Source organism: Lentzea albidocapillata (assembly GCF_000719115.1).
Taxonomy (GTDB): Bacteria; Actinomycetota; Actinomycetes; order Mycobacteriales; family Pseudonocardiaceae; genus Lentzea; species Lentzea albidocapillata.
Genome location: NZ_JOEA01000028.1, coordinates 1 through 55789 on the forward strand (window position 1 = coordinate 1; position 55789 = coordinate 55789).

Sequence of the window (55789 nt, forward strand, 5' to 3'; positions counted from 1 at the left end):
GCTTGACGGCCGGAAAAGGGCCGGGCTGAAAAGCGCCCGGCCGTGCCCATGAGGGGAGCATCCCGCCCACTCAAGGTAAAGCCCCAATCGCCGAGTGCGCGGGTCACCACCGCTTGACCAGCGCGTAGAGGTTCACACGCCTCGGCTTCGCCATTGCGTTGGCGGCAGGGTGGCTCGGCTCCGCCGTCGCCCTGCGCGCGCCTGCGAGCCGCATCCGCCTGCCGCATCTGCCTGCCGCTTGCCCGCCAGCTCTGCCGCATGTTGCCCGCCGCTTGCCCGCCAGCTCTGACACGCCTCGCCCGCTACCGGCTCGGCCCCGCCTCGTCCGCCACGCCGGATCTCGCCGTGAGCTGGCCCGGCAACGACTGAGGCCGCCCGTGGCGAACCAGGGCGGCCTCAGTCAGGGGGATGGGGAGAGCGTTTATGGCAGGCCGAGCTTTGCGCGGCAGCCCGGCCATGCGCCGTACGTGCCACCTGCGCGGTCGCGCAGCTTGGTCGCGGTGGCGATCTGCTGTTCGCGGGTCGCCTGGTGCGGCAGCTGCGCGTAGGCGGTGCCGCCGTGCGCGGCCCAGGTGCTGGCCGAGAACTGGAGGCCGCCGTAGTAGCCGTTGCCGGTGTTGATGGCCCAGTTGCCGCCTGCTTCGCACTTGGCGAGGCGGTCCCAGACTTCGCCGTCGGGGAGCGGCTTGGTGCCTACGGTGATCTTCTTGGGCTTCGGCTCCTTGGTGACCTTGCCGCCGATCTTCTCGCGGCTGATCTCCTTGCCGTTCTTCACCGTCACGCGGTAGGTGCTGGTCTGCTCGCCCGGTGTGCCGGGGTCGGTGACGGTCTGCTGGCCCGCGGTCATGTTCGGGTCGTTCGTCTTCTCGACCGGCGGGGCTACCGGCTCGTTCACGTTGATGACCGTGACGCCGGTGCGGGAGATGTAGACCTCGGCGCCTGTGGCCAGCTTGACGTCCATGCCCGAGGCGACGGCGTCTTCCGGGCCGAGGGAGAGGTTCTCGCTCTTGAGCAGTTCGTCGACGGTCAGTGCGGTCGTCTGGACCTCGCGGACCGGGTTCGCGCCGTCGAACAGCTTGATGTTCTTGCGGGTCTTGACCTCGACGCTCATGCCTTCCAGCGGCACGTCGTGCGCGCCGGGGGCGGACATCCAGGCGCCTTCGAGCGGCACGCCGAGCTGCTTGGCGGCCTCTTCGACGGTGACGGAGCGGACCCAGTCCTCGCGGGCCTGGCCGTCGATGCTCATCTTGAGCAGGCGGCCGCGGTCGAGGCTGATCTTGCCGCCGTCGGAGATCGGGGCGTTCAGCGACGGGGACAGGGCGTCGTGCTCACCGACGACGATGCCTTCCTCCGCCAGGACCTCGCCGACCGTGCCCTCGTAGGAGTGGACGGTCTGCATCGCGCCGTCGACCTCGACGGTCAGCGACTTGTCCATCGCCATGGCGGTCACGCCGCCGCCGGAGATGGACACGAGGACCGCGGCGACGGTGCCCTTGAGGAAGCGGCGCTTCCACGTCGAGGCTGCCTTGACGAGGACCTGCGGGTCGTTGAGCTCCTCTTCCTCCGACGGGAGGACGAGGGGCGGCATGATCGTCGTCTCGGCGTTGATGAGACGGATCAGCTCGTCCACGTCGACGTTGGCCGAGGCGAGCAGGTCGTCGGCGTCCGGGCCGAGCACCTCGAGCACGTCCGCGGGCGTGATGGTCAGCGCACCGGCGGGGAAGCTCGGGTGGGGATCAACGACGCCGACGGCCGTGCCGCCGACCGGCGTGAACCAGTCGGTGTCGTCGTTGAAGTCGTACGGAGCAGCAGCTCTGTCGCTACCAGACAAGGGTCGATACCTCCATTGCGGAAGCTGTGAGGCCACCGCACAGTTGGCGTTGACAAGATCATTCGAGTTGGAGCTCGAAGGTTCCCGGCAACTCCTCCTACGTGGTCTCGCTTCTTCGCGCTTCTGGCTTCGGTCCCGCCCCGACTGCGGGCGTGCTCCGAACCGACAAGGTCGGCTCAGGTGGCACGGTCACGGGACAGTAACGGGGTAGCCGACGTTGCGCAAACACCCCCGCCAATGTTGTGACCTCAGTCACCCCATGGAGGTAGGAACCCTTTGCTCCGTTCGCTCTAAGTCGCATTTCAGTGGTCAAGCCCGAACACTCGTTGAGCAGTACGGGTGACGGCGACGCAGAGTTCAGAAAGATCTTCGCCACGCAGCGTAGCGAGATCGCGAACTGTGTAGTTCACACAATAGGGTTCATTTGGACGTCCACGATATGGATGGGGCGTCAGGAACGGCGCGTCCGTCTCGACCAGGAGCTGATCCTGCGGGACCAGCGCCGCCGCTTCCCGCAGCGCACGGGCGTTCTTGAACGTCACCGGGCCCGCGAACGACAGCACGTACCCCGCGTCGACGCACCGCCGGGCGAAGTCCGCGTCGCCGGAGAAGCAGTGGAACACCACAGTGGACGGTGCGCCCTCGGAGTCGAGGATCTTGAGGATGTCCTCGTGCGCGTCCCTGTCGTGGATCATCAACGGCTTCCCGACGCGCTTGGAAAGGTCGATGTGCCAACGGAATGCCTCGTGCTGGGCGGCGGGCGGCGAGTAGTCCCAGTAGTAGTCCAGACCGGTCTCGCCGATCGCGACCACGCGGGGCAGCACGGCCAGCCGCTCCAGTTCGGCCTTCTCCTCGTCACCGAACGAAGAGGTGCGCGTCGGGTGCACGGCGACCGCCGCGTAGACCCGCGAGTCCCAAGTGGACGCCTCGGCGGCCCACTGCGCGGCCCTCAGATCGTCCGCCACGGTGATCACGTGCGAGACGCCGGCGGCCTCTGCCCGATCGAGCAGGACCGCCACGTCCGCGGCATCGGTCGCACCGCACGCGTCGAGGTGCGTGTGGGCGTCGATCACCGGTGCCGGAAGAGCTTCCGGCACCGGCGGTCGTTCACGCTTGTCGGCCACTATTCAGTGACGATCGGGGCCCACTCGGGCCCGGTCTCGCCCAACGTCACGTCGAGCTTCGAGAACAGCGGCGACGGCTTCTGCAGCGGTCGGCCGACCTCGAGCGGCATGGACTCCCACTTGGCCTGCTCACCGGCGTAGTCACCGGTCAGCACCGGGTACGAGCGGTCGGGGATGTCCAGGTCGGTGACCTCGGTCATCTCCGGCTGTGCGGCCCACACGCCCGTGCCGCCCAACGCCTCGTGCACCTTCTGCGCCGAGTGCGGCAGGAACGGCGTCATGAGCGTGTTCGCGTCCTGCACGACCTGCAGTGCCGTGTGCAGCACCGAGTCGCGGCGGTCCAGGTCGTCCTTGAGCTTCCACGGCTCCTGGTCGGACAGGTACTTGTTCGCCAGCGAGATCACCCGCATGGCCTCGCCGGAGGCCTGCTTGAACCGCGAGCGGCGCAGGTGCGCGCCGACCGTGTCGAACGCCGCCTTGGACTGCGCGAGCAGCTCGTGGTCGGCGGGGGTCAGCGCCGTGGCCTTCGGGATCGCGCCGACTCCTCTGTGCGCCATCGAGATCGAGCGGTTCACGAGGTTGCCCCACTCGTTCGCCAGCTCGAAGTTCGTCCGGCGGACGAACTCCTCCCAGGTGAAGTCGGTGTCCTGGTTCTCAGGGCCCGCGACGGAGATGAAGTACCGCAGCGCGTCGGGCCCGAACTCCTTGAGGAAGTCGCCGACGTAGATCACGGTGCCGCGCGAGGTCGAGAACTTCGAGCCGCTCATCGTCAGGTACTCCGACGACACGACCTCGGTCGGCAGGTTCAGCGTGCCGAACCGGCCGGGCTCGCCGCCCTTGTCGCCCGCGCCGTTCTGCCCGAGCAGCAGCGACGGCCAGATGAGCGAGTGGAAGACGATGTTGTCCTTGCCCATGAAGTAGTAGCTCTGGGCGTCGCCCGTCCAGAACTCCTTCCAGGCGTCGGGGTTCCCGGTGCGCCGCGCCCACTCGACGGAGGCGCTCAGGTACCCGATCACGGCGTCGAACCACACGTAGAACCGCTTCATCGGCTGGTCGCTCCACCCGTCGAGCGGGATCGGCACACCCCAGTCGAGGTCGCGGGTGATGGCGCGCGGCCGCAGGTCCTTGATCAGGTTCTGCGAGAACTTGAGCACGTTCGGACGCCAGTCCGACCGCGTGCCCATCCAGCTGCCCAGCGAGTCGATGAACGCGGACAGGTCGAGGAACAGGTGCTCGGTCTCGACGAACTTCGGCGTCTCGCCGTTGATCTTCGAACGCGGGTTGATCAGCTCCGACGGGTCGAGCTGGTTGCCGCAGTTGTCGCACTGGTCGCCGCGCGCGCCCTCGTAACCGCAGATCGGGCAGGTGCCCTCGATGTAGCGGTCGGGAAGGGTGCGGCCGGTCGACGGGCTGATCGCGCCCATCTCGGTCTTGGGGACGACGTAGCCGTTCTTCCACAGCGCGGAGAACAGGTCCTGCACCACCTGGTAGTGGTTGCCGGTGGTGGTGCGGGTGAAGAGGTCGTAGGACAGGCCGAGGCCCTGCAGGTCACCGGCGATGACGCGGTTGTACTTGTCGGCGAGCTCGCGGGCGGTGAGCCCTTCCTTCTCGGCCTGCACCTGGATGGGTGTGCCGTGCTCGTCCGTGCCGCTGACCATGAGCACCCGGTGTCCGGACATTCGCATGTAGCGGGAGAAGACGTCGGACGGGACACCGAAACCGGAGACGTGACCGATGTGCCTGGGGCCATTGGCGTAAGGCCAGGCCACCGCGGTCAGTACGGAGGCACTCATGGCAATAGCCTACGGAGGCGGTGCCAGGGGGTTTTCACCGAGTGGGAGGTCTGTTTGTCCGCGACCAGAATGCTGGTGCTCGGCGTGGTGAAGCTCGTCGGCGAGGCACACGGTTACGTGGTGCGCCGCGAGCTGAAGTCGTGGTCGGCGGACAGCTGGGCGAACGTGCAGCCGGGTTCGATCTACCACGCGCTGAAGTCGCTGACCAAGGACGGCCTGCTGGAGCCGGTCGGCACGGAGGAGTCCGGCGAGGGTCCCGCCCGCACCACCTACCGGATCACCGCGGCCGGTGAGCAGGAGCTGGACGACCTGCTGGGCCGCGCGCTGGCCACCGCGGACGCCGGCTACGACGAGGTCTCCGCGAGCGTGGCGATGCTCAACCTCATCCCCCGCAAACGGGCGATCGTGCTGCTGAAGAACCGGCTGGCCGACCTCGAAGGGCGACTCACCCCGACTCGGCACGGCATCGGGTCGATGCCGGACATGGGCAAGCCCGCGCACGTCAGCGAACTGTTTCGACTCTGGCTCGTCCATCTCGAAGGCCAGGTGCGCTGGACTCAGGAGCTGATCGAACGCCTAGAGGCCGGTGCGTACGAGCTAACGGACTAGTCAAACTTGATTAGTCCTCGCTAGCCTCTAGTCAAAGTTGACTAGAGGGGATTCCGTCATGATCAAGGCACGCGGTCTCGCGCGCCGATTCACCACGAAGACCGGTCCGGTGGACGCGGTCAGAGGGGTGGACATCGACGTCGCCGAGGGCGAACTCGTCGGGTTCCTCGGCCCGAACGGCGCAGGCAAGTCCACAACGTTGCGCATGCTCACCACGCTGCTGCAACCGACCGCCGGCGAGGCGACGATCGCCGGGCATGACCTGCTGACCGACCCGGCCGGGGTGCGGCGCAACATCGGCTACGTGGGCCAGAAGAACGGCTCCGGCCAGGACCAGCGCGTCGCCGACGAGCTGGAGTTCCAGGCCCGTTTCTACGGACTGTCCAGGCACGACGCCCGTAAGAAGGTCGCCGACCTGCTCGACCGGTTCGACCTCCAGGGCCTGGAGAAGCGCGGCGTCATCACGTTGTCGGGCGGCCAGCAGCGCCGGCTCGACATCGCGATGGGCATGCTGCACGACCCGCGGCTGCTGTTCCTGGACGAGCCGTCCACGGCCCTCGACCCGCAGAGCCGCCGCAACCTGTGGGACCACATCAAGCAGCTCAAGGCCGACGGCGTCACGGTCTTCCTGACCACGCACTACCTGGACGAGGCCGACTTCCTCAGCGACCGGCTGCTGGTGATCGACCACGGCTCGATCGTCGGCGAGGGCTCACCGGACGAGCTGAAGCACCGCGTCTCCGGCGACCTCGTCGTGCTCGGCACACCGCAGGCCTCGATCGTCGCCTCGAAGTTCGAGAACGCCGTCATCGAGGGCGAGCAGGTCAGCTTCCGGATCCCGAACGGTGACCGCGCGTTGCCGAGGCTGCTGCGCGACCTCGACAACATCGGCGTCGAGCTGCACTCGGTGCAGGTGCACCGGCCGACGCTCGACGACGTGTTCCTGACCATGACCGGCCGCTCTCTGCGGGAGCCAGCAAATGTTCTCTAAGACACTGTTGCGTGACACCTGGCTCGTGTTCTGCCGCGTGATGGTGCCCGTGCTGCGCAACCCCGTGGCCGTCGTGTTCGGGATCGCCCAGCCGTTGCTCTACCTCGGGCTCTTCGGGCCGCTGCTCGGCGACACGGGCTGGCAGTGGTTCGTGCCGGGCCTGCTGGTGCAGATGGCGTTGTTCGGCACCGCGTACGCGGGCTTCTCGCTGCTGCCCGAGGTGCGCACGGGCGTGATGGAACGGCTGCGGGTCACCCCGGTCAGCCGGATCGCGCTGCTCGTCGGCAGGGTCGGCAAGGACGTGGTGCTGCTGGTCGTGCAGAGCCTGCTGATCATGCTCGCCGCGATGCTGTTCGGCTTCCGGGCCACGGCCGGGCAGATGCTGCTCGGGCTCGGGCTGGTGGCGTTGCTGGGCGTCGCGATCGGTTCGGTGTCGTACGCGATCGCGCTGAAGGTGAAGCTGGAGTACGTCTTCGCGTCCGTGCTGTCGGCGTCGATCGTGCCGTTGATGCTGCTCTCCGGCGTGCTGCTGCCGATGTCGAACGGCCCGCAGTGGCTCTACTGGCTGTCACGGATCAACCCGCTGGCGCACGTCGTCGACGCCGAGCGGTCGATCTTCAACCCCGGCACGATGCTGTACGGGCTGATCTCGGTGGCGGCGCTGGTGCTGGTCGGCGTGTTCTACGGCGTCCGCACGTTCAACAAGGAGTCAGCTTGACTTGATCGCCGCGTCGTAGAGCGTCTTCTTGCTGATCCCGGCCGCCTCCGCGACCTCGGCGGCGGCCGACTTCATCCGCTCCCCGTCGGCGACGCGCTGCTTGACCTCGGCGACGAGCGTGTCGAGGTCGGGCGTCTCCTGGACGGGCGCAGGGCCGAGCACGACGGTGATCTCGCCGCGTACGCCTTCCACGGCCCACTCGGCGAGTTCGGCCAGCGAGCCGCGCACGACCTCTTCGTACTTCTTCGTCAGCTCACGGCACACGGCGGCACGACGGTCCGGTCCGAGCACCTCGACGGCGTCCGCGAGCGTGTCCGCGAGCCGATGGGGTGCCTCGAAGAAGACGACGGTGCGTTGTTCGGTGGCCAAAGGGGCGAACCAGCGCTTGCGCTCACCGGACTTGCGCGGTGGGAAGCCGTCGAACGCGAACCTGTCGCTCGGCAGGCCGGACAGGGCGAGCGCCGTCGTCACCGCGGACGGCCCCGGCAGGCACGTGACCGTGAGGTCCTGCTCGACGCACGCGGCGACGAGCCGGTAGCCCGGATCGGAAACGGACGGCATGCCGGCGTCCGTCACGAGCAGCACGGTCGCGCCGCCGTGGAGCGATTCGAGCAGCCCCGGCAGGCGCCCGACCTCGTTCTGGTCGTAGAAGCTGATCACCCGCCCGGACGGTTTGACCTGCAACGCGGCCGCGAGGCTGTGCAGCCTTCTGGTGTCCTCGGCGGCGATCACGTCGGCCGTCCCGAGTGCCTCGATCAGGCGCGCGGAAGCGTCGCGAATGTCCCCGAGTGGGGTGGCTGCCAGGACTAGACGGCCTGAACCGGATACAGGACTCACAAGCTTCACCCTACGATCGGCGGCGTGACAGTCCTCGTGCAGCCAGGAGAGGCGCCCGTCGTCGTCGAGGAGCCGCCTACGGATCGTGCGGCGGTACTAGACCCGCCTCCGTCCGGAGACCGCATGCGCGGGTGGCTCATGACGGCCGTCGTGACGCTGATCGGTGCCGTCGTGCGCTTCTGGAACGTCGGGTATCCGACGGACAAGGGCACGCCGATCTTCGACGAGAAGCATTACGTGCCGCAGACGGCGCAGGTGCTGCGCAACGGCGGCTACGAGGACAACCCGGGCTACGAGCTGATCGTCCACCCGCCGCTCGCCAAACAGCTGATGGCGATCGGCCAGGAGCTCTTCGGCTACGACGGCATCGGCTGGCGGTTCGCCTCGGCGCTCGCCGGCGCGATCACGATCCTGCTGATCGTCCGGATCGCCCGCCGCCTGACCCGGTCGGACCTGCTGGGCGCCCTGGCCGGTGTCCTGCTCATCGCCGACGGCGTCTCGCACGTCCAGTCGCGGATGGGCATGCTCGACATCTTCATCGCGCTGTTCGTCGTGGCCGCGTTCGGCTGCCTGGTCGCCGACCGCGAACAGATGCGCGCCCGACTCGCCGTGGCCGTGCGCGAGGGCTTCATCAACAACTCGGCGTTCGGTCCGTGGATGGGCTTCCGCTGGTGGCGCTTCGGTGCGGGCGTGATGCTCGGTGCGGCGTGCGGCATCAAGTGGTCCGGCGTCTGGTACATCGCCGCGTTCGGTCTGCTGACGGTCATCTGGAGCGCGCTGGCACGACGTGCCGCGGGCGTCGAGCAGCCGTGGCTGGGCGCGCTGGTGAAGGACGTCCTGCCGTCGCTGGGCGGCCTGGTCGCGGTCCCCGTGCTGGTCTACGTCGCGACGTGGTTCCCGTGGATGGCCAGCGAGACCGGCATCGACCGGCACGTGGTCGGCGGCAAGGTCCAGGACATCACGTACATCCCCGACGTCCTGCAGTCGCTTTGGTACAACGCGAAGAACGTCTACAAGTTCCACGTCGAGCTGGTCACCTCGGAGACCAACCGGCACCCGTGGGAGTCGAAGCCGTGGACGTGGCCGATGGGCCTGCGTCCGATGCTCTACTACTACGACAACTCCGTCACCGGCTGCGGCGCGGCGTCGTGCCTCGGCGCGATCATGCTCATCGGCACGCCCGCGATGTGGTGGCTCGCGTTCCCGGTGATCGGCTGGGCGCTGTTCCGCAGCATCGGCCGCATGGACTGGCGTTACGCCGGCGTCCTGGTCGGCTACGGCGCGGGCCTGCTGCCGTGGTTCCTCAACCTCGACCGGCAGATGTACTTCTTCTACGTCACGCCGATGGCGCCGTTCCTGGTGCTGCTGATCGTGCTGGCACTGGGCGAGATCCTGGGCCGGCGCACCGCGGGTTCCGAACGCCGTGGCACCGGGCTGCTGGTCGTGGCGCTGTACGTGGGCATCGTGGTGGCGAACTTCGTGTGGCTGTGGCCGATCCTGAACGGCAACCCGATCACACCGGAGATGTGGCAGCAGCAGCTGTGGCTGCCTAGCTGGCGCTGATTTCGAGGGCTTTCTCCTTGGTCAGGTCACCTTCGAGCCTCATGGTGACCTGGCCTCGTTGCCAGATCAGGGTTTGGCCTGTCTTGTTCGGTTCCTCGGTGTGCCACGAGCCGTCGCGGTCGATGTAGAAGAACACGTGCGGGTACGGGATCCAGATCTTGTCGCCGATCTGCTCGACGCCTTCTTGGTGGACGAGCTTGCCGACGGTCGAGCTGATGGTGCCGTCGAACTGGTCGAGCCTCAGTCCGCCGTAGTGCAGGCTGACGAACCGTCCTTCGTGGACGGTGATCTCATCCGGCGTGCCGAGCTGTGCCGGCAGGTGGATCTCGAACGGCATCTGCTTCCGGGCCTCGTCGAGTGAGACGTCCTGGCTGGGCAACGGAGGGGCGACTGATCGCGGTGCCTCCGTGCGGAACTCGACGCCGGCGAACTCCAGGAGCTGCTGCACACCCGCCCGCACCGCCGGAGACACCGCGAAGGCGATCGCTGCTGCGGTGATCGCGGCCACCAGCGCCTTGAGCCAGCGGCTTCTTCTCCGGGGCACGTTGATCCTGGTCAACACCTGGGCGGTGACGTCCGGCGGTTCCGGCACGTGGATCTGCCGGCCCAGATCGCGGAGGGCGGCCTCTGCCTGGTCATCGATCATGGGCCACCTCCTCCAGCATCGGGCGCAGCCTGGCCAGGGCGCGCGACAGCCTCGACTTCACGGTTCCCTTGGCCACGTTGAGGGTCTGCGCCGTCTCGGCCTCGCTCAGGTCCAGCAGGTACCGGCACGTGACGACCTGGCGGTCGGCCTCGTTCAGGCTCTGGACGGCCTTCAGGAGCTTGGCGCGGGAGTCGTCCACGAGCGTGCCGGGGTCGTCGTGGTCGACGGTCTCGGTGATGGCGGCGAGTCTGAGCTCCATCAGATTGCGCCGCCGTCTGCCGCGATGCAGGTTCTTCGTCTCGTTGGCGACGATCTTGAGCAGCCACGGCTTGAAATCGGCCTCGGGCCTGAACGTGTGGAGCTTTCGGTACGCCTTCACGAACGCCTCCTGCACCACGTCACCGGCGTCCGCACCGGCCCCGAGCAGGTACGCCGTCCGGTGCGCGAGCGCGGTGTACCGGGCGACCAGCTCGCCGTAGGCCGCCTGGTCGCCTGCGATCGCCCGTGCCACCGCTTCGTCCGTGATGCCCTCTCTACACCGGGAACCTCACCTTGGTTCCCGGTGTATTCGCGTCATGAGGATTCTCTTACTGATGTGCGCTTTCCTGCTGATCAGCGCACCTACGGCCGGTGCGGGCGGCTGGGCGGTCACGTACGTCGACCCGGTGCCGTCGATCCAGCCCTCCGTGACCCACACGGTCGGCTACTGGGTGCTGCAGCACGGCACCCATCCGTTCTCCGGCGACCTGGGCGGAACCGGGCTGCGCTTCAAGTCCGGGGCGGACTCACGGGAGTTCATCGGCGTCGCACTGGGCGAACCCGCGCACTACGCCGTGACGTTCTCCTTGCCCGCCGGCTCGTACGAGGTGTTCGGCATGCAGGGCGCGTTCCCGGAACACCCGCTGGGCACGCTGACCGTGCCGGGCACGTTGCTGGTGAAACCCGTGGACCCGCAGATGGTGCAGGGAACGGTCGACGGCCCGTCGCCTTGGCAGGAGATCGCACCGCCGCTGGCGAAAACCGCGGTCTCCGCCTCGCCCGCCCCGGCCGCTGCGGTGGTGCCTTCCGAACCTTCCGGAAAGCCCTTGCCCGTGTGGATCGCGGGACTCGTCGTCGCCGGCGCGGCGGGCGTGTTCCTGCTGCTGCGCAAGAGGTTGCGGCCGAAGGCCCGAAGGTGAGTGGTGAGGCGATCGGCGGAACCGCCTCACCACTCTTCGCGTGGCATCCCGTGAGATGCCGAGGCTTTCCGGGTGGACCACGGCTTAGGTCGTTGAACGGTGAACCACCGTTACGGACCGGTCCGACGTTCACCCGGTTCGCCTACATCGGCATGTGCCTCGTGGGCGGCGGCGTCGGCTTGCTGATCATCTTGGTGACCGGGCCTTCCTTGCTCATGCCCTCCTGGTCGAGGAACTGCGACAGCTGCCCGCGCACCTGGGCCAGCGACGGGCGGCGCCCCGGTTCGGGGTCCATCGCCGCGAGCAGGAGCCTCGCGTGCTTGCTGTTCTGCGGCAGCTTGGTGATCGGCTCGCCCTGGGCAGCGGCCATCAGCGAGGAAATCGGGTTCTCGCGGGAGCCGCGCGGCGGGTGGCCGGTCAGGGCGTAGGAGACCGTGGCGGCCAGCTGCCAGGAGTCCGACGCCGGGGACGCCGTGTCGCCGCGGGCCGTCTCCGGGGCCAGGAAGTCCGGGGTGCCGACCATCATGCCGGTGGCCGTGAGGGTGCTGTCGCCCTTGGAGCGGGCGATGCCGAAGTCGATCAGGTGCGCGGTGCCCTGGTTGTCGACGATCACGTTGGACGGCTTCACGTCGCGGTGCAGGACGCCTCGGTCGTGGGCCGCCGCCAGCGCGTCGGCCATGTTCAGCCAGAGGCGGGCGGCGAGCTTGTCGTCGATCAGGCCGTTCTGCAGGACCGTCTCGGACAGCGAGGCGCCCTCGATGTACTCCATGACCAGGGCGAGACCGTCCGGGTCCTGGACGATGTCGAAGACCCGCACACAGTTCGGGTGGCGGACCGCGGCCAGGGCTCGGGCCTCGCGGAGCATGCGCGCCTCGGTCTCGTTGTCCGGGGCGTGCGCGAGCTTCACCGCCACCGTGCGGTCGAGCTGCTCGTCCACGGCCAGCCAGACCGTGCCGAAGCCGCCGGAACCGAGCTGGCGGACGCGGCGGAACCTGCCGTTGCCGGGGTTCCAGACCTTGCCCGACTTCTGCACCGGCGCGGGCGACTCGGCGTTGGCCGCGCCCGGACCGAACGGCAGCGGGCCCGGCGTGTCCGCGAGCACCGCCGGGTTCGACGGCTGCGGGGGACCCGGCTGCGGCATGACCTCGGCGACGCGGGTCGGCGGGTAGTGGCGCGGCGGCTGGTTCTGCGAGGGCTGGTGCTGCGGCTGCGTCACCGGGCGCATCGGCCGGTTCATCGGCGCCGGCTGGTACTTCGGCACCTGTGCCGGCTGGTACGGCGGCGGGTTCTGCCCCGGGTTCTGCGGCGGCGGCTGGTGCTGCGCGGCCGTGATGGGCTTGGTCGGCGCCTTCTTCTGGGGCTGACCGGCCGGAAGCTGGTTGTTCTTCTGCTGGGGCGTGCGTGCCACCGGCTGCGGTGGTGGCGAGTTCTGCGAGTTCCGGTCCTGGGACCGGTCGCGGCCGGGGCGGTTCAGCATGGCGGTAGTCAACCCGAAAATCCGCACCACGAGTGAGCCGATTATCGCAATCGGCAGAAACCCGAGGAGCACATGGCCGACGAGCGTTACGGGGAATGCCGACGTCGTCACCAGCAGTACCAGGAACATCGGCCAGAACACCCGGCGCGGCCAGTTCGGCCCGAGCCGGAACGCCGAACCGGACTGCAGCATGACGAACAGCAGGCACAGCAACGCGAGCGCCACGGTGATGCCCGCGGCGGCCAGGAACAGGGGCTGCTCCGTCGGCCGCTGGATCACGCCGATGATCGACGGCGCACCGTCGACCAGGTAGCTGCCCTGTGAGAACGTCCCGAAGCAGGTGTCCTCGTCCAGGGACTGCGATCCGGCGATTGCCCGCCCGGACAGCCCCAGCACGGTGCCACGCATGACGAGCCACGGCAGCACCAGACAGCTGGCGACGCCGAGCACAGTGAAGATGGCACCGGTCACGGGTCCGTAGGAGTTGCCGACCACCCTGCGCACCGCGATGGACAGCAGCGCCCCGATCGTCGGGAACAACCCGAGCACCGCACCGAGCGCCGTGGTGGTCCATACCCAGTCACCGGGGCAGACACTCGCACCCACGAAGCCGTGCAGCCACGTGAGCAAGGACTCAGCGAGCCCCACGACTCACACCACCCCTTCCGAGATCACCCCCAGCCTAGGCGGTCTGTCAGCCTACGGTGCGTGATTGGTTTGCGGTTGACGCCACAGCAACCCTTTCCTTGATCACTGCGTTGTACCTCCGTCCGGCACGCGTTGAGCCTGTTGGCTCTTACACGTCGCGATGGACGGTTCCGTTGACAGAAGTCGGCCGTTCTGCGCGATTCGTTATCGAGGCAGCACGAACGGACACCTGGCGAACGGGTGGAAAAAACGACGTCAGCCGGCGTAGACCCGGTGATCGGAGAAGGTGCGCGAACTGCCCCTGCCCGCCGACGCGCTGGAAGTCTGCGCGGCCGGATCGGCCGCCACCGGCAGGTCACCCAGGCCCGCGAGGAACTCGACGGTCCACAGGTGCCGCGCGGCCGGGTTGCGCTCCGTGAAGGAGTCGCCGAGGCCGTAGGTGGCGACGCGGGTGTTCTGCTGGTCGTGCATCTCGACGGTGATCTGCGAGCCGAGCAGGCCCTTCTCACCGGGTGCGCAGGCCAGTTCCAGACGGGCGCGGATCCACTGCGGCTCGGTGGCCGGGTCCGCTTCGAGTTCCTCGGAGACCGCGGTGCAGGCAGTGCCGTGGGCACGGAAGTTCAGGACGGCCCGGAAGACGACGAGCTCACCGGCCGTGCAGCCGGTGAGAACGCGTGCTTCTACAGCTGTCTCCGTGCTGGAGACGACAGGGCGGGCGGCCGTGCACCGGGCGGTGGGGGCTTCGGTCGACGCCGCCGCACCGCTGGAGGTGACGGCCCCGAGTAATAACGCGGCGACCACAGATCTCATAAGAGAAAACTATTTGTGGACGCCGCATTATTCACTCAACTTCACCCCATAGATGGGTGAGCGCGAGATTTGTTGCGGCCGCTGACCTGTCAGTGGTCGTGGTGGTCGTGCTCGGGAGCGAACGGCTGGTAGACGTAGAACATCGTGACCGGCTCGTCGCCCGCCACGGTCTCGTGGTCGACGCCCGGCGGCACGAACGCGTACGAGCCCGCGGTCGCCTCCACCCCGCCGATGCTCACGGTGCCGTCGATGACCCACGTGTGCTGCGTCGCCGACGGGTGGTTGTGGCCGACGTCGCGCGCGCCCGGCGCCATCTGGATCAGGCCGACGATGGTGTCGCCGCTGGGCGACTTCCACAGCAGCTTGTTCTGCAGCCGTTCGTCGCCGTGCAGCGGGAACGCCTTCAGCTGGGCGAGGGCTTCGGCGGACAGGACCGTGACCTTGTCCTGCGGCACGTCGCTCATGGGGAACAGCCTTTCGGGAGCCGAACGAGCTTACGGCCGTTATATACGCGAAAGGGCCGCCCACATTACTGCGGACGGCCCGGAAACACTCAGTTCAGGGCGCATTTGGTCTCGCCGTTGAACAGCAGGAACGTCGTGAGCTTCCCGTCGGTGAAGTGGAAGCTCAGCACGACACCCTGCTGATCGGGCACCGGCACCTCGAAGCCCTTGCCGTCCTTGTCCACGGCGTTCGGGTATGCCGCCTTGAACTGATCGACGGTGGCGCCCTTGCCGACGTTCTTCGCCGCCGTGACACCCGGCGGCGGCACGATCATCCGGATCTTGTCGCCGGCGAACATGACGCCACCGTTCGCCTCACGCGCCTCGGCCCGTGCGGCGATGCGCTTCGTGGACTCCGCGGAGAGCTCGACCGCCTTGGCCCCCGCGTCGGCATCGTCCGCCACCTTCTGCGCCGCCTCGTACTTCTGCTCGATCTCGGCGTCTGCCGCGAGTTGCTTCGGATCCGGCGCCGGCGCGTCCTGGTAGCGGTAGTCCTCGCAGTCGCCGGTCTTCCCGGCGGCGGTCGCGGCGAGGTCACCGGTCGCCAGCGCGTCCTTTTTGGACATTCCCGGCTTCAGCTTCCCCCAGCCGGTGACGTCGAAGTGCTTCTGCTGCGGCGCCGCCTGCTGGTCCCCCGACCCCGGCGAGCAACTGACTGCGGCGAGTGCCACGCCCACAACGAAAAGAGCTTTCAATCCCCCAAGGTTGTTCACGCGGCACAAGCTATCCGGCATCGCGGCAAAGGCCGAACGGGTTATTGAACCTACGGGGGTCCGGGGGCTTGCCCCCGACTGGGGCCTGGGGGCTCGGCCCCCAGAAAACACCGAGGGCCGAGAAGATCTGCGCTTTTTGCAGATACTTCTCGGCCCTCGGAACGAGTGGAGCTGAGGGGAATCGAACCCCTGACCTTCTCGATGCGAACGAGACGCGCTACCAACTGTGCTACAGCCCCTTGCGGTGTTACGCGAGAACTATAGCAGTGCCGAGAGGGGATGTTTCACCACCCCCTCCTAGGCCCCGACAGCACCTCGGTACCGCAGCGACTCCAGTCCCTCTAACTCGACGAAGACCGGGTCCTCGTCGTCGGAGTCGACCGGAATGGTACCCGGCCGCACGTGGTGTTCGAAGCGCGGCAACGGCGGCAGCGCGGGCCTGTCGTCGACGACCTCGACCTGGGTGGTCTCGGGCTCTCCGGCGGCCTGCCGCGGGATCTCGGCGGCGGCCGGGGTCTCCTGCTGCTGCGGGCCCGTCTCACGGCGGCGGCGCACCTGCTGCAGGCGGGCGAGCCGGCGGCCGCGGATCTCCTCCTCGATCCGCACCTGCCGGCGCAGGTACGTCAGGTAACCGACGAGCAGCAGGTCGAGCGCGGCGTGTCCGTACCAGAGCTTCGCGTAGAACACTCCGGCGACGATTCCCGACGCCACGGCGGCGACCAGCAGGAACGCCACCACTCTGCGGCGGAACGCGTACTTGGCCTGCGCCACCAGAACGGCGGCTTCCGGGTCGTAGCCACCACGGCCACGCCGGAACGGACGCTCGACGTACTCCTCCTCGTCGAAGTAGTCGTCGTCGATGTCGTGGATGTCGTCGTACTCGGCGTCGGGCATGGCGTCGTACTCCTCCCCCACGCTGCGCGCACTCTCCTGGCGCTTGCGGGCCATCATGGGGACGAGGACCACGAGCCAGGCGACGACCAGCGCAACGATGATCAGCGAACTCGGCATTCCCCGTTCACCTCCCCCGGCCCACGCGTGGTGCTGTCAACCACGCTAGTCACAACAGTCACACCTGTCTCGGAGGCACGCCGAACTCGGTGCGTACCAAAGTGTGGTGTATCACCCACTTTTGGGTGAAGCGATTAGGGCAAACGGAAGCGGATGTCAGGGAAGACGGGCCTCTCCGCGTGCGACCAAACGGTGCACTAGGCCGTCCGGGATCTCTTCGGTCGTGAGCGCGAAGCAGAGGTGGTCGCGCCACTGTCCGGCAACATCCAGATAACGCTTGAAGAGGCCTTCCTCGCGATATCCGGACTTCGTGAGCACACGGATCGAGGCGGCGTTCTCGGGACGGACGGTGGCTTCGAGCCGGTGCAGACCAGCGTCGCGGAAAGCATGATCCGTGAGCAACGCCACGGCCGCCGTTGCGACGCCGCCCCCCGCCCGATCGGCGGCCACCCAATAGCCGATCCACGCGGACAGCAACGAGCCGCGCACGATGTTCCCGACGGTGATCTGACCGGCGACCTCGCCGTCCACGAGGATCATGAACGGCAGCGTGGTGCCGCGCCGGGCCATGCCGCGCAACGACGACCACTGCGCGGGCCAGGACAGCGTCGCGTTGCGCTCGTCCCAGCCCTCCTGCGCCGTCGGTTCCCATTGTTCGAGGTAGGCGCGGTCGCGGAGGCGGAGCCTCGACCACTTACCGCCGTCGAAGAGCCTCGGCCCGCGCAGCTCGACGGTTCCCGCGCGCACCTGGAGAGGCCCCAGCCGGACCGGCCAGCCGGGGTGTCTGCCCAGATCGGCGAAAACGCTCATCCACGCTGCGCAAGGAAGCTGACCAGCACCTCTTCGCCGACGGAGACCTCGGTGACGTCCTCGTCGACCATGATCAGGCAGTTGGCCTCGGCCAGTGAGGCGAGCAGGTGCGACCCGGACGTGCCGAGCGGCTGCACCAGGTACTCGCCGTTGTCCGCGTCGCGCAGCAGCTGGCCGCGCAGGAACCCCCGGCGGCCCTTGGTCGACTGCAGCGGCGACAGCAGGCGTGCGCTGACGGCGCGGCGGTACGGGTTCTTCTTGCCCAGCGCGGCCCTGATCAGGGGCCTGACCAGCACCTCGAACACCACGAGCGCGCTCATCGGGTTCGCGGGCAGCAGGAACGTCGGCACGGCGTCCGGGCCGAGCCGGCCGAAGCCCTGCGCGGAGCCGGGGTGCATGCCGACGCGGGTGACGTCCATGTCGCCGAGGTCCGTGATCGCGGCCCTGACCTCGTCGCCGACCGTGCCGCCCACGCCACCGGCGATGACGACGATCTCGGAGAGCAGCAGCCTGCCCTCGATCACCTCACGCAACCGGCGCGGGTCGGCCGACATGATGCCGACCCTGCTGACCTCGGCGCCAGCGTCGCGTGCGGCGGCGGCCAGTGCGTACGAGTTCACGTCGTAGACCTGGCCCTGGCCGGGCGTGCGGTCGACGTCGACGAGCTCCTCACCGAGCGAGATGACGGAGACGCGCGGACGTGGGTGCACGAGCACCTTGTTGCGTCCGACGGCGGCCAGCAGACCCACCTGAGCAGCACCGATGGACGCGCCGCGGCGGACGGCGACGTCGCCGGTCTGCACGTCCTCGCCGGTGCGGCGGACGAACCCGGCGGACGGCACGCTGCGGTTGACCGTCACCTTGGCCTGGTGACCGTCGGTGTACCCGAGCGGCACGACCGCGTCGGCCAGCGTGGGCAGCGGCGCGCCGGTCGCGATCCGCACGGCCTGGCCGGGCTGCAGCCTGCGCGGCTGCCGGGAGCCGGCCGGGATCTCGCCCACGACCGGCAGCTGCACGGGGCTCCCGTTCGCACCGGACACGTCGACGCTGCGCACCGCGTAGCCGTCCACGGCGGCCTGGTCGAAGCCGGGCAACGCGCGTTCCGCCACGACCTCCTCAGCACAGAGCAGGCCCTGCGACTCCGAGATCGCCACTCGCACGGGTGCGGGCCGCACCGCGGCCGCGATCACCCGAGCGAGCTGCTCGTCCACTGACCTCATGTGATTGGTCCTCGCGCTCAGGAGTTGTCGAGGCGTTCCCGCAACCACTCACGCAGATCGGGTCCGTACTCCGGGGTGTTGAGTGCGAAGTCAACCGCAGCCCGCAGGAATCCGGCGGGATTACCAAGATCGTGTCGCCCGCCGCGGTGGATCACGACGTGTACCGGGTGACCCTCGTTGATCAGCAGCGCGATGGCGTCGGTGAGCTGCAGCTCCCCGCCCGCGCCGGGCGTGATGCGCTTGAGCGCGTCGAAGATCGCCCGGTCGAGGAGGTAGCGCCCGGCCGCCGCGAACGTCGACGGGGCGTCCTCCGGCTTGGGCTTCTCGACCATGCCGACGACCTGCTTGACGTCGTCGTTGCCGGTGTCGCGGACGTCGAACACGCCGTACGCGGAGATCTGCTCACGCGGGATGTCGAACGCCAGCAGGACGCTGCCGCCCTTCTCCGCGCGGACCTCCGCCATCTTCTTCAGGGCGCCGGTCGGCAGGATGATGTCGTCGGGCAGCAGCACCGCGACGGCCTCGTCCTCGCCGGTCAGGTTGCCCTCGGCACAGCCCACGGCGTGGCCCAGGCCGAGCGCCTGCTCCTGGATCGCGGTCTCCGCCTTGATCAGCCTGGGAGCGCGCTGGATCTTCTCGACGAGGTCGGCCTTGCCGCGCGCGGCCAGCGTCTCCTCGAGCTCGGGGTTCGCGTCGAAGTAGTTTGCGACCGCGGCCTTCTCCGGCGACGTCACGATGACCAGCCTCTTCGCGCCTGCCTCGGCCGCCTCGCGCGCCACGTACTCGATGGCGGGGGTGTCGACGAGGGGCAGCAGTTCCTTCGGCACGGCTTTGGTCGTGGGGAGGAAACGGGTGCCCAGACCGGCCGCGGGCACGATAGCGGTGTGGAAGGCGCTGCTCATGGGCTGCGATGCTAACGACATACCGGGAGATACCCATCATGACGTCCGATCTTCGTGACCGTAAGGCCACGTTGCGTTCACGGTTGCTGGCCTCACGGCGTTCCCTGCCGGCCGAGGTTCGCGCTCTGGAAGCCGCCGCGCTGGCCGCGCACGTCGCCGCTCTGGACGTCACGCCTGATCAGACGGTGTGTGCGTTCCTGCCGGTCGGATCGGAGCCCGGTGACGCGTCGTGGCTCGACGGGCTGCGGTGCCGGGTGCTCCTCCCGGTCGTGACGGGCGACTCGCCGCTGGACTGGGCGGTGTACGACGGGCCGTCCGCGCTCGCGCCCGCCGGGTTCAGGCTGCTGGAACCCACCGGTCCCCGGCTCGGCGCCTCGGCGATCGCTGGAGCCTCGCTGGTGCTCGTGCCCGCGCTGGCCGTGTCGGTGGACGGGGTGCGGATCGGGAAGGGGCAGGGCCACTACGATCGCTCGTTGCCGCTGGTCAAGGCCCCGCTGGTCGGTGTCGTGCGGGACAGCGAGGTGCTCGCCGAGGTGCCTGGCGAGCCGCATGACGTGCGGATGAACGGCGTGCTGACCCCCTCGGTCGGCCTGCGATGGCTGTGACTTTGACCTGGGGTGTTTGCGCTCCGGGAAGGTCCTGAGCGAAAATCGTGTTGGCACTCACAAAGGTCGAGTGCCAGAGCTAGGAGCAGACCCAGTGCCTACGTACCAGTACGCCTGCACCGCGTGTGAGCACCGGTTCGAGGCTGTGCAGTCGTTCAGCGACTCCTCCCTCACCGAGTGCCCCGAGTGCTCGGGCAAGCTGCGCAAGCTCTTCGGCGCCGTCGGCGTCGTCTTCAAGGGCAGCGGGTTCTACCGCACCGACAGCCGGTCGGGTTCGTCCACGAGCGCGGCCGCCACGACGTCCTCTTCGGACTCGAAGCCGGCCGAGAAGAAGTCCTCGGACACGAAGTCCTCATCGGACTCGAAGTCCTCGACGAGCGCTCCGGCGGCCGCCGCGTCCTGAAGATCGCGAGTTGTCCACAACTTGCGATCAGCCCCGTCCACCCTGCCTCCGACCGCCCTACGGTCGGAGGCATGAGCCTTTCCGCGACCGTCCTGGACCGAGTCCGCACGCTGTCCCGCCGCCGCCCTTCCGTTGCGTGGCGCCGTTTTCTGGCCCTGGGCCTGACCCTGATGGCGGCGTTGACGTTCTTCTGGCCCGACGTGGGCCATCCGGCGGTGGTCGCGGCGAGGGATCTGCCGGCAGGCGTGTCGTTGTCCGCCGCCGACCTCCGGCTGGTCTCGCTGGCCTCACCCGTACCGGGGACCTTTCCGGATTCCTCCGAGTTGGTGGGCAGACCGCTGGCGTCACCTACGCGCGCAGGCGTCCCGTTGACGGACTTCGACCTCGCGAGCACCTCGGAGGAGCAGGCCTCGGTCGCCGTCCGGGTGGCTGACCAGGGCCTTGCCGACGTGGTGCGGCTGGGCAGCCGGGTCGACGTGGTGTCGTCGTCCGGCGAGGTCCTCGCCGAGAACGCGGCGGTGCGCGAGACACGCGGCCAAGTCGTCGTGCTCACGTTGCCGAGACTTAATGCAACTCGTGTGGCCGCGATGTCACTGGATCACGCATTAGCCGTTACTCTCCGCTGATGCTGAAGGGATTCAAAGACTTTCTGATGCGTGGGAACGTCGTCGACCTGGCTGTGGCCGTGGTCATCGGCACGGCGTTCACCGCGATCGTCACCGCGTTCACCACGAGCCTCATCAAGCCGCTCATCGCCTCGCTCGGCAGCACCGAGACGAAGGGCCTCGGCTTCTACATCCGGTCCGGCAAGGAGGACACGTACCTCGACTTCAGCAACGTCATCAACGCCGCGATCAACTTCGCGATCGTGGCCGCTGTCGTCTACTTCGTCCTGGTGCTGCCGATCCAGAAGATCCAGGAACGCCGCAAGAGGGGCGAGGAGGCCGGCCCGTCCGAGCCGACGAACGTCGAACTGCTCATCGAGATCCGCGACCTGCTCGCTGCTCAGCAGCAGACCACCCCGGCTCAGAACACCGCGCAGGACCGCCGCGGTCCCGCGATCTGATCTCCACCCGTCCGCCGAGACGAAGCGCGCATCCGCGGTTCCGCGCGCTTCGTCCTGCGCAACCGCGTCACCCGCCGTGATGCGGCGGCCTGTTCTCGCGGTACCAGGCCTCGCGGTCGTCCGGGGAACCCCCGCCACCGCGCTCGTCCGACGTCGTCTCCGGGAGCACGTCGCCGAACACCTCGGCCAACCGGCGACGACGCTCTGCGGCGTCGTCGTCGGCCGGCTTCGGCGAATCACTCTTCGTCAAGACCGCTCAGCTGTTCGATCACGTAGGGCACCAGAGCCGACAGCGTCGCCATGCCGTCGCGGACCGCGGAGCGTGAGCCCGCGAGGTTCACGACGAGCGTGCTGCCGGAAACGCCGGAAAGACCACGCGAGATACCCGCGTCGACCGCGCCCGCGGCCAGCCCGGACGCCCTGAGGGCCTCCGCGATGCCGTGGATCGGACGGTCGAGCACGCCCTGCGTGGCGTCGGGGGTGACGTCGCGCGGGGACACACCTGTGCCGCCCACGGTGACCACGAGGTCGACGCCACCGATGACAGCCGTGTTGAGAGCAGCCCGGATGTCGACCACCTCTCCCTCGACCGCGACGGTGCCGTCGACGATGAAGCCCACTTCTTCCAGAAGTTCGGTGACGAGAGGCCCGGAGTTGTCGTCCTGCTCGCCGTGCGCCACCCGGTCGTCCACGATCACGACCAAAGCGCGGCCAAGGCGCTGCGCGCTGCGTTCCATACGATCACCGTAGCGGGAGTCTGACCTCGAAGCGGCAGCCAGGACCGTGGTTCTGGACGTCAATTCGCCCGTGGTGCGCCTCGACGAGGCCTCGCGCGATGGAAAGGCCCAGTCCGGCGCCGGCGGGATTGCGTGCGGACGAGCCGCGGAATCCCACGTCGAAGACCTGTGGCAGCACGTCATCGGGTATGCCGCCGCACGCGTCGTCCACCCGCACCACCGCTTCGGGTCCGTCCACATCGACCTGGACGGCCACCGAGCCGCCCTCCGGTGTGTGGCGGATGGCGTTGGACACAAGGTTGCGCACGACACGCATAAGTTCCGGATCAGAGCCCTTCACGACCGGCCACGCGCGAGCATCGGCGCGCAACTCGACGCCCTGGAGCGCGGCGACCGGGCGGGAGGCCGCGACCACGTCGCTGACCACATCGGCCAGGGCCACGTCGTGCATCGGCAGGTTCAACGCGCCCGCGGTGATCCGCGAGAGCTGGAACAGGTCGTCCACCAGCTTCGAGAGGTGGTCGGCCTCCAGGGCGATCTGCTTGGCGTAGACGGCGACCTCGCCCGGCTCGGCGACGACCCCGTCCTCCAGTGCCTCGGTCATCGCCCGGATCCCGGCCAACGGCGTCCGCAGGTCGTGGCTGATCCACGCCACCAGCTGCCGCCGCGCCGCCTCGGCCTCGCGCTCCCACATGGTGCGCCGCGCGATCGCCCGGCCCAGCATGATCGAGAACGGCACGGTGACCAGCCCGACGACCAGGCACGCCATGAGCGTGGCGTTGAGCATCGGCGTGAACATGAACCCGCTGACCATCAGCACGCCGGCGATGGTCGCGACCACCGGCACGATGACCATGACGGTCATCGCGGTGGTGAGGGAGACGCGGCTCAGTCGATCGAACACGGGTCATACCGGTAGCCGACGCCCCACACCGTGCTCAGCCGCCGGGGCTTCGCCGGGTCCTCCTCGATCTTCTCGCGCAACCGTCGCACGTGGACGGTCACGGTCGACTGGTCGCCGAACTGCCAGCCCCACACCCGTTCCAGCAGCTCCGCCCGCCCGAAGGCCTTGCCGGCGTTGCCGATGAAGAACGCCAGCAGGTCGAACTCGCGGGTCGTCAGCTGCAACGGCTGCCCGTCCAGCGTCGCGGTGTGCGCAGCGACATCCAGCAGGAGGTTCCCGTCACGGACCACCCGCGGCTCATAGGCCCGATGTGCGCGCCGCAGCACCGACGAGACGCGCAACGCCAGCTCGCGAGGGCTGAAGGGCTTCGTGACGTAGTCGTCCGCGCCGATCTGCAACCCGGCGATGCGGTCTTCTTCCTCGCCCAGCGCCGTCAGCATGACGACGGGTGTGCTGCCGCGTTCCCGGATCCGCCGGCACACCTCGAGGCCGTCGATGCCGGGCAACATCAGGTCCAGCACCACGATGTCCGGCTCGCCGGCGGCCATCAGCCGCAGCGCCTGCTCCCCGTCACCGGCGAGCTCGACCTCGTACCCGGCGTGTTCGAGGTAGCGGCGCACCACGTCGCGCACCGTCGTGTCGTCGTCGACGACCAGGACCCGTTCCACCACGTCACCACGCTAAGCCACGAACGCCCGGCCGACCGGCATCTGTCACACGGCCGTAAGAAAACCTTCCATACTCCCAGGGCAGACGAGAGCCGAAGATGCTCGGACCGGTGAACTTTTGCGTTCGAACGTTTGTTTCACTGTCCGCGATGAGCACTGTTCTCCAGGCGTACCGGTTCGCACTCGACCCGACGCCGCAACAGCAGGCCGATCTGCGGTCGCATTGCGGCGGACAGCGCTACGCCTACAACTGGGGACTTGCGCGCAACAAAGCCAACCTCGACCAACGTGCCGCCGAGAAGTCCTACGATGTTCCCGAAATCCAACTCACCACGCCATTGCCGTGGTCGGCCTACAGCCTGCGCAAGGACTGGAACCGAGCGAAGGCCGCGGTCGCGCCTTGGTGGAGCGAGAACTCCAAAGAGGCGTACTCATCCGGTTTGGCCAATCTCGCCACCGCGCTCACGAACTGGCAGAACTCACGCACCGGCGAACGCCGCGGACGCAAGCTCAGCTTCCCGAAGTTCAGAGGCAAGCGCAGCACGTTGTCATGCCGGGTCACCACCGGCGCGATCGGTCTCGTCGACTCGGACCGACGCCACGTCAAGCTTCCCCGCATCGGCACCGTCCGCACCCACGAATCCACGCGCAAGCTCGCCCGCCACATTGAGCGCGGCGCCGCTCGCATCCGATCGGCGACCGTTTCCCGCAGATCCGGACGCTGGTTCTGCTCGTTCTCGGTGGAGATCATCCGGTCCGATCCCACGCCCTCACAGCCCGACTCGGTGGTCGGTGTCGACCTCGGCTTGAAGTCGTTGGCCGTGCTGTCCACCGGAAGGGTCATCCCCAACCCGAAACACCTCGAAGCCGTGCAGGGACGACTTCGCCGCCTGAATCGTCAGGCTTCTCGGCGTATCGGTCCTGACAAAGCCACCGCGCAGAAGCCCTCAGCCCGGTGGCGTAAAACTCAGGCCCGTGTCGCGAAGCTCCATGCCCAGGTGGCCAACGCGCGACGGGACGGGTTGCACAAGCTCACCACCAGCCTCGTTCGCGAGCACGGCGTCATCGTGCTGGAGGACCTGAACGTGTCGGGCATGATCCGGAACCGTTTCTTGGCCCGGCACATCGCAGATGTGGGCATGGCCGAACTGCGACGACATGTGCAGTACAAGTCAGCACGGCGCGGGGTTCAGATGATCATCGCGAGCCGCTGGTACCCGTCCTCGAAAACCTGCTCTGGCTGCGGCGCGATGAAAGCCAAACTGCCGTTGCGCGTCCGAGCGTTCCATTGCGACGAGTGCGACCTCGTGATCGACCGCGACCTCAACGCAGCCCACAACCTTGCGGCGCTCGCGATCGAGACCACTGGCAGCACGTCCACGGCGAGTTGCGTCGGGACGTTAAACAAGCCCGATGGAAACCCACGTAAGACCCGTAACTTGCGGGCAACGGGTACTGCCACGGGAAGACCCGCCCAACCAAGAGCGGGCCAACGCCGTCGCCGCAAGGCAACGACTGCCTGACCGCGTCGCAGTCAGGCAACGGCAGGTGCGCGCAGGCACAAAGAAGCCGGACCGCGCGCGGGGCAGGTGCGAGCGGTCCGGCGTCTCGGGTCGTCACGTTCGGTTTCCGGCGGGCGGCGGATGCCGGAAACCGAGCGGCCCCCGACCTATCCCACCTCGACGCCGTCGAGGGTGGCTTCCACCGTCCTGTTGTCGGACAGCGTGATCGTGACCTTGTCGCCGGGAGCCTTGGACCGCACGGCGGCCACCAGCGTGTCCGACTCGTCGATGCGGCGGTCACCGAACTTCGTGATCACGTCTCCGGCCTTGAGCCCGGCCTTCTCCGCGGCACCGCCGGAGGTGATCTCGGAGATGCGGGCGCCCTGCTCGGTCGACTCGACCTTCACGCCGAGCACCGTCTGCCTGGGCTTGCCGCTCTTCACGATCTCGTCGATCGTGCGGCGTGCCTGGTCCATCGGGATCGCGAAGCCGATGCCGACGGAACCGGCCTGGCCCTGACCCTGGCTCGGGCTGTAGATCGCGGAGTTGATGCCGACGACCTGGCCCTGCATGTTGACGAGGGGTCCACCCGAGTTGCCGGGGTTGATCGCGGCGTCGGTCTGGATGGCGTTGAGGACGGTCGCCTGCGAGTTGCGGTCGCCTCCGGCGGAGACGGGGCGGTTCACCGAGCTGACGATGCCGGAGGTGACGGTGCCGGACAGTTCGAACGGCGAGCCGATCGCGACGACGGCCTGGCCGGTCTTCATGTCACCGGAGTTGCCGAGTTGCACGACCGGGAGGTTCGAGACGCCGTCGGCCTGGATGACGGCGATGTCGGAGCTCGGGTCGCGGCCGAGGATCTTGGCCGACGCCGTCTTGCCGTCCTGGAAGACGACCTTGATCTCGCCGCCGGCCGCGGCACCCTCGATGACGTGGTTGTTCGTCACGATCTGGCCGTTGCCGGAGATGATGAAGCCGGAACCTTCGCCGGCGCCGGACCGCGTGGTGACCTGGATCTGGACGACGGACGGCAGCAGCTTGTTCGCCACGTCCTCGACCGAACCCGCCGGGGCGTTCGAAGTCTGCGAGGCCGGGCGGGGTGTGTCGAGGGAGCTCACGGACGACGAGTCGTTCGCGAAGTTGTAGCCGAGGTAGCCGCCGAGGCCACCGGAGAGCCCGCCCACGAGCAGCACGAGCGCCGCAACGCCCGCGACGACCTTCCCGCGGCCCTTGGGGCGCTGCGGGACGGGTGGCGGCTGGTAGCCGGGCGGGAGGTAGTACTGACCCGTCTGCGGCCCTGTGAACGGGCCGGAGGGCGGTCCTGCGGGCTGTTCCGCGCCGAACTGCGCGGTCGTGGCGCCGAGGCCGAGCGGGTGAGGTTGGCCGGACCCTGAAGGGGGAAGCTGCTGGCCGGGTCCGGACCCGCCGAGCTGCGTCTGGCCCGCGTCAGGTGAGGGCACCTGCGGCTGAGCCGAAGAGTAGGAGGCGGGCAGGTCACCCAGGCCCGCGGGAGCGTTGTAGGCCCCGGCCTGGCCGGATCCCCCCTGCAAAGGATCCGGCTGGCCGGGATCCGGCAGCGACGGGCCCTGCTCCCGCGCGCCGGAGTCTGTCTGACCGGCGCTCGTCGGCACGGAGTTGGACTCTTCCGGCTGCGGCGCTGGCTTGTTGCTCTCGGTCATGGGCCTAGTCTCGCGGCCCGTCCTGAGAGAACCCTTAGACCAGCCTGGGAGCTAGTTGTGTGTTCCCCGGAGGCGCTCGGCGATCTGCTCGGGCGTCACGTCGTTGATCCACACGGCCTCACCGGACTCCGAGCCCGCGAGGTACTTGAGCTTGTCCTTCGTCCTGAGCACCGAGAAGACCTGCAGGTGCAGCCACATCTCGTCGCGGCCCGCGTGGACCGGCGCCTGGTGCCAGGCGGCGATGTAGGGCAGTGGCCGGTCGTAGAGCGCGTCCAGCCGGTGCAGGACCGACAGGTAGAGCGCCGCGAAGTCGTCACGCTCCACAGAGGACAGTGCGGCGATGTCGGGCACCTGACGCCGTGGCGCCAGCACGACCTCGACGGGCCAGCGGGCGGCGGCTGGCACGAAGGCGACCCAGTGCGGGGACTCTTCGATCACGCGCGCGCCCGCGCGTAGTTCGGCCTCCAGCACGTCACCGAACAACGGGCGCCCGTGCTCGGCGAAGTAGTCCAGAGCCGCGCTGAGCATGCGTTCGGTACGAGGTGTCACGAACGGATAGGCGTAGATCTGGCCGTGCGGGTGCGAGAGCGTCACGCCGATCTCTTCGCCGCGGTTCTCGAACGGGAAGACCTGTTCGACCCCTGGCAACGTTGACAAGTAGGTGACGCGGTCCGCCCAGGCGTCCACGACGGTGCGCACGCGTGACTCGGAGAGCTCGCCGAACGACTTGTTGTGGTCCGACGTGAAGCACACGACTTCGCACCGCCCCCGACCCGGCGCTCGTGCGAACAGCGGCTCACCATCCACAGTGGACGGGACGTCCGGCACGTTCTGCGCCAGCGAGGGGAACCTGTTCTCGAACACCACGACGTCGTAGTCGGCCTCGGGGACCTCCGTGGGCCGCCCCGGTGTCGACGGGCACAGCGGGCAGAGATCCGCCGGCGGCTTGTACGTGCGTGTCTGGCGATGAGCCGCCATGGCGACCCACTCGCGGGTCAACGGGTCCAGCCGGACTTCGGACATCGGCTGGGTCTCGGGAAGGTCCCGGGTGTCCACCGCAACTCTCGGTGGCGCCTCAGCGCTGTCGTCGAAGTAGATGATCTCCCGGCCGTCCGCCAGCTTCCCCGCGGTACGCCTCACGCCAACTCCTCGCCACTTCCCGATACATGAGCCAACACCAACTCGCCGACCTGCTCGGAGAGGATCGCCCGCGCGTCGTCCGGCAAACCCTCGTCCGTCACCAGGACGTGCGCCTCGTCGAGGTCCGCGATCGTGGAAATGCCGACCGTGCCCCACTTCTCGTGGTCCGCGACCACGACGACGCGTCCTGCCGCGTCGACGAGTGCGCGGTCCGTCTCACTCTCGTTGAGGTTCGGGGTCGTGAAGCCGGAGCGCTCGGCCATGCCGTGCACGCCCAGGAACACCACGTCCAGGTGCAACGATCGCAACGCCTGCACGGCCACGGGGCCCACCAGCGCGTCGGACGGCGTGCGCACGCCACCGGTCAGCACGACCGTGCGGTCCGTGCGCCCGCTCTGCTGCAGCACGTCCGCGACGCGGATCGAGTTCGTGACGACGGTCAGGTCCGGGATGTCGTCCAGGAACCGGGCCAACGTCCACGTCGTCGTCCCGGCGGACAGACCGATGGCGGTGCCGGGACGCACGAGGCCCGCGGCAGCGGCCGCGATCGCCTCCTTCTCGGGCAGCTGCCGCACCGACTTGGCCTCGAACCCGGGCTCGTCGGTCGAGCGCCCCACGACGGACGTCGCGCCGCCGTAGACCTTCTCCACCAGGCCACGTGCGGCGAGCACGTCGAGATCGCGGCGCACGGTCATGTCCGAGACGCCGAGCCGCACGACGAGGTCGCTGACGCGCACCGCTCCCGTACGACGGACCTCTTCGATGATTACCGCTTGCCGCTGACGTGCCAGCACCTCACACCTCTTCCTTGAGGACGACGACGTCCCCGGCTCGCACGGTGAGGTGCCCGGAGACCTGCGTGCCGGACAACACGTCGACACCGGACGCCTCGATCTGCACGTCGGTGCCGGTGTGGTTGACGGCGAAGAGGAACGATACGTCGCCCTTGCGCCGCACGAGCTCGATCGGCGAAGGCGACACCGCGACGCCCGCGCCGGAAAGCGCGTTTTCCACCGTTCGGCCGAGACCGTTCTCGTCGAGATCGCACGCCACGTACCAGGCGACACCGTTGCCGAACGCGTTGCGCGTCACCGCCGCGACGCCGGGCAACGGCCCGTCCGCATAGGAGACAACGGTGTCAGCGGTGCGCGTGTGCAGGTGCTCCGTCCACAGTGAGGCGGTCGAGCCGTCGGTCAGCGAGACCGTCTCGTCCTGCCGCAGCGGGTAGAACTCCTCGGACCACACGCCCAGCACGTCCCGGAACGCGCCGGGGTATCCGCCCAGTCGCACTCGCGTGAACTCGTCGGCAACACCGGACAGGTACGTGACCAGGACATGGCCGCCGCCCGCTACGTAGTCCGCGATCACGGCCGCGTGCGCGTCGGACACCGTGTAGAACGCCGGCACGACCACCAGCGAGTACGCCGAGAGGTTCGTGCCCGGCGCCACGAAGTCGACCGTGACACGGGCCTGCCAGAGCGCCTTGTAGTACCCGAGAACGTGCTTCCGGTAGTCGAAGTCGTTGGTCGGGTGGGCGTCCTGGCGCAGCGCCCAGCCGGACTGGAAGTCGTACAGGACCGCGACGGAGGCGTCCACAGTGGAGCCCATGACCTCGTTCAGCTTCGTGTACTCGGCACCGACCTCGCAGACCTCGCGGTACACCTTGGTGTCCGTACCGGCGTGCGGGACCATCGCCGAGTGGTAGCGCTCGCTGCCACCGCGCGACTGCCGCCACTGGAAGAACAACGTGCCGTCCGCGCCGCGCGCGATGTTCTGGAACGAGTGCCGCCGCTGCTCCCCCGGCAGCTTGGCGATGTTGCGCCGCTGCCAGTTCACCGCCGACGTCGAGTTCTCCATCAGCAGCCACGGCTTGCCGCCGGCGAGGCCGCGCACGAGGTCCGCGGACATGGCGAGCTCGATGTGCCGGTCCGGCGACTGGGCCTCGGTGTAGTGGTCGTTCGAGACGAAGTCGACCTCGCGGGCCCACTTCCAGTAGTCGAGGTCGCCGAACGTCCAGCCGACCATGAAGTTCGTGGTGACCGGCACGCCGGGCGTGATCATGCGCAGCACGTCGCGCTCGGCCTTGTACAGCTCCAGGATCGCGTCGTCGGAGAACCTGTCGTAGTCCAGCACGTGCGCCGGGTTGGAGAACGTCGGCGTCACACGCGGGGGCAGGACCTGCGCGAAGTCGGTGTAGCCCTGGCTCCAGAACGCCGTCGACCACGCCTCGTTGAGCTGGTCGAGCATGTAGCGGCTCCGCAGCCACTCGCGGAACGACGCGGCGCACGTGTCGCAGTAGCAGCGCTTCACGTGGCACGCGTACTCGTTGCCGACGTGCCACGCGGCCAGCGCGGGGTGGTCGCGGTAGTGCGAGGCCATCTCGGCCGCGAGCGCCGTCGCCCGGTCGCGGTAGATCGGCGACGACGGGCAGTACGCCTGCCGTGAGCCGTGCGAGAGCCGCACACCGTCCGCGCGGACGGGCAGCATCTCGGGGTACTCCGTGGTGAGCCACGGCGGGGGCGCGGCAGTCGCGGTCGCGAGGTCGACGCGGATGCCCCCGGCGTGCAGCAGGTCCATCACGCGGTCGAGCCACTCGAACCGGTACTCGCCCTTGCTGACCTCGATCTTCGCCCAGCTGAAGATGCCCAGGCTGACCATGGTCACCCCGGCGCGGCGCATGAGCTCGACGTCCTCGGCCCACACGTGTTCTGGCCACTGCTCGGGGTTGTAGTCAGCCCCCCAGCCGAGGCCCGGCATATCAGTCGGCCATGTCGTCACGGCCGCAAGCGTGGCCGACAACGACCCCAACGTCAACACAAGCAAACACAACTTCGCGTTCGAGTCTGTTCGACGATCGACCGGGAAAAGTACCGGGATCCGGCCACATACAGGCTGTGGTGCGGTTTAACAGCTGCGTAACGGGACTTGACAGGATGTGTGCCTGCGACCACATTATGCGCAACTTTGTTGGAGTCCTGTTCGGTTCGTACGAGCGAGTGTCACCCGTAGGAGCGATGATGGTTCTGCACACGCCTGGTTCCACTCCGTTACTTGGTCGGCGCGCGATGCTGCGGATCATGCTGGCCGGTGCGGGCGTCGCCGCGACCGGTGGACTTGCGGCGTGCGGCGGCGGTTCGGGCTCCGGCGGTGACTCGAAGGTCGTCACCTTCGGCAACAACCTGTCCGACCAGGTGCCGAAGGACGCGATCACCGCCGCGATCAAGGCGTTCGAGGGCCAGTCCGGCGGCCTCTCGGTCACGATCAACACCAAGCAGCACGAGCAGTACCAGGAGCAGATCAACAACTACCTGCAGGGCAAGCCGGACGACGTGCTCGCGTGGTTCGCCGGCTACCGCATGCGGTTCTTCGCCGACCAGGGCCTCACCAGCGACCTCTCCGACCTGTGGGGCAAGGTCGGCGGCAACTACTCCGACGCGCTCAAGCAGGCGTCCACGGGCACGGACGGCAAGCAGTACTTCGTGCCGTTCACCCAGTACGCGTGGGGCATGTTCTACCGCAAGAGCGTGTGGCAGGAACGCGGTTACGCGGTGCCGAAGACGCTCGACGAGATGGTCGCGCTCGCCACGAAGATGAAGTCCGACGGCCTGATCCCGATCGCCTTCGCACAGAAGCAGGGCTGGCCGGGCATGGGCACGTTCGACCAGCTGAACTTCCGCATCAACGGCTACCAGTTCCACGTGGACCTGCTGGCGGGCAAGGAAGACTGGCAGGACAAGCGGGTCAAGGACGTGTTCGACACGTGGAAGCGGCTGCTGCCGTTCCACCAGGAGAACGCGCTCGGCCGCGAGTGGCAGGAAGCCGCGCAGACGTTGCAGCAGAAGAAGTCCGGCATGTACCTGCTCGGCGCGTTCGTGGGCCAGCAGTTCCCGGACGCGGAGAAGGAGGACCTCGACTTCTTCCCGTTCCCGGAGATCAACCCCGAGCACGGCACCGACACGGTCGAGGCGCCGATCGACGGCTACATGATGGCCAAGAAGCCGTCCAACTCCGAGGGCGGGCTCAAGCTCCTCGAGTACCTGGCCTCCGCCGAACCGCAGCTCGCCTACCTGAAGTCCGACCCGACCGCGGTCGCGACCAACCAGAAGGCGGACCAGGCCGGCTACAGCCCGCTGCAGAAGAAGGTGGCGGACACCATCAAGAACGCCAAGCACATCACGCAGTTCCTCGACCGCGACACCGATCCCGGCTTCGCGAGCGAGGCGGCCACCAACGGCCTCATCGAGTTCATCAAGGACCCGAACAACATCGACTCCGTGCTCAAGGGCATGGCTGATCAGGCGAAGAACATCTTCAAGTGACCGCGTTGCAGGAGAAGCCGAAGGCGGTGGCCCCCTCCGGGCCGCCGCCTCGTCGGCGTGGAAAGCGTGCCACGGCCCTCGCCGGCACGGACAAACTGGTGCTGGCGCTCATGCTCGGCATTCCCACGGTCGTGCACCTGCTGTTCGTGTGGATTCCGACGCTGGGCTCGGTCGCGTTGTCGTTGAGCAAGTGGAACGGCATCGGCGGCTTCGAGGACATCGAGTGGATCGGTGTCGGGAACTACGTCGAGATCTTCACCGAGTACCCGCGGTTCTGGCCGGCGGTGCAGCACAACCTGATCTGGTTGCTGTTCCTGCTGATCGTGCCGACGTCGGCGGGTCTGCTTCTCGCCGTGCTGCTGGACCGCGAACTCCGGTTCAGCCGGATCTACCAGAGCGCTCTGTACATGCCGATGGTGCTGTCGCTCGCGCTGGTCGGCTTCATCTGGCAGCTGATCTACACGCCGGACGGCGGCCTGCTGAACTCGGTGCTGGGCCTCGACAAACCGGTCGACTGGATCGGCGACTCGGACATCAACCTCTACGCGGTACTGGTCGCGGCGGCGTGGCGGCACACCGGCTACATCATGCTGCTGTACTTGGCGGGCCTGAAGTCGGTGGACCCGGCGCTGAAGGAAGCCGCGTCACTGGACGGCGCCTCGGCCTCGCAGACGTTCTTCCGCGTCACCTTCCCGGTGATGAAGCCGGTGAACATCGTGGTCGCCGTGGTGACGGTGATCGAGGCGCTGCGGGCGTTCGACATCGTGTACGTCATCAACAAGGGACGCAACGGCCTGGAGCTGCTGTCGGTGCTGGTGACCGACAACATCATCGGTGAGGCTTCGCGCATCGGCCGTGGTTCCGCCGTCGCGGTGATCCTGCTGACGATCTCGCTCGGCGTCATCATCCCGTACCTGTACCAGGTGTTCAGCAAGGAGAACCGGACGTGACGGCCACGCTGGAACGGCCCTCGGTGCCGGCGAAGAAGACCAGGCCGGTCACACCGGCACGGATCGCGCTGCACGTCTTCCTGATCCTGACGTGCCTGATGACGCTGGCGCCTCTGCTGTGGGCGGTCTACGCGTCGCTGCGGACGTACGACGACACGTCGGTCAACGGCTACTTCTCCATCGCGAAGTCGCTGACGTTCGACAACTTCGCGAAGGCGTGGGAGATCGGCGACCTGCCGCACTTCTACTGGAACACGTTCCTGATCACCGTGCCCGCCCTGATCATCACGCTGGTGCTGAGCTCCATGGTGGCGTTCGGGGTGTCGCGGTTCAGCTTCAAGTTCAACATCGCGCTGCTGATGCTGTTCACCGCGGGCAACCTGTTGCCGCAGCAGGTGATCGTGACGCCGCTGTGGCGGCTGTACCGGCTGATCGAACTTCCGGCGTGGATGTCGGAGAGCGAGTCGCTGATCGACTCGCCGCTCGGCGTCATCCTGATCCACATCGCGTTCCAGATGGGCTTCTGCACGTTCGTACTGTCGAACTACATGAAGACCATCCCGTACGAGCTGACCGAGGCGGCCAGGGTCGACGGCGCCTCGGTGTTCCGGCAGTACTGGCAGCTGACCCTGCCGTTGTGCCGGCCGGTGCTCGCCGCGCTGGCGACGCTGGAGTTCACCTGGATCTACAACGACTTCCTGTGGGCGTTGGTGCTGATCCAGGACGGCGACAAGATGCCGGTCACCTCGGCGTTGCAGAACCTGAAGGGCACGTTCTTCACCGACAACAACCTGATCGCAGCCGGCTCTCTCCTGGTCGCGCTGCCCACCCTGGTGGTGTTCTTCGTGCTGCAGCGGCAGTTCGTGGGCGGACTGACGCTGGGATCCACGAAGGGCTGATGCGCAAAGGGGCGGAGACCACGTGGTCCCCGCCCCTTTCGCGTTGCTCGAAGAGCTAGTGCCGCGACCGGCAGCCTTTGCCCCGTATTCGGCGAAGGTTGCCGGTCGCGGCACTAGTTCCCGCCGGTCTGCGGGTTGTAGTCGGAGATCGAACCCCAGCGCCCCACCGGGATCACGATCACGCGGGCCTTGCCGATCACGTTCGCGACCGGGATGGCGCCGTCGGCCGGCGTCGGGTCGCCGTGCTTGCGCGAGTCCGACGAGTTGTTGCGGTTGTCGCCCATCACCCACAGCGTGCCCGCGGGGACGGTGACCTTCTCGAACGAGTCCTGCTGGCGCGGGCCGCCACCGAAGTTCAGGTACGGCTCGTCCAGCGGCTTGCCGTCGACCATCACGCGGCCCTCTTCGTCGCAGCACTCGACGGTCTGGCCGCCGACGGCGATGACGCGCTTGATGAAGTCGGTGCCGCTGGGCTCGGAGAGGTTCACCATCGAGCCGAGGTCCTGCAGCGTGCCGACCACGAAGTTCGGGGGCTGCTTGCCGCCGGTCCAGTTCGGCGGGCCGCGGAAGACGATGACGTCGCCGGGGCGCGGGTCGTTGAACAGGTACGTGATCTTCTCGACCAGCACCTTGTCGTTCACGCAGCCCGTGCAGCCGTGCAGCGTCGTCTCCATCGAGGCCGACGGGATGACGAACACGCGCGCGACGAACGTCTGGATGACGACGGTCAGCAGCAGCGCGACGCTGAAGATGACCAGGAGCTCTTTCCAGAACGGCTGCTTCTTCTTCGGCTTCTTCCTGGAGAACCGCGGCGCCTCGTCTTCGGCGTACGCGGAGGAACGCGACGAGCGGTCCTCGTACGACGAAGCGGGCGAACCGGACGTCGAGAAACGCGACGTGGGTTCGGGGCCGTCTCCGGAGGGAGGGGTCGTCTCCCAGGTCGACGAAGAATCGTCGTTCACGCGATGACTCACACGCCCCACCTTACGGACGTCCGGGTAGGCGCAACGTGAACAGGGCCCCACCGTCGGGGGCTCTGCCCGCCGTGGCCGTGCCGCCGTGCCGTTGCGCCACCTGCTTGACGATGGCGAGTCCCAGGCCGGAACCCGGCAGGGTCCGCGCCTCGGACGAACGGTAGAACCGCTCGAAAACATGAGGTAGATCGGCATCCGCGATGCCGGGGCCCGCGTCCGCCACCTCCACCACGGCGCTGCCGTCGCCCACCTGACGGAGGTTCAGCCGCACCGCCGAACCCGAGGGACTGAACTTCACCGCGTTGTCGAGGAGGTTCAGCACCGCGCGCTCGAGAGCACTGGAATCACCCAGAAGTGTCCATGGTTGCAGCTGCACGTCGAACGTGACGTTCGTGGCGCGGCGGCGCGCGCGGTCCAGCGACCGTTCCACCACCTCGTGCAGGTCGACCGGCTCGTGGATGACCTGCGGCGCGTCCTCGCGGGCCAGTTCGACCAGGTCACCGATGAGGGTGGTGAGTTCGTCGATCTGGGCGCGCACGTCCGCCTGGATCTCCGTTTTGTCCTCTTGCGACAACGTCGGGGCGTCCGGGCGTTCCGAGGCGAGCAGCAGCTCCAGGTTCGTGCGCATGGACGTCAGCGGCGTGCGCAGCTCGTGGCCCGCGTCGGCGACCAGGCGGCGTTGCCGTTCCTGCGACTCGGCGACGGCGCCGAGCATCGCGTTGAAGCTGTGCGTCAACCGCGCCAGTTCGTCGTCGCCCGCGACCGGGATCGGGGTCAGGTCACCCGTGTTCGCGACGCGTTCGGTGGCTTCGGTGAGCCGCTGCACGGGCCGCAGACTCGTGCGTGCGACGGCCGTGCCCGCGATGGCCGCGAGCAGCACGCCGGCGCCGCCGATGAGCAGCAGAACCACGCTGAGCTTGGCGAGCGTCGTCCGCTGCGGCACCATCGACTGGGCGATGATGATCGCCTGGCCCGGCTGGTACGCGACGGCGATGACCCGCGTCTCGGTCTTGTGGTCGGTCCAGATGAACTCCTCCCGGTCGCCCTCCGCGACGTCCCAGGCCTCCTGGACGCTGGGCGGCGGGGTGGAGTCCTTCGGATAGATGATCTTCCCGGGGTCCGCCAGCAGCACGCCCATCTTGACGTCGCCTGCAGCGAGGAACGCCGCCGGGTAGTTCGCGACCTCGTCCGGCGTGGTGACCTTCGTGCCGTTCGCGACCGTGGCGGCACGCTGGCGCAGGCCTTCGTCGAGCGCGTCGTACGTGCTCTTGCGCACGACCATGTACGCACCGAGAGACACCAACGCGACGGCTCCGGCCACGCAGAACGCCGCGAGCCAGGTGACCCGCGCCCGCAGCGACGCCCGTTGCAGGCGTCCCTGGGGTTCGGCGATCACGGAGGGGTTTCCCTCATGACGTAGCCCACTCCGCGCACCGTGTGGATCAGCCTCGGCTCGCCCTCCAGCTCCGTCTTGCGGCGCAGATACCCCACGTAGACCTCGAGAGCGTTGCCCGAGGTCGGGAAGTCGTATCCCCACACGTCCTCCAGGATGCGGCTGCGGGTGAGCACCTGGCGCGGGTGCGCCAGCAGGAGCTCGAGCAGCGCGAACTCGGTGCGGGTGAGGCTGATCGGACGCTCGCCGCGGCGGACGTCGCGGGTCGACGGGTCCAGCTCCAGGTCGGAGAACTTCAGGGAGGCGGCGGACTTCTGGGCGGCGTCGTCGTCGTGAGCGGCCCTGCGCAGCAGCGCGCGCAACCGGGCCAGCAACTCCTCCAGCGCGAACGGCTTGGGCAGGTAGTCGTCGGCTCCGGCGTCCAACCCGGACACCCGGTCGCTCACGGCGTCCCGTGCGGTCAGCACGAGGATCGGCAGGTCGTCACCGGTGCTGCGCAGCCTGCGGCACACCTCGAGGCCGTCGAGGCGGGGCATCATCACGTCGAGCACCATCGCGTCCGGCCTCGCGGCGGTCACCGACTCCAAGGCCTGCATGCCGTCTCCGGCAGTCTCGACCTGGTAGCCGTTGAACTGGAGCGAGCGGCGGAGTGACTCCCGGACCGCCCGATCGTCATCGACAACGAGGATGCGCATGGGGGCAGTCTTGCCGAGGGATCTGAGAAGTGCCTGAGAAGGGCCCTAACTGCGGGTGTGAGTTCGGCGTTAGCCTTCCAGGCCCCTCGCGACCGGTGCGTTCCACTTCCGCCAGAGCGCGATGAGCCTGATGGTGATGATCATTACCGCACCGGTCAGCGAGACCAGGCCTTTCGGCAGCCCTGCCCATTCACCCACCGCCACGACGACCGCGCCGCACAGCGCTGCCACGGCGTAGATCTCTCTCCTCAGGACCAGAGGGATCTCACGAAGGAGCAGGTCACGTAGTGCGCCACCGCCGATGCCCGTCGTCATGCCGATGAGGCACGCCGCGTAGGGGGTCGCGCCGAGTGACAACGCCGTCGACGTGCCGGACGTGACGAACAGGCCGAGGCCCACGGCGTCGAGCAGCAGCACGCTGCGGCGAAGCTTCGCGACGTGCGGGTGGAACCAGAAGACGATCAGGCCCGTACCGCCCGCGACCAGCAGGTACGGCCAGTGCCGCAGGCTCGTCGGTGGGTGCACGCCGAGCAGCACGTCACGGATGATGCCGCCGCCCAGCGCCGTGGTGAGCGCCAGGATGATCACGCCGAACACGTCGAGGCGAGCGCGGACCGCGGCCACCGCTCCGGAGGCGGCGAAGACCGCGAGACCGATCAACTCCAGGACGATGAGCAGCACGAACGGAGAGAGTAGTGCCGCTTATCGAGGAGGCGCCGCGCGGCGGTAACCGGCGTCCAGCCGCCCACCCGCGGACACCAGGACGGCCTCCACGACGGCGATGAACCGCTCGGCGCCCTCGCCCCGCACCAACGCCCGGTAGGCGTCCACGAGCTCATCCTCTTTGGCGTCGAGCAGCCGGCGCAGCAGCCACTTGCCGTGCCCGAGCCACCGGTTCTGCATGACCAGGGCGAGCTCTCCCGCGCAGCTCAGCAGTCTGGCCGCGACGAACAGACGCTCGTCCTCGTCCCGTGCGCCGATCAGGTCCTCGAGCAGGTCCGTGGTGCCGTAGCGACGGTCTTCCAGCTCAGTGACCGTCGCAGGAGGAGGGCCCGCATCGAGCAGGACGCGTGCCTCGGACCGCATGCGCTGACCAGTGCCGTCGGCGTCGAGCATGAGGAACCCCTCGGCGCACATGTGCAGCAACGGAGGCCGCCGGCCCTCGGTGTCACGTGCCACGAAGTCCTGGAACGACTCGATCGTGTGACAGAACAGCTCGACCGGCCAGCCGCGGTACCGCAGGGTCTCGCGGAACGCGCCGGGCAGGTCGTCGACGATCACGACCATGTCCAGGTCGGAATTCGCCGTGTAGTTGCCCGCCGCCACGCTGCCGCCGAGGAACGCCGCCCTCGCGAGCGGGTACTTGACGTCGAGCAGGTCTCGCGCGACCTGCACCGGGTCCTTGTCCCAGTCCAGCGGGTGGCCGGTGACGTAGTAGTCCTCGTCGGGGTTCAGCGGGCCGAGCACGTGCTCGATGCACGGCCGGATCGCGGGGAGCACCTCGTGGAGGTCCACCAGCCACGGGTTGTCCTCGGCGTCGAAGAACGGCCTGATCGTCAGGAACTGGGCTCGCGAGATCTCCCGCACGCTGACCGGTGGCCCGCTGCGGTGCTTCGCGTAGCCCTTCAGGCGCCAACCCATGTTGTCGCCGTAGGCATGCCTGACCTCGTCCTGGTCCCCCGCCACGCGTTCATTCTTACTTGACGAGGTCGTCCGGACGAATTCAGTCACACGCCACCTCCGGCGAACGGCCCAGCGGACCGTCCTCTCGCGACCTCAGAAGAAGTCCGCGAGCCGGGGCGTGCCGGACGAGCCGGTGAGCTGGTCGAGCACCACCGCGTCGGCCGGGTCGCCCTCCAGCAAACCCCCGCGCCGCAACGCATGCGTGTTCTGCGCGCCGGAGAACCACGGACCGAGCGCCCGCGCGTGCAACCGCACCGCGCCGGTGCCGCCGGGTTCGACGCGCACCGAGCCGTCCTCCACGACAACACGCTGGAGACCCGCGTGCCATGGGGCGTGGTCGTCGATGATCTCCAGGTCCACCGCGGCGTTCGCGAGGCGCGGCCAGCCCCGGGCGGCCACGGCGGCGGGCAGGTCGACGACGCGCTGCATCCAGGTCGAGGTCCACACCGAGTGGCGCATCGGCGTGCTGCCCAGGAAGCCGATCGTCGCCGGGTCGGTGATCCGCAGGTCGATCGCTTCCAGCGTGCCCGCCCACGACGCCAGCGAGGCGAGGAGGTTGAGCTGGGCCTCGACGTCGACGCCGATGAGGTCGTCGACCTTGAGCCGGCCCATGTCGCCGCCGGGCTCGCGCTGGGCCGTCAGGTAGCCGCGCAGGCCGTTCGGGCCGGGCAGCACGCTCACCAGGTCCATCTCCAGGACCTTGTCGACGTCGATACGCGGCGGCCTGCGGTCGGCCATGCCGTCGATCGTCCGCGCCACCTCCAGATAGCACGCGTGCAGGGCGGGGAGGTCGCTCTCCTCCGCCGGGCGCGAGGGAATCAGCTCGGCGGGCTTCGGAACGGTGAGCAGCCTGTCCATCGGCAGCTCGACCCACTCGAAGACCCCGGCGCGTTCCCAGCCGCGGCGCCGGTACAGGGTCGGCACGGTCGCGTAGAGCGCCGAGAGCGGCTGGCCGTGCTCCCTCATCGTGGCCAGCGCGGCGTCGAGCAGCGCGTTCGCGATCCCCCGGCCACGATAGGCACCGTCGACGGCGACACCGCCGATCCCGCCCATGGGGACCGCGGCGCCGCCGTAGAACTGCGCGTACGAGCCGATGCCGAGCACACCCGCGACCCGGCCGTCGATCTCGGCGAGAAGTCCGTGCGTACCGGGCCTCAGCAGCGGTCCCGACGGCTTGGTGCCGTTGAACGCGACCTTGCGCAGCCGGAACACGGCGTCGCGGTCGTCCTCGGTGAACTCGCGGATGTGCACGAACAACTATCTACCAGGAAAAGAAGCCCTGGCCCGTCTTCTTCCCCAGCTCACCCTGGGCAACCTTGTCCCGCAGCAGTTGCGGCGGATCGAACCGCGGCCCGAGCTCGGCCGCGAGGTGCTCGGCGATCGCCAGCCGCACGTCGAGTCCGACCAGGTCGGTGAGCTCCAGCGGGCCCATCGGCCAGCGGTAGCCGAGCTTCATGCCGGTGTCGATGTCCGCGGCGGAGGCGACGCCCTCCTCCAGCATGCGAATCGCTTCCATGCCGACGGCGACGCCCAGCCGTGAGGTCGCGAACCCCGGCGAGTCGCGCACCTCGATGACGGTCTTGCCCATCTCCTCGGCCCAGGTCCGCGCCTTGGCCACGTTCGCGGGGTCGACGCCCTCGTGGTGGACGAGCTCGACGAGCTGCTGCACCGGGACGGGGTTGAAGAAGTGCATGCCCAGCACGCGTTCGCCGGGCAGGCCGGCGGCGATCTCGGAGATCGACAGCGACGACGTGTTGGAGGCGAGGATCGCGTCCGGGCACTTCTCGGCCGCGAACCCCAGGACCTTCTGCTTCAGCGGCACGTTCTCCGGCACGGCCTCGATGACCAGCTCGGCGTCCGCGGGCGGCTCGGCCACGGTCAGGTTCGCCAGCAGTTCGTCGGCGTCGCGGTCCTTGAGCTTGCCCTTGGCCTCGGCCCGGTGCAGCGAAGCCTTCACACCGAGGAACCCGGCGTTCGCCCGTTCGGCATCGGCCTCGACGAGCCAGACCTGGTGCTCGTTCGCCAGCAGGAGGTGCGCGATGCCCGCGCCCATCGTGCCGCCACCGATGACGACGGCCTTCACGAAACCACCTCGGCGCTGAACATGGCGACGAGCTCCATGCCACCGATCTCGGCGAGGTTGGCGCCCGAGGTGGCCCACTCCGGCGACTGCAGGACGGCCTTGAACGACGCCTCGGACTCGAAGTACATCTCCGCGATCAGGTGCGGCTCGTTCTCACCGAGGAAGCCCGCCAGGAACACCTGTTGCACCTTGGCGACCTCGGCGCGGACCAGGCCGGGAACCGAGTTCACGATCGGCAGGTGCGACTCGAAGTACTTCTGGTCGAAGCCCTCGGGGTCGGCCGGCTTCCTGTACAGCGCGATGTACTTGATCATGTGACACCATCCTCCTCGACTCGCCGAGCACTGTAACGCCCGGAGCACCCGCGGGGCTGAGGCACGATGGTGAGGTGCGGATCATCCTGCTGCGCCACGGACAGAGCCTCGGCAACGTCGACGAGCTCGCCTACTGCCGCATCCCCGACCACGCCCTGCCGCTCACCGGGACCGGCGAGGATGAGGCGCGCGCCGCCGGACCGACGATCAAGGCCCTGATCGGCGACAGCCCGGTCGCGGCCTACGTCTCCCCGTACACGAGGACGAGGCACACGTTCGACCTGCTCGGCATCGAGGCGGAACGGATCGTCACCGAGCCGAGGGTGCGCGAGCAGGACTGGGGCAACCTCCAGGACCCGGTGCAGCAGGAGGTGCTCAAGCACCAGCGGCACGCGTTCGGCCACTTCTTCTTCCGGCTGCCCAACGGCGAGTCCGGCGCGGACGTGGACGACCGGGTGGCGGCGTTCCTCGACGGCCTGGAAGTGCGGCTGCACCAGGACGAGTCGCATCCCAAGACGGTGCTGGTCGTGTCGCACGGCCTGACGATCAGGCTGCTGTGCCGCAGGCTCTTCGACTGGAGCATCGACCTGTTCGAGTCACTGTCCAATCCGGACACATGCGAGAACCGCGTGCTCGACCACAACGGCACGGGGTGGAGGCTGGACCGCCCTTTCGACCAGTGGCGCGACTCACCGGACGGAACGGTCCAGCACCCCGTCTAGATAAGCCCGCGCTTGTAGGCCGCGACAAGCCGGCGCGGCACGAGAAGCTCCTTGCCGTCCAACGTCCGCACGCGCACCAGATCCGGTGCGGTGGCCTTCCACTGCGAACGGCGGTGGCGGGTGTTGGACCTGGACGTCTTGCGCTTGGGAACGGCCATCAGCGCTCTCGCTTTCCATAGCGGCGGTTGAACTTCTCGACCCGGCCGGCGGTGTCCACGAGCCGTTGCGTGCCCGTCCAGAACGGGTGCGAGTCGGCGGTGATGTCGACGACGAGCAACGGGTAGGAGTTGCCGTCCTCCCACTCGATCGTCCTGGACGACTTCGCGGTCGAGCGAGTCAGGAACGTCTTGCCGGTGGACGCGTCCTGAAAGACCACCGGGTGGTAGTCGGGGTGGATTCCGGGCTTCATATCGCCAGCTTTCGGATCGAGTCCACGAAGGACAGTTCGTCGTCGGTGAGCAGCGCTTCGGTGAACGCCGCGGTGATGGAGTCCGGTTCGCCCAGGGTGATCGCCACGATCTGGGTGGTCCGGCCTCCGAGCGGCCCGCCCTCGCCGACGTGCAGGCCGCAGCCCGCGGATTCCAGGTGCAGCGCGACGTCCGGCTCGTCCGCCACCCAGAGCCGGCCGCGCGAGCGCACGACCGTTCCGTCCAGCAACGAGTCGAGCGCGTCGTTCAGACGTGCCGGGTGAAACGGCCGGTCTGCCGTGAAAACCGCTGTCGAGACACCACATTCGGGCGTCAGAGGCATCAGCCGTGGCCGGGTGCTCTTGCGCACGACCACCGTCTCGGGCGTGCAGCGGTGTGCGCCGGGAGCGAGCCGGTCGAGCACGGCGAGCGTGCGTTCGTCCGCGTCTCCCTGCAGCACCAGCACATCCGCGGCCTCGGCCTGCGCGACGACGACCTGAGCCACCGTGCGTTGGTCACTGACCATCGAGGCGTCGCCCAGGGCATCGTCCAGCCAGGTCGCCGCGTCGAGCACGGTGATCACGCACTCGACGTCGACGCCGAGCTTGCGGCGCACCGCGTCCGGCTCCAGCAGCGGGTCCAGGTGCAGCACGACCGTGTGGCCCTTCAGGGCGGCGAGCAGCTCACGCAGGTCCTCCCGCACGGTGCAGGACGCACAGCCGTGCAGCAGGTCGATGTCAGTCGCAACGCCGTCGACCCAGCGCCGCACGCACGTTTCCGCAGCTACGTGACGCACGAGCACCGAACCGGGCCGGTCGCGCCACACCCGCACGGCGACGTCGTGGTCGACCAGCCCCGCCACCATAACGACAACGGTTTCCATGTGAGGTACCGTAGATGAAAACGAAAGTCGTTTCAATCTGAGTCCATCTTTCTGGAGGTACTCGTGCGCTGCCAGCTGACCGGCCGTGAGCCGGGCTTCGGCAACCGCGTCTCGCACTCACAACGCAAGACGCGGCGCCGGTGGAACCCGAACGTCCAGCGCAAGCGGTACTTCGTGCCGTCGCTGAACAGGTTCGTGACGCTGACGCTGTCCGTGAAGGGCATCAAGACCGTCGACAAGATGGGCATCGAGGCCGCCGTGGCCCAGCTCCGCACGCAGGGGGTGAAGGTCTGATGGCCAAGAGCACCGATGTCCGGCCGATCATCAAGATGAGGTCGACCGCCGGAACCGGCTACACCTACGTGACCCGCAAGAACCGCCGCAACGACCCGGACCGGATGGTGCTGCGCAAGTACGACCCGGTGGCGCGCAGGCACGTCGAGTTCAAAGAGGAGCGCTGAGGACGTGGCGAAGAAGTCGAAGATCGCGGCGGACCTGCGCAGGCGCGAGGTCGTGGCGCGCTACGCGGAACGACGGGCAGAGCTCAAGGAGATGCTGCGGCACCCGGAGACGCGCGCGGAAGCGTTGCAGGGCCTGCAGAAGCTGCCGCGGGACGCGTCGCCGACCCGGTTGCGCAACCGCGACGTCGTGGACGGGCGGCCGCGCGCCTACAACCGGAAGTTCGGCCTGTCCCGCGTCCGGCTGCGGGAGATGGCCCACCGCGGTGAGCTGCCCGGCGTCTCGAAGGCGAGCTGGTGATGCGCGAGAAGAAGCCGCTCAAGCGCAGGCAGAACCTGCTCGCGAAGGAGGGCGTGACCGTCGTCGACTGGAAGGACGTCACGCTGCTGCGCAAGTTCCTCTCGGACCGGGGCAAGATCCGGTCCCGCCGGGTGACCGGCCTGACGCCGCAGCAGCAGCGTCAGGTCGCCACGGCGATCAGGAACGCACGGGAGATGGCCTTGTTGCCGTACCCGTCACAAGCGCGATGACCCGCACCGCCGCGCTGGCCAGGAAGGCCAGCGCGGCGAGCTGCACCAGCAACGCGAGCACCCAGGTCGTGTGTTCGTCGACCGTCAGATCGCCTCGAACACCCACCAGGAAGGTCGCGTAGAGGCCCCAGCACTGCAGCGCGGCCAGGCCGGCGCCGACGATCGTGGTCCGCAGCGAGACGACCACCACGACGGCGGCGAGCAGGAACAGGGCGAGCAGCGGCCAGGCGCCGGTGAACGTGGCCACGCCTACTCCGCCGCCGAATCCGAGCGCCGAGCCGTAACCGCCTTTCATTCTTCGCATCCGATCGGTGTATCGCCTCAGGTGAGATCAGCGCCACCTCTCCAGCGTGAAGTTGGTGCTTTCGAGTGAGGCACCATCGCACGAATGAACCTGTACGACGTGGTCCACCGCCGCAGGGACACCCGCGCCGAGTTCTCCGGTGAGGAGATCCCCGCCGACGTGCTGCGCCGGGTGCTGACCGCCGCACACGCCGCCCCCAGCGTCGGGCTGTCCCAGCCGTGGGACTTCGTGCTCGTGCGCGACGAGTCGACCCGGCGCGCCTTCCGGGACCACGTCCAGGCCGAACGCAGCGTCTTCGCAGCTCAGCTGGACCAGGAACGGGCGGAGACCTTCGCCCGCATCAAGGTCGAGGGAGTCATGGAGTCGACCCTCGGCATCGTGGTCACCTACGACCCGGACCGGGGCTCGCCGGCGGTACTCGGCAGGCACGCGATCGCCGACGCCGGTCTGTACTCCGTGTGCCTCGCCATCCAGAACCTGTGGCTGGCCGCGACGGAAGAGGGACTCGGTGTGGGCTGGGTGAGCTTCTACCGGGAAGATGTGCTGCGCCGTCTGCTGGACATCCCCACAAGGGTCCGTCCGGTTGCGTGGCTGTGCGTCGGTCCGGTTCGATCACTGCCCGAAACTCCCGATCTGGAACGTCACGGTTGGCGCAACCGACTACCCCTCGATGACGTCCTGCACCACGATCGGTATGGGGCGCGACCGACCCGGTAGCCTGTGCGGGCCGCTCGGCCAGTCGGAACGGAGTCGATGAACGAGTGGAGCAACGCGATCCGCTGGTAGCGGGCCAGATTCCGCGGCTGGACCGAGAGGTCCGCGCGTTGCTCAACGCTGGCCGCTTGCCGGAGGCGAACAGTCTTTTCGACGAGGTGGTCACCAAGGTGTCCCCCGGCGCCGACCGCTGGGTTCGATCGGCGGTGCTGGTCAACCGGGCGGTGATGGCCTGGCGCCTCGGCCGCATCCCCCTCGCTCTGGAACTGGCCGCCGAGGGGTGGACCGACCTCGACGCCGACCGTTCGGACAGCCCCGCCGTGGCCCACACGATGGGCTCCCTCGGCTATCTGATGGAGGGCATCGGCAACCGGCGCGCGGCCCTGGACATGCTGCGGCTGTCGGTGCAGGTGGCGCGTCGTGCGGGCAACACCGACGTGCTGGCCCACTGCCTGCAGCGCCTCGGCGGTTCACTCAACTTCCGCGCCTGTTCCGGACCTCCCGCGGCAGCGCCGGCGATCTTCGAGGAGGCGCTGGCGTACCTCGACGAGGGCCTCGGCATCGTCAAGGACGAGGTGCACCGGCGCGCGCTCCTGGGCGCGTGCGGACGGTCCCTGGCCGGCGTCGGTCAGCTGGACAAGGCCGAGGAGATGGGCGAGGAGACGCTGCGGCTGGCCCTGGACGCCGACGATCTCTGGGGCATCTCGGTCGGCAACTGGGTTCTCGCCGTCGTGCGCCGCGAAAAGGGTGATTTCGACGAGGCGCGCACACTCGCGTCCCGTGCTGTGACCAGCGCCGAACGCATCAACGACACATCACTGCTGCTGCGGTTCTCGACCGAACTGGCGGACATCTGCCACTCGCTGGGTGACGCCGTGGGCGAGGCCGAGGCGTTGCGCCGGTCGATGGCCGCGTCCCGCACCGCCAGGGAGACGTTGCAGGAAGGCCTGGGCCAGGCCCTGGAGCAGCGCCGGGTGGCCGTTCAGGCACAACGGCTCGCGGTGGCGGCGCAGGAGGCCGCGGCGCGCGATCCGTTGACGGGCCTGGCGAACCGGCTCGGGCTGGAACGCGCGGCCGCCGCGTTGCTGGAGTCGACGGCGGCGCGTGGACGGGTGCCGTGGCTGGTGCTGGTCGACGTGGACTGGTTCAAGAACGTCAACGACGACGCCGGGCACGCGACGGGCGACGCGGCGTTGCGCGAGATCGCGGCGTTGCTGCGGCGCGAGTGCCGGTCGGACGACCTGGTGGCGCGCTGGGCCGGTGACGAGTTCGTGGTGCTGCTCGGGGACACCGGGCCGAACATGGACGTCGGCCCGAACGTGGCGGAGCGGATCCGTGCGGCCGTCGACGGGCACGACTGGACGATGGTGCTCGGCGCGGTCCGCCGCCCGACGGTCAGCATCGGCGTGGCGGCGGGACCGGCCAAACTGGACCAGCTGTTCGCGGCCGCCGACATGGCGCTCTACCGCGCCAAGCGGCACGGCCGCAACAGGGTCGAGGTCGAGCCCTCGGTGGACGAGGTGCCCGGGATCGTGTCCGGGAACTAGGGGTTCCCGGCGAACGAGGGGTTCTCGGCGTCTAGGCGATCAGACCGCCGCGGTAGGCCACCAGTGCGGCCTGCACGCGGTTGACCGCGCCGATCTTGCCGAGCACGGACGAGACGTAGCCCTTCACCGTCGCCTCCGACAGGTGCAGGGTGCCGCCGATCTCCGCGTTGGACATGCCCTGGCCGATCAGCACGAGCACCTCGCGCTCGCGTTCGGACAGGCTCTGGAGGAGCCTTCGTGCCGGCTCCGCCATTCGTTCGCCGTCGGCGACGGCCGCGAGAACTCTCGCCGCCACACCGGGGTCGAGAACAGCGCCTCCGCGCGCGAGATCACGCACGGCTTTGACGAGCTGTTCCGGTTCGGTGTCCTTGAGAAGGAAGCCGGCCGCGCCGAGACGCAGGGCTTCCGAAACGTACTCGTCGACGTCGAACGTGGTCAGGATGCAGACCCTCGGTGGGTCCGGCAGGGTCCGCAGCCTTCGCAGGGCCACGAGTCCGTCCGAGGTGCGCATCCGGATGTCGAGCAGAACAACGTGCGGACGATGCTGGCGTGCCAGGTCGGCTACCAGATGTCCGTCATCGGCCTCAGCAACAACTTCGATGTCTCCGACGCTGCTCAGGATCATGCGAAGGCCGGAGCGGACGAGGTCCTCGTCGTCGGCCAGCAGAACCTTGATCACGACGCCTCCCGCATTGGCGTTCCGTGCTCCCTCATGTGCGCGATCTTGGCGTACGCACGCCGAAGGTCGCGTTAATTCTCAGTTATCTCATCATGTGGTTACAGATTTTCGAGATCGCCGACGGCGTTCACAGTTACCGGAATTGAGTGCTGACTTCGCTGCGTAGGCAGGCCAGCAGGAGTTAGGAGGGACCATCGGAACACTGAGTGACGAAACATCATAATCCCACTGAGTGGAATGCTGTACCAGAAAACACGGATACAGCCTCGGTAATCCGATTCAGATGTCTCATTTGATCTCGTTTCTGCCCATATGGCTTGTCAATGTGTTTCGGTATCGATACAGGTCTCTTGTCTGCGATTGGAAAACGCGAAGGTCTTTCGCAATAGCCCTACCGGAAAGTAACGTGCATCACAACAGCCCTGCCCTGCACGGAGAGGAGCTTCGCGCGATGCGGAGAGCCAATCCGGTGACGACCCTGCTGGCGACCGCCGCCGTCACCGCCTCCCTTCTGATCCTTCCGTCGGCCAACGCCGAGGAACCCCCACGCGCGGCCGCGTTCGCCGCGGACGACTACTGCCTCGGGCAGTGCAACGACATCCTTCCGCCCGGCAACAACGGCAACGCGACGCTGGCCGAGATCCTCACGCACAAAGCGTTCGGCACCAGGCCCGCGCATTCGGCCGACCAGCTCGGTAAATACGACGCCCTGGTCAACGGCTACGGCGGACTGACGAACTCGCAGCTGACGGACTTCTTCAACGACGCGTCGTTCGGCGTGCCGTCCGACCAGGTCGAGAGCACCATCAAGCCGCGGTCCGACGTGACGATCGTGCGCGACAAGAAGATCGGCATGCCGCACATCACCGGGACCACGCGGTCCGGCACGATGTTCGGCGCCGGTTTCGCGGCCGCGCAGGACCGCCTGTGGCTGATGGACGTCTTCCGCCACCTCGGGCGCGGTCAGCTGACCGGTTTCGCCGGTGGCGCGCCCGGCAACCGCGTGCTGGAGCAGAGCTTCTTCAACCAGATCCCGTACACCGAGGCGGACCTGCAGAAGCAGATCGACAGCGCGACGACGAACGGTGGTGAGCGCGGCCGGCAGGCGTTGGCCGACGTCAACGACTACACCGCGGGCATCAACGCGTACATCACCCAGTCTGTCTCCGCACGGAACTTCCCCGGCGAGTACGTGCTGACTGGGCACGCCGACTCGATCACGAACTGGAACGACATCCAGCCGTTCAAGTCGACCGACATGGTGGCGATCGCGTCCGTGGTCGGTGGCCTGTTCGGTGCCGGCGGTGGCGGTGAGGTCCAGTCGGCGCTGGTGAAGCTGGCCGCGCAGAACAAGTACGGCGCTACCGCCGGCGAGCAGGTGTGGAAGGCGTTCCGGGCGCAGAACGACCCCGAGGCCGTGCTGACCCTCCACGACGGACAGTCGTTCCCGTACTCCGCCTCGCCCGCTTCGCCTCAGGGCGTGGCGCTTCCGGACGGTGGCAACGTCACGCCGGAGCGGATGGTCTACGACGAGGTGGGCGGCACGGGTGCTGCCGTCGCCGTTCCCGCTTCCGAGGACGTGGCGAAGGCTCGGGGGATCTTCTCCGATGGCGTGCTGCCTGCCGACCTGCTGAACAAGAAGCACGGCATGTCGAACGCTCTCGCGGTGTCGGGTGCTCACACGGACAGCGGGAACCCGATCGCCGTGTGGGGGCCGCAGACCGGTTACTTCGCGCCGCAGTTGCTCCTGCTGCAGGAGCTCAACGGGCCCGGCATCCGTTCGCGCGGCGTCTCGTTCGCCGGCGTCTCGATGTACGTGCAGCTCGGCCGGGGTGTCGACTACTCGTGGAGCGCCACCTCGTCTGGCCAGGACATCGTCGACACCTACGCCGTCGAGCTGTGCAACCCGGACGGTTCTGCTCCGACGAAGGCCTCCTCGCACTACCTGTTCCACGGTTCTTGCCTGCCGATGGAACGACTGGAGCGCAAGAACGCCTGGAAGCCCACGGTCGCGGACGGCACGCCCGCCGGTTCGTACACGCTGGTGATGTACCGGACCAAGTACGGCCTGGTGACCAGCAGGGCGACCGTCGGTGGCAAGGTCGTGGCGTACACGACGCTGCGTTCGACGTACATGCACGAGGTCGACTCGATCATCGGCTTCCAGGAGCTGAATGATCCTTCGGCGATCCGTTCGGCCACCGACTTCCAGCGCGCGGCCAACAAGATCGGCTACGCGTTCAACTGGTTCTACGTGGACTCCCGCGACTCCGCGTACTTCAACTCGGGCCTGAACCCGGTCCGCCGATCCACTGTGGACCCGAACCTGCCGACGTGGGGCCGGGCCGAGTACGAGTGGGTGGGCTGGAACGGCGACGAGAATGTTTCTGAATACATGCCGTTCGCCGCGCACCCGAACTCGATCAACCAGGACTACTACGTGTCCTGGAACAACAAGCAGGCCAAGGACTTCACGTTCGGCGCCTTCGGCCACAGCGCTGTGCACCGCGGCGACCTGCTCGACGTCCGCGTGCGCGCCCTGATCGCTTCCGGCCAGAAGGTCACGCGTGCTTCCCTGACTCGCGTGATGGCCGAGGCGGCAGTGGCCGACCTGCGTGCCGAGCAGGTGCTGCCCGAGTTGCTGCGGGTGCTGGAGTCCGCTCCGGTCGACGCCTCCCTGGCTCCGGTCGTGCAGAAGCTGAAGGACTGGCAGCGCTCCGGCTCGTTGCGCAAGGAGACCGCGAAGGGCAGCAAGGCCTACAACCACGCCGAAGCCATCCGAATTCTGGATGCCTGGTGGCCCCTGCTCGTCGAGTCGCAGTTCAAACCGTCGCTGGGTGACGGGCTCTACAACGCCCTGGTCGCCGCCCAGCAGGTCGACGAATCCCCGTCCGACGCGCACGGCGCCGCGCCGCACAAGGGTTCGTCGTTCCAGTACGGCTGGTGGGGCTACGTGGACAAGGACCTGCGCAAGGTCCTCGGCGACCCGGTCCAGGGCGCGTTCCCGCAGACCTACTGCGGTGGCGGCACTCTCTCCGGCTGCCGCACGGCACTCGTGAGTTCCTTGCAGGCAGCCGTAGCCAAGCCCGCGAACGCGGTCTACCCCGGCGACGCGGACTGCGCCGCAGGCGACCAATGGTGCGCGGACACGATCATCCACCGCGCCATGGGCGGCGTGACCCAGGACAAGATCCACTGGCAGAACCGCCCGACGTACCAGCAGGTCGTGCAGTTCCCGTCCCGCCGGGGCCAGACCATCACCAACCTGGCCGCCGGCCGCACCACCACCGCGTCGTCACACGAAACGGGCTGGAACAACCTCCCGCCGTCGAACGCGGTGGACGGCAATCCGACGTCCCGCTGGGCCAGCGACTGGAACGACAACCAATGGATTCAGGTCGACCTTGGCTCAGTGCAACGAATCGGTCGCACGGTGTTGCGATGGGAATCAGCGTTCGGCAAGGGTTACCGCATCGAGATTTCCAATGACGGCACGAAGTGGCGGAACGTTTTCTCCACAAGTGCTGGCGATGGCGGCGATGATGTCGTAGCGTTCACACCACAGGACGCGAGATACCTACGACTGACGGGTACCCAACGGGCCAATCAGTATGGGTACTCCCTGTACGAGCTTGAGGTCTACGTCTCGTAGACCTTCGAGATGAGGACGCCGATCCACCCCCAGGGGTCGGCGTCCTCTACTTATTTCAGGCCCTGAACAGGTAGTTCCGGATCTCGCCACCGATGGTGCCGGTCGGCACCCACTCACCGCCGTGCCACGTGCTCATCCGATATCCGCGCTCGGTGAGGAAGTCGGCGACATCCTTCGCGTGGTACCCGAACCGCTCGACGTGCCGTTCCTCGATCTCGAGCAGGAACGCGGGCTTGAGCCGCTCGATGGTCTCCACAGCCCCTTCGAGGACCCTGAGCTCGGCCCCCTCGACATCGGCCTTCACGAAGTCGAGCCTGGTGATCCCCTGCTCCTCGACGAAATGGTCGAGTGTGTCCGTCTTGACCAGTACGTCCAGATGCTGGTCGAACTCCTCGTTGGACCCGAGCCCGTTGGCCCCCACCGTGAGGAACGACCGCCCGGTCACCGGACTCCCGTGCCGCACCGGCACGGACATGACCTCACGCCCCTGCTTCTCCGCACCAAGCGCCACCGAGTGCCTCTTGATGTTGGCCCCTTCACGCGGCCGCAACACGTACGAAAGGGCAGGGTGCGCGAACACCAGTGGCTCAACGCTGTGCACAGTCCCTTGTGGACCGACCAGTCTCGACATGGTCACCGTGTAAAGCCCCAGCGCGGCACCGACGTCAATGCAGACGTCCCCGGGCTTGACGACCTTGCGAAGTCCGATGAGCTCTGCCTCTGCATAGGGCGTGAGCCGGGCAAGGGCCTGCAACCCGGCGACAACAGCGGCACTGCGAAGTTGGGTCAACACCCAAGTCAGCCTAGACGTGCCCATTCGTATGCCGTTCGCCCGCAGGCAATCCGACCTGGTCGGCGAACTCGGCGGCCACCCGCGCCCCGCCATAGACACTGAGCGCCTTGACCAGGTGCAGTCGCAGGTCCTGCCGATGAGCGTCCCCAAGCTCAGGCATGGCCCGCTCCACACTGCTCACCAACGACTCGGCCCAGTTGGTAGCCGGCTCCCGCTGCGCGAGCTTCACGAGCTCGGCGAGGTGATCAGCCAGCTTGACCGCCTCCGCGACCTGATACCCGTTGCGCTGCAACCACCAGATCGTCGCCGTACCGACGTCCGTCAACACCTCGTCTCGCAGGTACCGGATCTCAGCGCGCTCGACATCCCGTTCGGCCAGCTTGAACGTGGAGTTCCGCAACAGCTCGACGTGCTTCCGAGCCATCTCCAGGTCCTCGTCACCGACCGTGATCTTCACCTGCTCGGCCCGAGCCCAGACATGCGTCCCAGGCACCTGCCGTTCGGTGGCGAGCTCATCCCCCAACTGCACCTGCAGAGCAGCGTGATGCACCAGCATCGCCTTGGAACTGATCTCCTTGGCCCGCTGCAGAACATGATGGATCGCCGCACTGCGCGGCGAGTTGTGCCGCAACCCCGTAGCCAGATCAAGCCGCCACACCACGGTGAACTTGAAGTGGAAGTCCAGCCCGTACACCGCACTCGCCAACGGCGTCTCGAACTCCTGCTGATGACTGCTGGCCGGCGGCACGAAGGTGATGTCGTCAGCACGCTTGGGCACCCTCCTGCGCCACCAGGCCTTGAGGGAACCAAGCGGGCCAGGACGGAAGTCGGGCCAGGGTCTGCTCACGCACCCTCCCTACCTGACGTTTGTGCCCGGTAGAAGGTGGCCTGCCTCACTTCCCTCCAACGGCCGCAGCCTACTCCGCGCGGCCCTCACGGTGCGTGAGCGACCTGCTGGTCCGCGGTAGCCGGGGGCGCTGGTCAACTCGGTGGCGCCACCCCGCTAGACTGCTCTCGCCAGCCCTAGTAGCTCAGGGGATAGAGCATCGGTTTCCTAAACCGTGTGTCGCAGGTTCGAATCCTGCCTGGGGCACCACCTTTCGCCGGGTGAAACTAAGGCCTCTGACCTGTGTATATCGGTCAGAGGCCTTAGTCTTTAGTCAGGACTGAAGTCGATCTTTGCTGCCGTTCGTGGTGCTGTCTGTGGAGCGAGTTCGGCGTACGTTCGCCCCATGGGCACCTCGAAGCAGCCGAAGGGGCGCGATCGCGGGGGCATCGAACCGCTCCCCAGCGGCGCGCTGAGGGTCAGCGTCTACGCGGGTGTTGACCCGCTGACGAACCGCCGAAACTACTTGCGCGAGACCATTCCGGCAGGTCCAACAGCCGAGAAGGAAGCAGAGAAGGTAAAAACTCGCTTCCTCAACATGGTGGACGAGCAACGCAATCCGCGTACCAAAGCGACAGTGAACAAGCTGATGGACCGATATCTGGAGTTGCTCGACGTCGACACGAACACGCGGAAAGGCTACGAGGGCTACATCCGCAATCATGTTCGCCCCCTGCTCGGCAACCTTCAAGTGGCCAAGCTCGACGGCGAGACACTCGATTCCTTCTATACGATCCTGCGTAGGTGCCGGAAGCATTGCGACGGCAAGCCCTTCGTTGAACACAAGACCGCCGACAAGCACGAGTGTGACGTCAAGCGCAGGCAGCACACGTGCAAGCCGCTGGCAACCTCTTCCATTCGCCAGGTCCATTGGTGTTTGAGCGGTGCTCTGAATCGCGCGAAGCGCTGGCGCTGGATCACTGTCAATCCGCTTGATCAGGCCGAGAAGCAGAAGGCAGTCAAGCCGAACCCAAAGCCACCGACTTCGAGCCAAGCAGCGGCGATCATCAACGAGGCATTCAAGATCAGCCTCGCTTGGGGAACGTTCGTATGGATGGCGTTCGTCACTGGCGCGCGACGCGGGGAACAGTGCGCGTTCAGGTTGGACCTGTTGGACCTTGCAGCAGCAGTGCTGCCCATCGCTTCGAGCATCGCCCAGGACGGATCGAAGACCTGGGAGAAAGACACCAAGACTCACCAACAGCGACGAAACGCACTCGACGCCGTCACGGTCATGCTGTTGCAGGTCTACCTACTGGACTGCGAGGAGAAAGCGAAGGAATTTGGCGTCAAGATCAAGAAGGACGGTCGTCTCTTCTCACCAGACCTCGACCACTCGACATGGTTCAAGCCGGACACTGTCTCACAGCGGTTCACGCGCATGTGCAAGCGACTGGGCCTCGACGTAACAATCCAGAACATCCGGCACTACACCGCAACAGAGTTGATCGCCGGAGGTGCTGACGTCCGTACCGTGGCGGGCCGACTCGGACACGGTGGCGGCGGTTCTACGACGTTGCGCGTCTACTCGGCATGGGTATCCGAAGCCGACCAGCGCGCAGCAGGAACGCTCATGAGCCGCATGCCAGAACTCCCAATCAAAATCGATGAGACTGGCACCTTCACAACGAAGCTCGAACCCACTGTGGACCACCCCTACCAGAAGATTGCTGCCGACCTGCGAGGAGCAATCGCCTGCGGCGCTCTCAAGCCCGGAGACCTCGTTCCTACGGTCATCGAGTTGAAGGCACGCTATGGCGCGTCAGCGGGAACAGCCAACCGCGCCATCGCCGAACTCAAGGCGGCTGGACTCGTGAACGCCAGTCGCGGCAAACGTGCGGTTGTGCTCGCGCCAGGAGAGGAACCCGACGTAGCCGACGTCGTGAGCATCAAGCGCAAGCGAAAGGCCGAGTGACCTAGCTTGCGAGCGCGGTAAGCCGTTTCTGCTGCCGCTGTGAGCCAACCTGGGCCGCCAGCAGCCGCGCACGTTCAACGTGTGCGGCTGCTTCGTCTATCGCACCGTTTGCGGTGAGCACCTGTGCGAGATCCACTCGAAGCATCGTCTCTGCACGTGCAAAAGTCGGATCCAGGTTCCGCAGGACGTCCAAGAGCACGCCAATTGCCTCCTGGTCACCAAGGCGAGCAAGCGCATTGCCGCGCCAGCGAGCAAGGTGCGTCGAATCGAACACGAGGTAGGGCGTCTCCGAACCATCGACACGTGCCGGCATCGACCGCAAAGCGTCATCGAAGGCGATCAGGCATTGCGCACGCTCGCCGCTCGCCGCACACGCTTCGCCGTAACCCGCGGACAGCCATGAATAGAGCAGGCGCGGCACCCGACCACGCGCAAGTTCGAGCGCGTGCCGTGTCAGGTCCACAGCGGCATCCGCTTCACCGATGTCGAGCAGAACCACGGCTTGTCCGGCACACGCGTACGCCTCTAGCTCGACCGACCGAGCCTCCCGTGCGGCAGCCTTCGCGGTGTCGTAGTGGTTCCATGAATCGTTGACCAATCCCTGGTCGAGCGACTGCCACCCGGCGAGCGCAGCCGCGTCTACCAAGAGTGCGGCCAACGCTGCCCGAATCGGTTGATCGAGCACGTCTCGAAGTACGCGCTCCATGTGATCAATCTGCGCACACAACTCGCTGCGCAACGAAGACGCACCCAGCTTCCGGTCTATGACCCGAGTGATATCGAGCTTCTGCCGCATCAACCCGACGGTGTCCAGATCGAGGGCACGACCGACCGCGAACCTCGCGCGTAGGGCGAGTTCATCTTCCGTGGCAGTGGGAGCGCTCTGTTCGACCGACTCCA

Annotated in this window: 60 protein-coding genes and 2 tRNA genes (1 of these 62 cut by a window edge); 23 read left to right on the forward strand and 39 right to left on the reverse strand. The window is 67.7% G+C overall.

The window, feature by feature from the left end:
* Window positions 1-421: 421 nt before the first annotated feature.
* From IG04_RS48760 to metG, 3 genes are all read right to left on the reverse strand, one after another.
* Window positions 422-1831 (reverse strand): resuscitation-promoting factor, encoded by a 1410-nt coding sequence (locus IG04_RS48760; protein ID WP_051771434.1) that lies wholly within the window; start codon window positions 1829-1831, stop codon window positions 422-424.
* A 302-nt stretch (window positions 1832-2133) separates the two neighbouring features.
* Window positions 2134-2958, reverse strand: a complete 825-nt coding sequence (locus IG04_RS0136520) for a TatD family hydrolase (protein ID WP_030481314.1) — start codon at window positions 2956-2958, stop codon at window positions 2134-2136.
* A complete protein-coding gene (gene metG / locus IG04_RS0136525; RefSeq protein WP_030481315.1) occupies window positions 2955-4748 on the reverse strand; it encodes a methionine--tRNA ligase in 1794 nt (597 codons plus the stop codon). The genes IG04_RS0136520 and metG overlap by 4 nt, the downstream gene beginning before the upstream one ends.
* A 54-nt stretch (window positions 4749-4802) precedes the next feature.
* Between metG and IG04_RS0136530 the strand changes: the two genes are divergently transcribed.
* The 3 genes from IG04_RS0136530 to IG04_RS0136540 are packed head-to-tail and all read left to right on the forward strand — an operon-like array spanning window position 4803 to window position 7066.
* The gene (locus tag IG04_RS0136530) at window positions 4803-5357 is read left to right on the forward strand and encodes a PadR family transcriptional regulator (RefSeq protein ID WP_030481316.1); all 555 of its coding nucleotides are present in this window, start codon (window positions 4803-4805) and stop codon (window positions 5355-5357) included.
* Window positions 5358-5415: 58 nt separating this feature from the next.
* Complete coding sequence (locus IG04_RS0136535; RefSeq protein WP_030481317.1) at window positions 5416-6348, forward strand: ATP-binding cassette domain-containing protein; 933 nt, start codon at window positions 5416-5418, stop codon at window positions 6346-6348.
* On the forward strand, window positions 6338-7066 hold the full coding sequence (locus IG04_RS0136540) for an ABC transporter permease (RefSeq protein ID WP_051771437.1): 729 nt from the start codon (window positions 6338-6340) through the stop codon (window positions 7064-7066). The genes IG04_RS0136535 and IG04_RS0136540 overlap by 11 nt, the downstream gene beginning before the upstream one ends.
* On the opposite strand, the gene rsmI is transcribed toward IG04_RS0136540, so the two are convergent.
* Window positions 7058-7903, reverse strand: a complete 846-nt coding sequence (gene rsmI / locus IG04_RS0136545; RefSeq protein WP_030481319.1) for a 16S rRNA (cytidine(1402)-2'-O)-methyltransferase — start codon at window positions 7901-7903, stop codon at window positions 7058-7060. The genes IG04_RS0136540 and rsmI overlap by 9 nt on opposite strands.
* 24 nt (window positions 7904-7927) lie before the next feature.
* Between rsmI and IG04_RS0136550 the strand changes: the two genes are divergently transcribed.
* Window positions 7928-9466 carry a dolichyl-phosphate-mannose--protein mannosyltransferase gene (locus tag IG04_RS0136550; protein WP_245816704.1) on the forward strand — a complete coding sequence of 513 codons (1539 nt, stop codon included), beginning with the start codon at window positions 7928-7930 and terminating at the stop codon, window positions 9464-9466.
* On the opposite strand, the gene IG04_RS0136555 is transcribed toward IG04_RS0136550, so the two are convergent.
* Together IG04_RS0136555 and IG04_RS0136560 are read right to left on the reverse strand one after the other, a co-directional pair.
* Complete coding sequence (locus IG04_RS0136555) at window positions 9453-10112, reverse strand: hypothetical protein (RefSeq protein WP_030481321.1); 660 nt, start codon at window positions 10110-10112, stop codon at window positions 9453-9455. The two genes, IG04_RS0136550 and IG04_RS0136555, sit on opposite strands and share 14 nt — an antisense overlap.
* A complete protein-coding gene (locus IG04_RS0136560; RefSeq protein WP_211257881.1) occupies window positions 10102-10623 on the reverse strand; it encodes an RNA polymerase sigma factor in 522 nt (173 codons plus the stop codon). The genes IG04_RS0136555 and IG04_RS0136560 overlap by 11 nt, the downstream gene beginning before the upstream one ends.
* A gap of 64 nt (window positions 10624-10687) precedes the next feature.
* Between IG04_RS0136560 and IG04_RS0136565 the strand changes: the two genes are divergently transcribed.
* Entirely contained in the window at window positions 10688-11290 is a 603-nt protein-coding gene (locus tag IG04_RS0136565; RefSeq protein ID WP_144065692.1) for a hypothetical protein, read from the forward strand.
* 142 nt (window positions 11291-11432) lie between these two features.
* Here the strand turns inward: IG04_RS0136565 and IG04_RS0136570 are convergent, their stop codons facing one another.
* The 9 genes from IG04_RS0136570 to IG04_RS0136610 all read right to left on the reverse strand — a co-directional run bounded on the left by IG04_RS0136570 (window position 11433) and on the right by IG04_RS0136610 (window position 19384).
* Window positions 11433-13415: a serine/threonine-protein kinase gene (locus tag IG04_RS0136570; protein ID WP_036016642.1), complete on the reverse strand. Its 1983-nt coding sequence runs from the start codon at window positions 13413-13415 to the stop codon at window positions 11433-11435.
* 255 nt (window positions 13416-13670) lie between these two features.
* Complete coding sequence (locus IG04_RS0136575) at window positions 13671-14225, reverse strand: hypothetical protein (RefSeq protein WP_144065691.1); 555 nt, start codon at window positions 14223-14225, stop codon at window positions 13671-13673.
* An 89-nt stretch (window positions 14226-14314) separates the two neighbouring features.
* Window positions 14315-14689 carry a cupin domain-containing protein gene (locus IG04_RS0136580; protein WP_030481326.1) on the reverse strand — a complete coding sequence of 125 codons (375 nt, stop codon included), beginning with the start codon at window positions 14687-14689 and terminating at the stop codon, window positions 14315-14317.
* A gap of 89 nt (window positions 14690-14778) precedes the next feature.
* The gene (locus IG04_RS0136585) at window positions 14779-15399 is read right to left on the reverse strand and encodes a hypothetical protein (RefSeq protein ID WP_144065690.1); all 621 of its coding nucleotides are present in this window, start codon (window positions 15397-15399) and stop codon (window positions 14779-14781) included.
* Window positions 15400-15607: 208 nt separating this feature from the next.
* Window positions 15608-15680, reverse strand: a tRNA-Ala gene (locus IG04_RS0136590).
* A 58-nt stretch (window positions 15681-15738) separates the two neighbouring features.
* A complete protein-coding gene (gene sepX / locus IG04_RS0136595) occupies window positions 15739-16452 on the reverse strand; it encodes a divisome protein SepX/GlpR (RefSeq protein ID WP_030481328.1) in 714 nt (237 codons plus the stop codon).
* A gap of 156 nt (window positions 16453-16608) precedes the next feature.
* A complete protein-coding gene (locus IG04_RS0136600; RefSeq protein ID WP_030481329.1) occupies window positions 16609-17262 on the reverse strand; it encodes a GNAT family N-acetyltransferase in 654 nt (217 codons plus the stop codon).
* A complete protein-coding gene (gene glp, locus IG04_RS0136605) occupies window positions 17259-18482 on the reverse strand; it encodes a molybdotransferase-like divisome protein Glp (RefSeq protein WP_030481330.1) in 1224 nt (407 codons plus the stop codon). Before glp ends, IG04_RS0136600 begins: the two co-directional genes overlap by 4 nt.
* A gap of 17 nt (window positions 18483-18499) precedes the next feature.
* Window positions 18500-19384, reverse strand: coding sequence for a UTP--glucose-1-phosphate uridylyltransferase (locus IG04_RS0136610; protein ID WP_144065689.1), 885 nt, complete (start codon window positions 19382-19384; stop codon window positions 18500-18502).
* Between the two features lie 38 nt (window positions 19385-19422).
* Between IG04_RS0136610 and IG04_RS0136615 the strand changes: the two genes are divergently transcribed.
* The 4 genes from IG04_RS0136615 (at window position 19423) to mscL (ending at window position 21458) form a co-directional block, all read left to right on the forward strand.
* Window positions 19423-19989 carry a 5-formyltetrahydrofolate cyclo-ligase gene (locus IG04_RS0136615; protein WP_030481332.1) on the forward strand — a complete coding sequence of 189 codons (567 nt, stop codon included), beginning with the start codon at window positions 19423-19425 and terminating at the stop codon, window positions 19987-19989.
* A 94-nt stretch (window positions 19990-20083) separates the two neighbouring features.
* Window positions 20084-20392 (forward strand): FmdB family zinc ribbon protein, encoded by a 309-nt coding sequence (locus IG04_RS0136620; RefSeq protein WP_030481333.1) that lies wholly within the window; start codon window positions 20084-20086, stop codon window positions 20390-20392.
* Between the two features lie 71 nt (window positions 20393-20463).
* Complete coding sequence (locus IG04_RS0136625) at window positions 20464-21018, forward strand: SAF domain-containing protein (protein ID WP_051771440.1); 555 nt, start codon at window positions 20464-20466, stop codon at window positions 21016-21018.
* Window positions 21018-21458, forward strand: a complete 441-nt coding sequence (mscL, locus tag IG04_RS0136630; RefSeq protein WP_030481335.1) for a large-conductance mechanosensitive channel protein MscL — start codon at window positions 21018-21020, stop codon at window positions 21456-21458. The genes IG04_RS0136625 and mscL overlap by 1 nt, the downstream gene beginning before the upstream one ends.
* A gap of 67 nt (window positions 21459-21525) precedes the next feature.
* Here mscL and IG04_RS0136635 read toward each other — a convergent pair whose 3' ends face one another.
* Genes IG04_RS0136635 through IG04_RS0136650 form a run of 4 tightly spaced genes read right to left on the reverse strand, consistent with a single transcriptional unit; the run spans window position 21526 to window position 23770 of the window.
* Window positions 21526-21708 carry a hypothetical protein gene (locus IG04_RS0136635; protein ID WP_030481336.1) on the reverse strand — a complete coding sequence of 61 codons (183 nt, stop codon included), beginning with the start codon at window positions 21706-21708 and terminating at the stop codon, window positions 21526-21528.
* Entirely contained in the window at window positions 21695-22195 is a 501-nt protein-coding gene (locus IG04_RS0136640; protein ID WP_030481337.1) for a MogA/MoaB family molybdenum cofactor biosynthesis protein, read from the reverse strand. Before IG04_RS0136640 ends, IG04_RS0136635 begins: the two co-directional genes overlap by 14 nt.
* A gap of 4 nt (window positions 22196-22199) precedes the next feature.
* A complete protein-coding gene (locus tag IG04_RS0136645; RefSeq protein WP_084402158.1) occupies window positions 22200-23060 on the reverse strand; it encodes a sensor histidine kinase in 861 nt (286 codons plus the stop codon).
* Window positions 23061-23083: 23 nt separating this feature from the next.
* Window positions 23084-23770: a response regulator transcription factor gene (locus IG04_RS0136650; protein ID WP_030481339.1), complete on the reverse strand. Its 687-nt coding sequence runs from the start codon at window positions 23768-23770 to the stop codon at window positions 23084-23086.
* A gap of 146 nt (window positions 23771-23916) precedes the next feature.
* On the opposite strand from IG04_RS0136650, the gene tnpB reads away from it, so the two are divergent.
* Complete coding sequence (gene tnpB / locus IG04_RS0136655; protein WP_036016643.1) at window positions 23917-25290, forward strand: IS607 family element RNA-guided endonuclease TnpB; 1374 nt, start codon at window positions 23917-23919, stop codon at window positions 25288-25290.
* Between the two features lie 146 nt (window positions 25291-25436).
* Here tnpB and IG04_RS0136660 read toward each other — a convergent pair whose 3' ends face one another.
* Genes IG04_RS0136660 through IG04_RS0136675 form a run of 4 tightly spaced genes read right to left on the reverse strand, consistent with a single transcriptional unit; the run spans window position 25437 to window position 30866 of the window.
* Window positions 25437-26948 carry a S1C family serine protease gene (locus IG04_RS0136660; protein ID WP_051771445.1) on the reverse strand — a complete coding sequence of 504 codons (1512 nt, stop codon included), beginning with the start codon at window positions 26946-26948 and terminating at the stop codon, window positions 25437-25439.
* A gap of 51 nt (window positions 26949-26999) precedes the next feature.
* Window positions 27000-28088, reverse strand: a complete 1089-nt coding sequence (galT, locus tag IG04_RS0136665; RefSeq protein WP_030481342.1) for a galactose-1-phosphate uridylyltransferase — start codon at window positions 28086-28088, stop codon at window positions 27000-27002.
* The gene (locus tag IG04_RS0136670) at window positions 28085-28882 is read right to left on the reverse strand and encodes a DeoR/GlpR family DNA-binding transcription regulator (RefSeq protein WP_030481343.1); all 798 of its coding nucleotides are present in this window, start codon (window positions 28880-28882) and stop codon (window positions 28085-28087) included. The genes galT and IG04_RS0136670 overlap by 4 nt, the downstream gene beginning before the upstream one ends.
* A gap of 1 nt (window position 28883) precedes the next feature.
* On the reverse strand, window positions 28884-30866 hold the full coding sequence (locus IG04_RS0136675) for a beta-galactosidase (RefSeq protein WP_211257882.1): 1983 nt from the start codon (window positions 30864-30866) through the stop codon (window positions 28884-28886).
* A 236-nt stretch (window positions 30867-31102) separates the two neighbouring features.
* Here IG04_RS0136675 and IG04_RS0136680 point away from each other — a divergent pair, with 236 nt between their 5' ends.
* Genes IG04_RS0136680 through IG04_RS0136690 form a run of 3 tightly spaced genes read left to right on the forward strand, consistent with a single transcriptional unit; the run spans window position 31103 to window position 34256 of the window.
* A complete protein-coding gene (locus IG04_RS0136680; protein WP_245816703.1) occupies window positions 31103-32407 on the forward strand; it encodes an ABC transporter substrate-binding protein in 1305 nt (434 codons plus the stop codon).
* Window positions 32404-33357: a carbohydrate ABC transporter permease gene (locus tag IG04_RS0136685; RefSeq protein WP_051771447.1), complete on the forward strand. Its 954-nt coding sequence runs from the start codon at window positions 32404-32406 to the stop codon at window positions 33355-33357. The genes IG04_RS0136680 and IG04_RS0136685 overlap by 4 nt, the downstream gene beginning before the upstream one ends.
* Entirely contained in the window at window positions 33354-34256 is a 903-nt protein-coding gene (locus tag IG04_RS0136690; RefSeq protein WP_245816702.1) for a carbohydrate ABC transporter permease, read from the forward strand. The genes IG04_RS0136685 and IG04_RS0136690 overlap by 4 nt, the downstream gene beginning before the upstream one ends.
* 113 nt (window positions 34257-34369) lie before the next feature.
* Here the strand turns inward: IG04_RS0136690 and lepB are convergent, their stop codons facing one another.
* From lepB to IG04_RS0136730, 8 genes are all read right to left on the reverse strand, one after another.
* Window positions 34370-35230, reverse strand: a complete 861-nt coding sequence (lepB, locus tag IG04_RS0136695) for a signal peptidase I (RefSeq protein ID WP_245816701.1) — start codon at window positions 35228-35230, stop codon at window positions 34370-34372.
* 10 nt (window positions 35231-35240) lie between these two features.
* Entirely contained in the window at window positions 35241-36626 is a 1386-nt protein-coding gene (locus tag IG04_RS0136700; protein ID WP_030481349.1) for a sensor histidine kinase, read from the reverse strand.
* The gene (locus IG04_RS0136705; protein ID WP_030481350.1) at window positions 36623-37318 is read right to left on the reverse strand and encodes a response regulator transcription factor; all 696 of its coding nucleotides are present in this window, start codon (window positions 37316-37318) and stop codon (window positions 36623-36625) included. The genes IG04_RS0136700 and IG04_RS0136705 overlap by 4 nt, the downstream gene beginning before the upstream one ends.
* A gap of 69 nt (window positions 37319-37387) precedes the next feature.
* Window positions 37388-37999: a trimeric intracellular cation channel family protein gene (locus IG04_RS0136710; protein ID WP_030481351.1), complete on the reverse strand. Its 612-nt coding sequence runs from the start codon at window positions 37997-37999 to the stop codon at window positions 37388-37390.
* Between the two features lie 21 nt (window positions 38000-38020).
* Window positions 38021-39004, reverse strand: coding sequence for a nucleotidyltransferase domain-containing protein (locus tag IG04_RS0136715; protein ID WP_245816700.1), 984 nt, complete (start codon window positions 39002-39004; stop codon window positions 38021-38023).
* 90 nt (window positions 39005-39094) lie between these two features.
* Window positions 39095-40252, reverse strand: coding sequence for a GNAT family N-acetyltransferase (locus tag IG04_RS0136720; protein ID WP_030481353.1), 1158 nt, complete (start codon window positions 40250-40252; stop codon window positions 39095-39097).
* Window positions 40253-40262: 10 nt separating this feature from the next.
* Window positions 40263-41084, reverse strand: coding sequence for a 3-hydroxyacyl-CoA dehydrogenase family protein (locus IG04_RS0136725; RefSeq protein WP_030481354.1), 822 nt, complete (start codon window positions 41082-41084; stop codon window positions 40263-40265).
* Window positions 41081-41398 carry an EthD family reductase gene (locus tag IG04_RS0136730; protein ID WP_030481355.1) on the reverse strand — a complete coding sequence of 106 codons (318 nt, stop codon included), beginning with the start codon at window positions 41396-41398 and terminating at the stop codon, window positions 41081-41083. Before IG04_RS0136730 ends, IG04_RS0136725 begins: the two co-directional genes overlap by 4 nt.
* A 74-nt stretch (window positions 41399-41472) precedes the next feature.
* On the opposite strand from IG04_RS0136730, the gene IG04_RS0136735 reads away from it, so the two are divergent.
* Window positions 41473-42120, forward strand: coding sequence for a histidine phosphatase family protein (locus IG04_RS0136735; RefSeq protein ID WP_030481356.1), 648 nt, complete (start codon window positions 41473-41475; stop codon window positions 42118-42120).
* Here the strand turns inward: IG04_RS0136735 and rpmF are convergent.
* From rpmF to IG04_RS0136750, 3 genes are read right to left on the reverse strand one after another with little or no spacing between them, the layout of a single operon-like run.
* On the reverse strand, window positions 42117-42278 hold the full coding sequence (rpmF, locus tag IG04_RS0136740) for a 50S ribosomal protein L32 (RefSeq protein WP_030481357.1): 162 nt from the start codon (window positions 42276-42278) through the stop codon (window positions 42117-42119). The two genes, IG04_RS0136735 and rpmF, sit on opposite strands and share 4 nt — an antisense overlap.
* Entirely contained in the window at window positions 42278-42529 is a 252-nt protein-coding gene (locus IG04_RS0136745; RefSeq protein WP_030481358.1) for a type B 50S ribosomal protein L31, read from the reverse strand. The genes rpmF and IG04_RS0136745 overlap by 1 nt, the downstream gene beginning before the upstream one ends.
* Entirely contained in the window at window positions 42526-43410 is an 885-nt protein-coding gene (locus tag IG04_RS0136750; RefSeq protein ID WP_084402148.1) for a GTP-binding protein, read from the reverse strand. The genes IG04_RS0136745 and IG04_RS0136750 overlap by 4 nt, the downstream gene beginning before the upstream one ends.
* Before the next feature lie 63 nt (window positions 43411-43473).
* Here IG04_RS0136750 and rpmB point away from each other — a divergent pair, with 63 nt between their 5' ends.
* The 4 genes from rpmB to rpsR are packed head-to-tail and all read left to right on the forward strand — an operon-like array spanning window position 43474 to window position 44399.
* Window positions 43474-43704: a 50S ribosomal protein L28 gene (gene rpmB / locus IG04_RS0136755; protein WP_030481360.1), complete on the forward strand. Its 231-nt coding sequence runs from the start codon at window positions 43474-43476 to the stop codon at window positions 43702-43704.
* Entirely contained in the window at window positions 43704-43871 is a 168-nt protein-coding gene (gene rpmG, locus IG04_RS0136760; RefSeq protein WP_030481361.1) for a 50S ribosomal protein L33, read from the forward strand. Before rpmB ends, rpmG begins: the two co-directional genes overlap by 1 nt.
* Before the next feature lie 4 nt (window positions 43872-43875).
* Window positions 43876-44169, forward strand: coding sequence for a 30S ribosomal protein S14 (rpsN, locus tag IG04_RS0136765; RefSeq protein ID WP_030481362.1), 294 nt, complete (start codon window positions 43876-43878; stop codon window positions 44167-44169).
* Complete coding sequence (gene rpsR / locus IG04_RS0136770; protein WP_030481363.1) at window positions 44169-44399, forward strand: 30S ribosomal protein S18; 231 nt, start codon at window positions 44169-44171, stop codon at window positions 44397-44399. The genes rpsN and rpsR overlap by 1 nt, the downstream gene beginning before the upstream one ends.
* Here the strand turns inward: rpsR and IG04_RS0136775 are convergent.
* The gene (locus IG04_RS0136775; RefSeq protein WP_144065687.1) at window positions 44347-44703 is read right to left on the reverse strand and encodes a hypothetical protein; all 357 of its coding nucleotides are present in this window, start codon (window positions 44701-44703) and stop codon (window positions 44347-44349) included. The two genes, rpsR and IG04_RS0136775, sit on opposite strands and share 53 nt — an antisense overlap.
* Window positions 44704-44787: 84 nt before the next feature.
* Between IG04_RS0136775 and bluB the strand changes: the two genes are divergently transcribed.
* Both bluB and IG04_RS0136785 read left to right on the forward strand, forming a co-directional pair.
* Entirely contained in the window at window positions 44788-45420 is a 633-nt protein-coding gene (gene bluB, locus IG04_RS0136780; protein WP_051771457.1) for a 5,6-dimethylbenzimidazole synthase, read from the forward strand.
* Window positions 45421-45464: 44 nt separating this feature from the next.
* Window positions 45465-46964, forward strand: coding sequence for a GGDEF domain-containing protein (locus IG04_RS0136785; RefSeq protein ID WP_036016649.1), 1500 nt, complete (start codon window positions 45465-45467; stop codon window positions 46962-46964).
* 31 nt (window positions 46965-46995) lie between these two features.
* Here the strand turns inward: IG04_RS0136785 and IG04_RS0136790 are convergent, their stop codons facing one another.
* Window positions 46996-47643 (reverse strand): response regulator, encoded by a 648-nt coding sequence (locus IG04_RS0136790; protein WP_030481367.1) that lies wholly within the window; start codon window positions 47641-47643, stop codon window positions 46996-46998.
* 451 nt (window positions 47644-48094) lie between these two features.
* On the opposite strand from IG04_RS0136790, the gene IG04_RS0136795 reads away from it, so the two are divergent.
* The gene (locus tag IG04_RS0136795) at window positions 48095-51295 is read left to right on the forward strand and encodes a penicillin acylase family protein (RefSeq protein WP_030481368.1); all 3201 of its coding nucleotides are present in this window, start codon (window positions 48095-48097) and stop codon (window positions 51293-51295) included.
* Window positions 51296-51350: 55 nt separating this feature from the next.
* On the opposite strand, the gene IG04_RS0136800 is transcribed toward IG04_RS0136795, so the two are convergent.
* Window positions 51351-52088, reverse strand: coding sequence for an FkbM family methyltransferase (locus IG04_RS0136800; protein WP_159460517.1), 738 nt, complete (start codon window positions 52086-52088; stop codon window positions 51351-51353).
* Window positions 52089-52098: 10 nt separating this feature from the next.
* Entirely contained in the window at window positions 52099-52935 is an 837-nt protein-coding gene (locus IG04_RS0136805) for a hypothetical protein (protein ID WP_144065685.1), read from the reverse strand.
* A 173-nt stretch (window positions 52936-53108) separates the two neighbouring features.
* Between IG04_RS0136805 and IG04_RS0136810 the strand changes: the two genes are divergently transcribed.
* A tRNA-Arg gene (locus IG04_RS0136810) sits at window positions 53109-53184 on the forward strand.
* Between the two features lie 136 nt (window positions 53185-53320).
* The gene (locus IG04_RS0136815) at window positions 53321-54889 is read left to right on the forward strand and encodes a GntR family transcriptional regulator (protein ID WP_051771463.1); all 1569 of its coding nucleotides are present in this window, start codon (window positions 53321-53323) and stop codon (window positions 54887-54889) included.
* Between the two features lies 1 nt (window position 54890).
* On the opposite strand, the gene IG04_RS0136820 is transcribed toward IG04_RS0136815, so the two are convergent.
* On the reverse strand, window positions 54891-55789 hold the 3' portion of the coding sequence (locus tag IG04_RS0136820) for an NsdA family TPR-like regulatory protein (RefSeq protein ID WP_030481372.1). It continues 259 nt past the right edge of the window; only the last 899 of its 1158 coding nucleotides appear in the window; its start codon lies beyond the right edge, outside the window; it ends in the stop codon at window positions 54891-54893.

What these genes read in the sequence shown, in the direction of transcription:
- metG (WP_030481315.1), bottom strand. Translation starts at nt 4,748, where the DNA reads ATGAGTGCCTCCGTACTGACCGCGGTGGCCTGGCCTTACGCCAATGGC.
- IG04_RS0136535 (WP_030481317.1), top strand. Translation starts at nt 5,416, where the DNA reads ATGATCAAGGCACGCGGTCTCGCGCGCCGATTCACCACGAAGACCGGT.
- IG04_RS0136540 (WP_051771437.1), top strand. Translation starts at nt 6,338, where the DNA reads ATGTTCTCTAAGACACTGTTGCGTGACACCTGGCTCGTGTTCTGCCGC.
- IG04_RS0136555 (WP_030481321.1), bottom strand. Translation starts at nt 10,112, where the DNA reads ATGATCGATGACCAGGCAGAGGCCGCCCTCCGCGATCTGGGCCGGCAG.
- IG04_RS0136565 (WP_144065692.1), top strand. Translation starts at nt 10,688, where the DNA reads ATGAGGATTCTCTTACTGATGTGCGCTTTCCTGCTGATCAGCGCACCT.
- IG04_RS0136575 (WP_144065691.1), bottom strand. Translation starts at nt 14,225, where the DNA reads ATGAGATCTGTGGTCGCCGCGTTATTACTCGGGGCCGTCACCTCCAGC.
- IG04_RS0136580 (WP_030481326.1), bottom strand. Translation starts at nt 14,689, where the DNA reads ATGAGCGACGTGCCGCAGGACAAGGTCACGGTCCTGTCCGCCGAAGCC.
- sepX (WP_030481328.1), bottom strand. Translation starts at nt 16,452, where the DNA reads ATGCCGAGTTCGCTGATCATCGTTGCGCTGGTCGTCGCCTGGCTCGTG.
- IG04_RS0136600 (WP_030481329.1), bottom strand. Translation starts at nt 17,262, where the DNA reads ATGAGCGTTTTCGCCGATCTGGGCAGACACCCCGGCTGGCCGGTCCGG.
- glp (WP_030481330.1), bottom strand. Translation starts at nt 18,482, where the DNA reads ATGAGGTCAGTGGACGAGCAGCTCGCTCGGGTGATCGCGGCCGCGGTG.
- IG04_RS0136610 (WP_144065689.1), bottom strand. Translation starts at nt 19,384, where the DNA reads ATGAGCAGCGCCTTCCACACCGCTATCGTGCCCGCGGCCGGTCTGGGC.
- IG04_RS0136615 (WP_030481332.1), top strand. Translation starts at nt 19,423, where the DNA reads ATGACGTCCGATCTTCGTGACCGTAAGGCCACGTTGCGTTCACGGTTG.
- IG04_RS0136625 (WP_051771440.1), top strand. Translation starts at nt 20,464, where the DNA reads ATGAGCCTTTCCGCGACCGTCCTGGACCGAGTCCGCACGCTGTCCCGC.
- mscL (WP_030481335.1), top strand. Translation starts at nt 21,018, where the DNA reads ATGCTGAAGGGATTCAAAGACTTTCTGATGCGTGGGAACGTCGTCGAC.
- IG04_RS0136640 (WP_030481337.1), bottom strand. Translation starts at nt 22,195, where the DNA reads ATGGAACGCAGCGCGCAGCGCCTTGGCCGCGCTTTGGTCGTGATCGTG.
- IG04_RS0136645 (WP_084402158.1), bottom strand. Translation starts at nt 23,060, where the DNA reads ATGACCGTCATGGTCATCGTGCCGGTGGTCGCGACCATCGCCGGCGTG.
- tnpB (WP_036016643.1), top strand. Translation starts at nt 23,917, where the DNA reads ATGAGCACTGTTCTCCAGGCGTACCGGTTCGCACTCGACCCGACGCCG.
- IG04_RS0136660 (WP_051771445.1), bottom strand. Translation starts at nt 26,948, where the DNA reads ATGACCGAGAGCAACAAGCCAGCGCCGCAGCCGGAAGAGTCCAACTCC.
- IG04_RS0136680 (WP_245816703.1), top strand. Translation starts at nt 31,103, where the DNA reads ATGATGGTTCTGCACACGCCTGGTTCCACTCCGTTACTTGGTCGGCGC.
- IG04_RS0136705 (WP_030481350.1), bottom strand. Translation starts at nt 37,318, where the DNA reads ATGCGCATCCTCGTTGTCGATGACGATCGGGCGGTCCGGGAGTCACTC.
- IG04_RS0136730 (WP_030481355.1), bottom strand. Translation starts at nt 41,398, where the DNA reads ATGATCAAGTACATCGCGCTGTACAGGAAGCCGGCCGACCCCGAGGGC.
- rpmF (WP_030481357.1), bottom strand. Translation starts at nt 42,278, where the DNA reads ATGGCCGTTCCCAAGCGCAAGACGTCCAGGTCCAACACCCGCCACCGC.
- IG04_RS0136745 (WP_030481358.1), bottom strand. Translation starts at nt 42,529, where the DNA reads ATGAAGCCCGGAATCCACCCCGACTACCACCCGGTGGTCTTTCAGGAC.
- IG04_RS0136750 (WP_084402148.1), bottom strand. Translation starts at nt 43,410, where the DNA reads ATGGAAACCGTTGTCGTTATGGTGGCGGGGCTGGTCGACCACGACGTC.
- rpmG (WP_030481361.1), top strand. Translation starts at nt 43,704, where the DNA reads ATGGCCAAGAGCACCGATGTCCGGCCGATCATCAAGATGAGGTCGACC.
- rpsR (WP_030481363.1), top strand. Translation starts at nt 44,169, where the DNA reads ATGCGCGAGAAGAAGCCGCTCAAGCGCAGGCAGAACCTGCTCGCGAAG.
- IG04_RS0136775 (WP_144065687.1), bottom strand. Translation starts at nt 44,703, where the DNA reads ATGCGAAGAATGAAAGGCGGTTACGGCTCGGCGCTCGGATTCGGCGGC.
- bluB (WP_051771457.1), top strand. Translation starts at nt 44,788, where the DNA reads ATGAACCTGTACGACGTGGTCCACCGCCGCAGGGACACCCGCGCCGAG.
- IG04_RS0136795 (WP_030481368.1), top strand. Translation starts at nt 48,095, where the DNA reads ATGCGGAGAGCCAATCCGGTGACGACCCTGCTGGCGACCGCCGCCGTC.
- IG04_RS0136815 (WP_051771463.1), top strand. Translation starts at nt 53,321, where the DNA reads ATGGGCACCTCGAAGCAGCCGAAGGGGCGCGATCGCGGGGGCATCGAA.